This is a genomic window from Streptomyces sp. NPDC058052 (assembly GCF_042885515.1).
Lineage (GTDB): Bacteria > Actinomycetota > Actinomycetes > Streptomycetales > Streptomycetaceae > Streptomyces.
On record NZ_JBHVRX010000014.1, the window covers coordinates 53634 to 108772 of the forward strand.

Genomic DNA, 55139 nt, shown 5'->3' on the forward strand with positions numbered 1-55139 from the left:
GGGCCAGCTGGTGTCGCCGTCGGCCCGACTCCGGGCGTCGCCCCGCCCCAGGGTGCCGTCCGGGTCCCGCAGTCCCTCGCCCCGAACGCCCTCGCCCCGCACCCCTCGCCGTACAGGGTCCCGGGGCCCTCGCTTCCGGGACCTTTCGCGGGGCCGCGCGGGACTTCCGGCCCGCGTGGCGTCCGGTCCGGCGGGCAGTCCACGGGTGTACTCGATCACGAGGGCACCCGCGATCGGCGGAGCACCACCGGAAGGACGGAAGAGCGATGGGGCGCAGCGAGGAACCGGCCGCGGCGGCGGAGACCACGACCGGAGGGGCGGGCGGCGGTCCGTTCGTCCTCGTCGGGACGGACGGCTCGCCGTCGGCGCTGCGGGTGGTGGAGGTGGCGGCGCGGGAGGCCGGGCAGCGCGGCGTGCGGCTGGTCGTCGCGCACGCGTTCATCTGGCCGCTCTTCCGCGTGAGCCTGGAACCGTCCCTGTACGGGCCCACCGAGGGCGGGCTGCGGCGGCAGGCGCAGATCGTCCTCGACACGGCGGTGGCCCGGGCCAGGGCGGTGGCCCCGGACACGGAGGTCTCCGGCGAACTGATCTCGGGCGAGCCGCTGGTGGTCCTCGCCACCCGCTCCCGGGGCGCGGAGCTGGTGGTCGTCGCCAGCCGGGGCACCGGCGCCTTCGGCGGGCTGGTGCTCGGTTCGGTCGCCGTCCACCTCGCCGCCCACGCCGAGTGTCCGGTCCTGGTGGTGCGCGGCCGGGACGAGCCGGAGGGGCCGGTGCTGCTGGCGGTCGACGGCTCGCCGGACTCCGACGCGGCCGTCGACTTCGCGTTCGCGGAGGCGCGGGCGCGCGGGGCGGAGCTCGTCGCCGTCCACGCGTGGGCACCGCGTTCCGGGCCGGGGGACCTCACGCCGCTCTTCCACGGGGCCGAGGAGGTGCACGCGGAGGCGGGCCGCGTCCTGGACGCGGCGCTGGCCCGGGCCGCCGAGCGGCACCCCGGGACGAAGGCGGAGCCCCGGCTGCTGCGCGGCAAGCCCCGTGAGGTGCTGCTGGAGGAGAGCGGGAGCGCCCAGCTCGTCGTCATGGGCGCCCGGGGCCGCGGCGGCTTCGCCGGACTGCTGCTGGGCTCCGTGAGCCAGGCCCTGCTGCACCACGCCCACTGCCCCGTCGCCGTCGTCCGGAACAGCGCGGGCTGAGGCGGACGGCGGACCCACCTGCCGGGCCCCGGGCCGAGGCGGCGGTCCGCGGGCGGGTGGGACCCTGGAGGTACGGGCCGGGCCGGACGGCCCTCCGGCGGGGGGAAGCGCCCACCGGGAAGGCGGCACGTCATGTACTTCGCCGACCGCGTCGACGCGGGGCGGCAGCTCGCCGCCCGCCTCGGCCACCTCAAGGGCCGCGACGTCGTCGTCCTCGGCCTGCCGCGCGGCGGGGTCCCGGTGGCGGCCGAGGTCGCGGACGCCCTCGACGCGCCCCTGGACATCTGTCTCGTCCGGAAGCTGGGCGTGCCGAGCCGGCCCGAGCTGGCCATGGGGGCGATCGGGGAGGGCGGGGTGCGGGTGGTCAACGAGCAGATCGTGCGGGACGCGGGCGTGACCGCGCGGGACCTGGAGGCGGTCGAGGAGCGGGAGCGGGCGGTCCTGTCCGACCGGGCGCGGACGTACCGGGGCAGCCGCCGGCCGGTGCCCCTGGAGGGGCGGACGGTGGTGGTCGTCGACGACGGGCTGGCGACCGGGGCGACCGCGCTCGCCGCCTGCCGGGCGGTACGGGCCGGGGGCGCCGCCCGGATCGTGCTGGCCGTGCCGGTGGCGCCGTACGGCTGGACGGCCCGGCTCGGGGGCGAGGCGGACGAGACGGTGGCCGTGCACGCGCCGCAGGGGTTCGCCGCCGTCGGGCAGTTCTACCGGGAGTTCGACCAGACGCCGGACGCCGAGGTGGTGGCCCGGCTCGACCGGAGCAGGGCGGCGCGCGGCCCGGTGGTCCGGCACACCGCCGTACGGATTCCGGGCGGGGGACCGGAGCTGCCGGGAGATCTCGCGGTGCCCGACGGGGCCGCGGGGCTCGTCCTCTTCGCGCACGGCAGCGGGAGCGGGCGGCACAGTCCCCGGAACCGGGCGGTGGCCGCCGCCCTGAACCGCGCGGGGCTCGGGACGCTCCTCTTCGACCTGCTGACGGAGGCCGAGGCGACCGACCGGTCGCGGGTCTTCGACACTCCGCTCCTCGCCGAGCGGCTGGCCCGGGCCTCCGCCTGGACGGCCGCGTGGCCCGGGACGGAGGCCCTGCCCCGCGGCTACTTCGGCGCGAGCACGGGCGCGGCGGCCGCGCTGTGGGCGGCGGCCGCGCCGGGGGACGACGTGGCCGCGGTGGTGTCGCGGGGCGGCCGGCCCGACCTTGCGGGGGAGCGGCTCGCCGGGGTCCGGGCCCCGACCCTGCTGATCGTCGGAGGGAGCGACGAGCTCGTCCTGGACCTCAACCGGCGGGCCGAGGCGCTGCTGCGGTGCGAGAGCCGGCTGGAGGTCGTGCCCGGCGCCGGCCACCTCTTCGAGGAGCCGGGGGCCCTGGAGGAGGTGGCGGCGCTGGCGACCGCCTGGTTCACCGGCCGCTTCGGGACGGTGACCGGCGGGGAGGATCAGTAGGCGCCGTTGACGTTGTCGATGGAGCCGTACCGGTCGGCCGCGTAGTTGCAGGCGGCGGTGATGTTGGCGACGGGGTCGTACGGGTCGAGCGAGGTGCCCGGCACGTGGTACGCCGCGAAGGTCGGGTCGATGACCTGGAGCAGGCCCTTGGAGGGCGTGCCCTTGACGGCGTTGGAGTCCCAGAGGTTGATGGCGCGGGGGTTGCCGGAGGACTCGCGCAGGATGTTGCGGTGGATGCCGTCGTACGAGCCGGGGATGCCGTAGCGCGCCATGACGTCCAGCGATTCGCGGATCCAGCCGTCGAGGTTGTCGGCGTACCGGGTGGCGGCGGCGGGCGCGGCCTGGGCTGCGGTCCGGGCCTGGGGCTGGGCGGCGAGGGTCTGCACGGCGGGGGCCGCGGTGCGCCGCGCGGAGCGGCTCGCCCGTTCGGCGGAACCACCGGAGGCGGGCTTCGCCGCCGTCTTGCGGGCCGTCTTCGCCGGCGCGGGAGCGGCCTTCGCGGAATCCCGACGAATCGTCAGTTCGAGACCCGGGTGAATGAGTGACGGATTGTCACCGACAGTCGTGCGGTTTGCCTGGTAAAGCGACTTCCAGCCGCCCTGAATTCCCTTTCGGTGAGCGATCAGGGAAAGCGAGTCGCCCTTCACCACGGTGTACGCGCGGGCGGCGGCCGGAGCGGCGGGCGCGGCCTCGACGGCCTTCGTCACGGCGGCGGTCCGCGCGGTGGGCGCCGCGACGGCGGCGGCCGGTGCGGCGGAAGAGGTCGGCGCGGCGCCGGCGGTCGCGGGGACGACCAGGGGCAGGGCCAGGGCGACTCCGCCGGTGCCCGCGAAGGCGAGACCTCGGGAGACGGGGCGGCGTCGGGGGCGGCGGTGCTTGCCGTGAGCGGGCATGACGGTTTCCTCTCCGGCGCCTGCGAGGTGAGCTGTCGGGTTCGGACGGGAGGTGTCCGGCCGCGCGCACGCGGCTTCACCCCGAGCCGTTCCGGATGGCCGGACCGGCGGTGTGGTGGGTCCCCCGCTCCTGCCGTCGGGTGAAATGGGAGGTCTTTCGGGCGGTGGCAGGATTCGGCGATCCGCCCGAATGGAGGTGACCGTAGGCGAGAAATGCGGCGCGGAACAAGGCGCGAATACGAGGGAAAAGGAGAGGCAAAGATCCATATGCGGGAATTCAAGATCGGTGGCGCCGGGGTACCGTCCGGAATCCCTTGCCCCGCACGGCCCCCGAGGGGAGTGGCCGTGCCGGCGGCGGGCGGAGAGTGAGTCGCGTCACGGAGTGCGCAATGTCCGAATAGGGCGTCTCATTCCATTCATGGAATAGTGCGCCGTAATGCCCTTGGTCGGGAGGGTGAAGGTGAGGCGGAGGCGGCGAGCGACACGCGAGGCGCATAAGTCGCAAAGCGGACATTCATCCTTAATGATGTGGGAATGTCGCTTCCTGCTCCGCCGGCCGGCGTCCTCCCGCTCTCCGCCGCGCTTCTCGATCCCGACGCCCTCGACCACGAGGCGGCCCGGCTCTATGAGAGCGCCGTCCGGGAGCGCCTGCTCGCGGACGCCCCGGTCCGTTTTGAGCCGGGCCCCGACGGGCCGGGGCCGGCCCCCGAGGCTCCGGAGTCCGCCGCCGAGGCGTGGCGGGGTCTCCTCTCGGTCCCCGTCGACCGGCTCGTCGCCGACGCGCTGGGAGCCCTGCCGCCGGCCCCGCCCGCCGAGCGCCCGCTGCCCGGCCGGATGGGGGCGGCGCTGCCGGACCGGCTGCACGCCTGGCGGCGGATCGGCCGCTCCGACGTGCGCCCCTCCGTCCACCTGGCGTACGCGCGGCGGGTCCTGACCGAATGGGGCTGGCAGAACACCCCGTACCGGCTGCGTGACGCGCGCGGCGCCCGGTGCGTCTGCGGCGCGCTGCTCGCCGCCCACCGGCTCGGCCACGGCAGCGCCTCGACGATGAACGAGGCCGGTGCCTGGATCATGGCCGAACTGCGGTCCCGGGGCTGGCACGGGCTCATCGGCCCGTGGAACCGCGCGCCGGGCCGAACCGCCGAGGACGCCCTCGCGCTCGTCGACGCCACGATCCGGCGCGCGGCCCTGGCCGGCCGCTGACCTCCGGGCCCGCCGCGCGCGGGCCCGGAGGGGCGGTCAGCCGGTGACGCTGGGCGCGCCGGTCTCGATGTGGCCGGTGTACCGGCGCGACCAGGTGCCGTCGATGTCGGCCAGGATCGTGAAGTCGTACCAGCCGTCCGTGTAGGCCACCGCGTTGAAGAAGTCCTCCCGGGACGAGCCGGCGGCGACGGTGTACGTCCACGGGCCGTCCGTACGGTAGGCGTTGGAGCGGACGGTGAACGTGACCGGGCCGCCGGAGGAGTTGGTCAGCCGGAACCAGATCGCGGTCTTCCCGGTGCCCGGCTCGACGGCGAAGCGGGACGCCACCTCGATGTTCTTGCCGGCCTTGGAGGCGTCGCCGATGAAGCGGCGCAGGAAGCGGTTCGGGCCCATCATCGAGAGGTCGTACTTGCCCGAGCCGTGGCCGAGTCCGACGTTGAAGTAGTCGGTCGCGGTGGCGCCCGGGTCCACCGTGTACTGCCACGCGGCGGTGTCCCGGTGCTGGTGCGGGTGGATCGAGAAATGGGCCGCGCGGCGTGCCTGCGGGCCCGCGTTGGTCATGGAGAACCAGGCGAGGATCTTGCCGGCGGCGCCGAACTCGAAGCGGTCCAGGTTGCCGTCGGGCTGGTAGGGGAGCGCCCGCGCGGGGCGGGTGCCGGTCTCCTGGGCGGGCAGCGCGTTGTTCTGCGGCGCGGGGTTCGGCAGCGGGCCGCAGGTGGCCATGCCGATGACCTTCGCCGTCGACGGCAGGCCGGCCGGGACCCCGTACACCGGGCGGGCGAAGTCGAAGACGCCGGTCAGGTCGCCGGTCACCTTCCGCCGCCAGGCGCTGATGTTCGGGCAGGCCGCGGGGGTGCCGAGGGCGGTGGTCCAGCTCTCCAGGAAGCGCAGCACCGAGGTGTGGTCGAAGACCTCCGAGCTGACCCAGCCACCGCGCGTCCACGGCGACATCACCAGCATCGGGACCCGGAAGCCGAGGCCGATCGGCACGCCGTCCAGGTACTCGCCGGGCGTCCCGGGCGGGGCGACCGGAGGCGGCACGTGGTCGAAGAAGCCGTCGTTCTCGTCATAGTTGAGGAACAGCACGGTGGAGTCGAAGACCTCGGGGTTCGCCGCCAGGGCGCGGTAGACCAGGTCGACGAAGTGGGCGCCGTCGCCGGGAGGCGCGTACGGGTGCTCGGAGAACGCCTCGTTCGCCACCACCCAGGAGACCTGCGGCAGCGTGCCGGCCACGACGTCGGCACGGATCGCCGCGGCGATGTCGTCCGGGGTCGAGCCGGTGACTTTCGGGACCGACGCCATGCCCCGGTCGTGCAGCGGGTCGCCGGGGCGGGCGTCGGTGAACTTCTTGAAGTACGCGAGGCCGTTGTCGCCGTAGTTGTCCTGGGCGTTCTGGTAGACCCGCCAGCTCACGCCGGCCCGCTGGAGGGCCTCCGCGTACGTCTCCCAGGTCAGCCCCGACTCGTCCCCGCCGTCCTTGCTGGAGGCGTCGATCCGGCCGCTCCACAGGAAGGTGCGGTTGGGGCCGGTGGCGCTCAGCGCGGAGCAGAAGTAGGCGTCGCAGATCGTGTAGTGGTCGGCGAGCGCGTGGTGGAACGGGATGTCCTCGCGGTCGAGGTGGCCGAGCGTCCGGGTGTTGCCCACCCCGGTCACCCAGTTGTCGAGCCTGCCCTTGTTCCAGGCGGCGTGCTGCGAGGTCCAGCTGTGCGGCAGGTCGCCGTTGCACTGGGCGAGGGTCTCGCCGTCGACCCCGCCGGCCGGAGGGGTGTCGCTCAGCTTCCACGGGAACTGCCGGCCGCCCCAGTTGGGCTGCTGGAAGGTGCCCCAGCCGCCGGGGATGTTCCCCGCCGCCCGGTCGCCGAAGCCGCGCACGCCCCGCAGTGTCCCGAAGTAGTGGTCGAAACTTCGGTTCTCCTGCATGAGGATCACGACGTGCCGGACGTCGGTCAGCGTGCCGGTCGCGGCCCGCGCGGCGGCCGAGGCCGTCGCCGGAGGCAGCGCGGCCCCCGTGACGAGTCCGGCCCCGAGCCCCGCGCCGATGCCGACGAACCCCCTGCGGCTGATGGGAAGCATGCCCCGCCCCTCCTGTCACGGTGTGCCCCTGCGGCACGTCGGCAGTCATCATGGGGGAGCGGCGTCCAAAGGTATACGCCCGTGCGGTAAGGGGTTGGTGAACAGCCGGGTCGTGGACGTCCTTCCCTGTTCCGACCTATATGGGGTTTGGTATCCGGTGCGACCAATAAGGGGATCGACGTTCGGTCGAGGGGTGCCCGGCCCCGGGTGCCCCGCCCCGGCCTCGGCGCCCCCGGCTCCGGCGCGTCGGCTGAGAGATGTCGGCCGAGAGATGTCGGCCGTGACGTGTCGGCCGTGACGCCTGGTCGCGACGCGTCGGTCGCCGGCGCGAGGAGGCTCGCGCGCCTCGTGGCGAGTCGACCGCTGCCCGCCGCCCCGCTGGGTCTCCGCCCGCCCGGTCCCGGCTCGCTCCTCCCCGCCCGGTGCGCCATCGCCCCGACGGGGTAGTGACCCGTTCCTGCCGTCATCTGCCTCGGGTGCCCCCTCTGCGCTCTGGCCGATACGTGTGTGCATCTGCTTGAATGCTGCTCGTTCCGAGCAGCTTCACGCATCGTCGCTGTCCTTTCGTGCAAGGAGTGCGCATGGCCCCCTCACGTACCACCGTCGAGATCTCCACCCAGCCCGCCGTCTGGCGCGAAGCGCTCCGCACCCTGCCCGACCACGCACCCGCGCTGCCCCGGCGCGGCGAGCGCGTCGCCGTGATCGGCTGCGGCACCTCCTGGTTCATCGCGCAGGCGTACGCGGACCTGCGCGAGGCCGGCGGGCACGGCGAGACCGACGCGTTCGCCGCTTCCCGCTTCCCCTTCTCCCGCCGCTACGACCGGGTCGTCGCCCTGACCCGCTCCGGCACCACCAGCGAGGTCCTCGCGGTCCTCGACCGGCTGAACGGCACGGTCGCCACCAGCGCGATCACCGCCGACCCGGCCACCCCCGTCATGCGGCTCGCCGACGCCGTCGCCGTCCTCGACTTCGCCGACGAGGAGTCGGTCGTCCAGACGCGTTTCGCCACCACCGCCCTCGCCCTGCTCCGCGCCCACCTGGAGTCCGAGGGCGCCCTCCCCGAGGGCGTCGGCACCGTCGCCCGGGCCGCGGACGACGCCGAACTCGCCCTCGCCCGCCCGCTGGAGGCCGCCGTCCGCGAGGCCGAGCAGTTCACCTTCCTCGGCAGCGGCTGGACCTACGGGCTCGCCCAGGAGGCCGGGCTCAAGATGCGCGAGGCGGCCGGCGCGTGGACGGAGGCGTACCCGTCGATGGAGTACCGCCACGGGCCCATCAGCATCACCGGCCCCGGCCGGGTGGCGTGGAGCTTCGGGCCCCTGCCCGACGGCCTCGCCGGGGAGATCCACGCGGTCGGCGGCACCCTCGTCGCCGAGGGCCTCGACCCGCTCGCCGAACTCGTCCTGGCCCAGCGGCTCGCCGTCGCGGTCGCCGAGGCCCGCGGCCTCGACCCCGACCGGCCCCGCAACCTCACCCGCTCGGTCGTCCTCGCGGACGCCGGCGCCTGAGACCGGCCGCCCGGACGCCGGATCCCGAGCCCGGACGCCGGCGCCTGAGCCCGGCCGCCCCGCAGCGCATCCGTCGCGGGCGGAACCCGCCCCCGCCTGCCCGGCGGATCGGCCTCCCGGCGGGCCCGCCCGGCGGGTCGGCCCCCGGCGGGTCGGCCCGCCCGCCCGTACCCTCCCCTTCGCACCCGGAGCAGGACCATGCCACTGACCCAGACGCACGAGATCGTCCGGCGGGCCCGCGCCGCCGGTGCCGGTGTGGGCGCCTTCAACGTCCTCCAGTTGGAGCACGCCCAGGCCATCGTGGCCGGAGCCGAGCGGGCCGACCGGCCCGTCATCCTCCAGATCAGCGAGAACACCGTCCGCTACCACGGCGCCCTCGCCCCCGTCGCGCTCGCCTCGCTGGCCCTCGCCCGCGCCTCCAAGACGCAGGTCGCCGTCCACCTCGACCACGCCGAGAACCCGGAGCTCGTCCACGAGGCCGTGGAGCTCGGCCTCGGCTCCGTGATGTTCGACGCCGCGAAGCTCCCGTACGAGGAGAACGTGGCCGCGACCCGCGAGGTCGTCGAGCACTGCCACCGGCACGGCGTGCGGGTCGAGGCGGAACTCGGAGAGATCGGCGGCAAGGGCGGCGCCCACGACCCCGGCGTCCGCACCGACCCGGAGGAGGCGCGGGCCTTCGTCGCCGCCACCGGAGTCGACGCCCTCGCCGTCGCCGTCGGCAGCGTCCACCAGATGGTCACCCGGGACGCGGTCCTCGACCTCGACCTGATCGCCCGGCTCCGGGCCGCCGTCGCCGTGCCGCTCGTGCTGCACGGCTCCTCGGGCGTCCCCGACGCCCTGCTCACCCGGGCCGTCGCCGCCGGCATGACCAAGGTGAACGTCTCCACCCACCTCAACAAGGTGTTCACCCGCGCCGTCCGCGACCACCTCACCGCCCACCCGGCCGAGGTGGACCCCCGCCGCTACCTGACCCCGGCCCGCACCGCCGTGGCCGAGGCGGTCACCCACGTGCTCGGCCTCCTCGACCCCCGCTGACCCCGGGCCCGGCATCCGTCACCGGTCTCCCCGCACCCGGCAGGGCGCGCCCGGCGCAGGGCCATGCCCCCGAGCCTGGTGTCGTGGACACCAGGTCCGGCACACTCTCCCCGGACCGGTGTCCGCCCGGTCATGATCGTCCGCATGACCGACCTCCTTCCCCACCACCACACGACCCTCGTCACCGGGGCCACCCAGGGCCTCGGCCGGGGCATCGCCCTCGACCTCGCCGCGCGCGGCGGGACCGTGCTGCTGCACGGCCGTGACGCCGGCCGGCTCGCCGCCGTCGCCGGCGAGGTCCGCGCCCTCGGCGCCGGCGGAGCCGTGCGCACCTACGCCGCCGACCTCGCCGACCTCGACGAGGTCGCGGACCTCGCCCGGCGGGTCCGGGACGCCGAACCGCGCCTCGACGCGCTCGTCCACAACGCCGTCGCGGGCGGCGGCGCCGACCCCCTCGTCCGCGAGGTCTCGGCCCAGGGCCACGAACTGCGCCTCGCCGTCAACCACCTGGCCCCGTACGCCCTCACCCGCGGCCTGCTGCCGCTGCTCACCGTCTCGGCGCCGGCCCGGGTCGTCAACGTCGCCTCCATGGGGCAGGAGGCCGTCGACCTCGACGACCTCCTGTACGAGAGGGAGTACGAGGGGCTGCGGGCCTACTGCCGCAGCAAACTGGCCCTGATCATGGCGACCTTCGCCCTCGGCGAGGAACTCGACGGCAGCGGGGTCACCGTCAACGCCCTCCATCCGGCCCACCTCATGGACACCGCGGGCGTCCGGGCCTACGGCCTCACCCCGCTCGTGGGCGTCGAGGAGGGCGTCCGGCCGACCGTGCGGCTCGTCACCGACCCGGAACTGGCCGGCGTCACCGGACGGTACTTCGACCGGTTCACCGAGAAGCGGGCGCACGAGCAGGCGTACGACGTCGCGGTCCGCCGGCGCCTGATGGCGCTGACGGACCGCTGGGTGGGGGCGCCGGTGCCGGGTGTCTGACGCCCGGCACCCGGCCCGCGGGTCAGGGGCGCCGGTCGGGGCCGCCGCGGATGACGGGGACGAGGCTGCGCAGCGCCAGGCCGGCGGCGATCAGGGACTTCACGAACACCAGCTGCCGGAACGCGTCGTACAGCGGCTCGGGGACGAGCGGCGGCGCGAGGAGCACGGCACGCCGGCCCGCCCGGCGGACCGTCAGGGTCCGTTCCAGGACGAAGAGGAGGGTGATCCCCGTCCGGAACGGCGAGAAGCCCTGCGGTCCGGCGGTCGCCCGCACCAGCACCACGCCCTCCCCGCCGCCGATCACCCCGTCCCGGCGGGCGGCCCGGACCTCGCGCGGCACCCGGGCGCGGAAGACGGTGCCCGTGCCGGTCAGCACAGGGGAGCGCCCCCGGGACCGGGAGAGGGGTCACGGGGGCGCGGGGCGCCGTCGCGCGGAAGTCGGCGGCGCGGGGTGCCGGGTCCGGCCGGTGCTCGGCGGCCGGACCCGGGCGGGTGCGGGACGGCTCAGCGGAGGTCGAAGCGGTCCAGGTCCATGACCTTGGTCCAGGCCGCGACGAAGTCCGTGACGAACTTGTCCTGGGCGTCGTCGCTCGCGTAGACCTCGGCGAGGGCGCGGAGCTCCGAGTTCGAGCCGAAGACCAGGTCGGCGCGGCTGCCGGTCCACTTGACCTCGCCGGTCGCGTCGTCGCGGCCCTCGAAGGTGTTCGCGTCGCCGGAGATGGCCGACCAGGTGGTGCCCAGGTCGAGCAGGTTGACGAAGAAGTCGTTCGTCAGCGTGCCCGGGGTGGCGGTGAGGACACCGAGGGAGGTCTGCGGCGCCGTGATGCCGAGGACGCGCAGGCCGCCGACGAGGACCGTCAGCTCGGGGGCGCTCACCGTGAGCAGGTTGGCGCGGTCGACCAGCAGGTACTCGGCGGGGAGGCGGACGCCCTTGCCGAGGAAGTTGCGGAAGCCGTCCGCCTGCGGCTCCAGGGCGGCGAAGGACTCGACGTCCGTCTGCTCCTGGGAGGCGTCCACACGGCCCGGCGTGAACGGCACCTCGACGGTCTTGCCGGCGTCGGCGGCGGCCTTCTCGACGGCCGCGGAGCCCGCGAGGACCACGAGGTCGGCGAGGGAGACCTGCTTGCCGTCGGTGCGGCCGGCGTTGAAGGACTCCTGGACGCCCTCCAGGACGCGCAGGACCTGGGAGAGGTCGTCCGGGTTGTTGGCCTGCCAGCCGCGCTGGGGCTCCAGGCGGATGCGGCCGCCGTTGGCGCCGCCGCGCTTGTCGCTGCCGCGGAAGGAGGCGGCCGAGGCCCAGGCGGCGCCGACCAGCTGGGCGACCGTCAGGTCCGAGGCGAGGATCTGCTCCTTGAGGGAGGCGACGTCCGCCGCGTCGACCAGCTCGTGGGTACGGGCCGGCAGCGGGTCCTGCCAGAGCAGCTCCTCCGAGGGGACCTCGGCGCCGAGGTAGCGCACGACCGGGCCCAGGTCACGGTGGGTGAGCTTGTACCAGGCGCGGGCGAAGGCGTCCGCGAACTGGTCGGGGTTCTCGTAGAAGCGGCGGGAGATCTGCTCGTAGACCGGGTCGAAGCGGAGCGACAGGTCGGTGGTGAGCATGGTCGGGAGGTGCTTCTTCTCCGGGTCGTACGCGTCCGGGATGATCGCCTCGGCGTCCTTGGCGACCCACTGGTGGGCGCCCGCCGGGCTCTTGGACAGCTCGTAGTCGTACTCGAAGAGGTGCTTGAAGAAGTCGTGGCCCCACTGCGCGGGCGTGGTGGTCCAGGTGACCTCCAGACCGCTGGTGATGGCGTCGGCGCCCTTGCCGGAGCGGTAGCTGCTCGCCCAGCCGAAGCCCTGCGCCTCGATCGGGGCCGCCTCCGGGTCCGCGCCGACGTTGTCGGCCGGGCCGGCGCCGTGCGCCTTGCCGAAGGTGTGGCCGCCGGCGATGAGGGCGACGGTCTCCTCGTCGTTCATGGCCATCCGGCCGAAGGTCTCGCGGATGTCGCGGGCCGCGGCGACCGGGTCCGGGTTGCCGTTGGGGCCCTCGGGGTTGACGTAGATGAGGCCCATCTGGACGGCGCCGAGGGGCTCCTCCAGCTCGCGGTCGCCCGAGTAGCGCTCGTCGCCGAGCCAGGTGGTCTCGGGGCCCCAGTAGACGTCCTCGTCCGCCTCCCAGACGTCCGCGCGGCCGCCGGCGAAGCCGAAGGTCTCGAAGCCCATCGACTCCAGGGCCACGTTGCCGGTGAGGATCATGAGGTCGGCCCAGGAGAGGCTCTGGCCGTACTTCTTCTTCACGGGCCACAGCAGACGGCGGGCCTTGTCCAGGTTGCCGTTGTCCGGCCAGCTGTTGAGCGGGGCGAAGCGCTGCTGGCCGGCGCCGGCGCCGCCGCGGCCGTCGCTGATGCGGTAGGTGCCCGCGCTGTGCCAGGCCATGCGGATCATGAAGGGGCCGTAGTGGCCGAAGTCGGCCGGCCACCAGTCCTGCGAGGTCGTGAGGACCTCGGCGATGTCCTGCTTCACGGCGGCGAGGTCGAGCGCCTTGAACGCCTCGGCGTAGTCGAAGTCCTCGCCCAGGGGGTTCCCCACGGCCGGGTTCTTGGCCAGGATCCGCAGGTTCAGCCGGTTCGGCCACCACTGGCGGTTGCCGCCGCCCTGGGTGGGGTGCGCGGCACGCCCGTGGGCGACCGGGCAGCCTCCCGCGCCCTCCGCCTTCACGTCGCCGCCGGGTGCATCGAGGTTCTCAGACATGGGTATTCCTTCCGGACACGCGCGGGAAGGTCGCGGACACGGAGACCCGACGAAGCGGTACCGCCCGGGGTTCTCCCGGAGCCGGTACGTCACGTCCTCGTCTCCCGCCGTGCCGGACTCTTCCTGTCCCTTGGCCATTAACAAAACTGATCCTACAATGGACTAAGTCCAAGTCAAGAACAATGCCAAAGAGGTGAACGACACGGGCCCGGGGTACGACACTCCGCGCCCCGCCGCTCGCCGAGATGGAACAGGTAGGGCCCCTATGAGTGACCTGCTGGAGCGGCTGCGCGCCCGAGGCTGGCGGATGACGTCGCAGCGGCGTGTCGTCGCGGAGGTCCTCGCCGGTGAGCATGTGCACCTCACCGCCGACGAGGTGCACGCGCGCGCCGTGGAGCGACTTCCCGAGATCGCCCGGGCGACCGTCTACAACACCCTCGGTGAGCTGGTCTCCCTCGGTGAGGTGGTCGAACTCTCCACCGACGGCCGCGCGAAGCGGTACGACCCCAACGCCCGCCACCCGCACCAGCACCTGGTCTGCACCGAGTGCGGCACCATCCGCGACGTCCGCCCCACCGGTGACCCGCTCGCCGTCCTTCCCGACTCCGAGCGCTACGGCTTCACCGTCTCCAAGGTCGACGTCACCTATCGGGGGCGCTGCCCGTCCTGCGCGGTGTGAGGCGCGGGGGCGGCGGCCGGTGCCGGGGCGGCCGGTGCTGGCGGCCGGCGGGTGCCGCCGCCCCCCGCCGCCCCGCCCCGCACGCGCTCCCTTCTCTCCCTGCCCAGCTCTCTCCCTGCCCAGCGCGCTCGCTTCTCTTCCCGGACCGCCGGTGATCCCGGCGCGTCCGGCTTCCGGCATGCCCTCCTGGGGGCGGTGTGGAGCGGCTTGACGGTCGCCCGCCCGCGAGGTTGGATGAGCCGCAGGTTATTGGTCGTTTGGCCAATAACGGTCTCGCCCCGATCTCCGCCCAGGGAGCCCGCTCATGTCCCTCTCCGCCTTCCCCCGCCCCGAGCGCCGGCTCCACATCGCCGTCGACGCCGTCGATCCGCGCGAGCGCGGGCGGCTGCGGGGGGCTGGGCTCGCCGGGGGGCTCCAGGCCGCCCTCGACGTCTACGACCGGCTGTTCGCCCTGGCGGAGATCCCCGAGGAGACCGTGAAGGACGACGCCCGCCGGGCCCTCGACGCGATCGACGCCTTCCGGCCCGCCCTGCGCGAGCAGATCGAGGGCATCGCGGAAGGGGCGGGCGCCGAACCGTGGCGGGTCGCCGCGCTCAACGCCCGCACCGAGATCCTGGCCCGGAGCCGCGCCGTCCCGCCCGGTGAGTGCTCCACCGTCGTGCGCAGGGTCCCCGCCCCCGGCGGCGGCACCACCCACCTCGGCATCCAGACCTGGGACTGGCACGTCGAGCTCGGCGGCTCCTGGCACACCGTCGACTCCGCCGGTGGTGCCCACCGCTACGTCGGCCTCACCGAGCACGGCATCCTCGCCAAGATCGGCGTCAACAGCGCCGGTCTCGCCCTCCACTTCAACATCCTCGGCCACCGGGACGACCGCGTCGGCGGCCTGCCCGTGCACGTCCTGGCCGCCCTCGTCCTCGAAGAGGCCGGCGACGCCGCGCACGCCGCCGAGCTGATCCGCTCCGCGCCGCTCGCCTCGTCCGGCTCCTTCCTCCTCTTCGACCGGGAGCGGGCCGTGCTGCTCGACCTCAGCCCCGAGGGTGTCTTCGAGGTCCCGCCGGTGGACGGCGCCACCCACCTGCGCACCAACCACTTCCTCAGCCCCGAGCCCGCGCGGCGCGAGAAGACCTGGCTCTACCAGCCCGACTCGGGGGAGCGGTACGCCTTCCTCCGTGACCGCCTCGGCCGCGAGCCCGGCGCCGGCCACGACGACCTGCTCCGCCTCCTCGTCACCGGCCCCGGTGAGCCCCCCGTCACCTGTGTGCCGGACCCGGAGGCGCCGCTCGGCCGGCGCTGGGCGAGCCTCGCGACCGTGCTCCTCGACCCGGCGGCCCGCACCGCGCGGGTTCTCGACGGCACCCCGGCGGAGCACGCCGACCGGCCCTGGTACACGCTGCGCGCCTGACGGCGCCCGGGGTCCGGCGCCCGCGCGGGGGGAGGCCCGGCCGTGCGCCGGGACCGGCGTCCGCCCGACAATTGGGTGTAGATTGCATCTATATCCGCCGGGCGGGAACCACCGCGCGCGTGCGGTGGTCCGGCCGCACCCTGGAGAAGGCGTGCCCGCCCGCCACGCGGCCGAGGCGCCCCAGCGACGCCGGAAAGGAAAGCGCCATGAAGGCACTGCAGTACCGCACCGTGGGTGCCGCCCCCGAAGTCGTCACCGTCCCCGATCCGGAACCCGGCCCCGGGCAGGTCCTCCTCAAGGTCACCGCCGCCGGTGTCTGCCACTCCGACATCGCCGTGATGAGCTGGCCCGCCGCACAGCTGCCGTTCCCGCTGCCCCTCACCCTCGGCCACGAGGGCGTCGGCACCGTCGCGGCCCTCGGCGACGGGGTCACCGGCTTCGCCGAGGGCGACGCCGTCGCCGTCTACGGCCCCTGGGGCTGCGGGAACTGCTTCATGTGCGCCCAGGGCAAGGAGAACTACTGCCTGCGCGCCGCCGAGGTCGGCATCCGCCCGCCCGGCCTCGGCGCCCCCGGCGCCATCGCCGAGTACATGGTCGTGGACAGCCCCCGCCACCTCGTCCCGCTGGCCGGCCTCGACCCGGTGAAGACGGTCCCGCTGACCGACGCCGGTCTCACCCCGTACCACGCCATCAAGCGTTCCCTGCCGAAGCTCGTCCCCGGCTCCACCGCCGTCGTCATCGGCACCGGCGGCCTCGGCCACGTCGCCATCCAGCTGCTGCGCGCCCTGACCCCCGCCCGGGTCGTCGCCCTCGACGTCTCCCGGGAGAAGCTCGCGCTCGCCCGGACCGTCGGCGCCCACGAGACCGTCCTCTCCGACGCCTCCGCCTCCGCCACCGTCAGGGAGCTGACCGACGGCCGCGGCGCCGAGGTCGTCCTCGACTTCGTGGGCGCCCCGCCCACCACCGCCTCCGCCGGAGCCATGGCCGCCGTCGAGGGGGACATCACCATCGTCGGACTCGGCGGCGGCACCCTCCCCGTCGGCTTCGGCGCCCTCCCGTACGAGGTGAGCGTCACCTCCCCGTACTGGGGCACCCGCGCCGAACTCATCGAGGTCCTCGACCTGGCCCGCGCCGGCGCCATCGACGTCCACACCGAGACCTACGGCCTGGACGAGGCCCCCGAGGCGTACGAGCGCCTGCACGCCGGCCGGGTCGACGGCCGCGCGGTCATCCTCCCGAACGGCTGACCCCGCCCCACGCGCGCGTGGCCGGGCCGCGCGAGAAGGCCGAGGCCCTCGCCGCCGGCGCCACGTAGGCTCGTGACGTGCCACCCACCCGTCTGTACCGCGTCGCCGTCCTCGTCCTCGAAGGCGCCAAACCCCTCGACGTCGGCATCCCCGCCCAGGTGTTCACCACCCGCGCGAGCATGCCCTACGAAGTCCGCGTCTGCGGCGCCACCCCCGGCCTGGTGACCGGCGGCGACGGCCTCTCGTACAACGTCGCCCACGGCCTCGACGCCCTCGCCTGGGCGGACATCGTCTTCGTCCCCGGCTACCGTTTCCCCGACCGCGAGGACCCGCCGCAGGCCGTCGTCGACGCCCTGATCGCCGCCCACGCGCGCGGAGCGCGGCTCGCCGCCATCTCCACCGGCGCCTTCGCGCTCGCCGCCACCGGCCTCCTCGACGGCAGGCGCGCCACCACCCACTGGCACTACGCCCGCGCCCTCGCCGAGAAACGCCCCCTGATCCACGTCGACGAGAACGTCCTCTTCGTCGACGAGGGCAGCGTCCTCACCTCTGCCGGCGCCGCCTCCGGCCTCGACCTGTGCCTCCACATCCTCCGCGGCGACCTCGGCGTCGGCGCGGCCAACCACGCCGCCCGCCGGCTCGTCGCCGCCCCCTACCGCAGCGGCGGCCAGGCCCAGTACGTGCCCCGCAGCGTCCCCGAACCCCACGGCGAGCGCTTCGCCGCCACCCGTGAATGGGTCCTGCACCACCTCGACGAACCCCTCACCCTCGACGTCCTCGCCCGCCACGCCGCCGTCTCCGCGCGCACCTTCTCCCGCCGCTTCGTCGAGGAGACCGGCTACACCCCCATGCAGTGGCTGCTGCGCGCCCGGGTCGACCGCGCCCGTGAGCTGCTCGAACGCTCCGAACTCGGCGTCGAGCAGATCGCCGCCGAGACCGGCCTCGGCACCGGCGCCAACCTGCGGATGCACTTCCAGCGGATCCTCGGCACCACCCCGAGCGACTACCGGCGCACCTTCACCCAGGGCGACTGACCACCGCCGATCGCCACCTGGCCAGATCTTGGCACGATCCTTGCGGACCATGGCGATCTCGCCCCTGCCGCGCGGCGCCGCGGCGAGCGAGGCTGGGTGACGAAGAAACGGAAGGGACACCGCATCATGACTCGCATCGCCATCAACGGTTTCGGTCGCATCGGCCGCAACGTGCTCCGCGCCCTGCTGGAGCGCGACACCACGCTGGAGGTCGTCGCCGTCAACGACCTCACCGAGCCGAAGGCGCTCGCCCGTCTCCTCGCCTTCGACTCCACCTCGGGCCGCCTCGGCCGCCCGGTCTCCGTCGAGGGCGACACCCTCGTCGTGGACGGCCGCCGCATCAAGGTCCTCGCCGAGCGCGAGCCGGCCAACCTCCCCTGGGCCGAGCTGGGCGTCGACATCGTCCTGGAGGCCACCGGCCGCTTCACCAGCGCCAAGGACGCCCGCCTCCACCTGGACGCCGGCGCCAAGAAGGTCCTGGTCAGCGCCCCCTCCGACGGTGCCGACGTCACCCTCGCCTACGGCGTGAACAGCGACAAGTACGACGCCGAGCTGCACACGATCGTCTCCAACGCCTCCTGCACCACCAACGCGCTCGCCCCGCTGGCCGCCGTCCTCGACGAGCTGGCCGGCATCGAGCACGGCTTCATGACGACCGTGCACGCCTACACCCAGGAGCAGAACCTCCAGGACGGCCCGCACCGCGACGCCCGCCGCGCCCGCAACGCCGCCGTCAACATCGTTCCGACGAGCACCGGCGCCGCCAAGGCCATCGGCCTGGTCCTGCCGCAGCTGGACGGCAAGCTCTCCGGCGACTCGATCCGCGTGCCCGTGCCGGTCGGCTCCATCGTCGAGCTCAACACGACCGTCTCCCGCGAGGTCACCCGCGACGAGATCCTCGACGCCTACCGCACGGCCGCCGAGGGCAAGCTCGCCGGCGTCCTGGAGTACTCGGAGGACGAGCTGGTCTCCTCCGACATCACCGGCAACCCGCACTCCTCCATCTTCGACGCCGCCCTCACCCGGGTCGAGGGCCGCCACGTCAAGGTCGTCGCCTGGTACGACAACGAGTGGGGCTTCTCCAACCGCGTCATCGACACCCTGCTGCTGCTCGCCGGCTGACCTCCCGTCACCCGTCGCGACGCCCCCCTCGGCACCGGCCGAGGGGGGCGTTGTCAGTGGCGCGTGACAGCATGTCGATCATGAGCCGAATCATCTCGTACACCAGCGGCGACCGCTCCGAGGCCGTCGCCTACCTCGGAGCGGCGGAGCGGCTCACCGACGAACAGCGGCGCGTGCTCCCCATGATCCGCGAGCGGTGCGAGGCCAGTCAGCGCGACCTGGACCACCAGGGCCTCGACTGGGACCTGACCATTCCCGAGGCCCTGGAGCACCTGATCGAGGGCCGCGCCGACGCGCCGGGGACCTGCGCGGGCAAGGCATACGCCCGGGCGCTCCAGCACATCATCGACTACTGCGGCTCCGACCCCGACGACCTGGGCGTCTACTCCAAGCCCAGCACCTTCTTCAGCCTGCTCGACGAGCAGTTGAAGCAGCACGGCGTCCCCGCCGACCTGCTGCCGCACGGCTTCCTCTTCTCCGGCCCGCCGGACGAGATCCCCTTCCACGTGCCGTACGCGATCGACGGCCCCGACATCGGGATGCTGCCGCTCGCCAAGGCCAAGCCGGCCGCCGACGCCTACCGCGCGGCCCGGGACAAGATAGACCCCGACTTCGTCTACGACCTCGATCTCCTCATCGAGAAGCTGGAGTTCGAGCACGACGAGTGGGAGTCCACCAAGGCGCGCGGCCTGGAGTGGTACCGCCACGACACCCTCTTCTTCTCCATCAACGGCTGACGGAGCCGGGGACGGAGTCGCGGACGGGGACAGGGCCGGGGGCGGTGACCGGGTCCGGCAGGCCGAGCGCGGTGGCCAGCCGGGAGCGGTGCCAGTGGGGCGGGCCGAAGAGCCGCGCGGAGCCGTGCGCCCGCTTGAAGTAGCGGTGCGCGTCGTGCTCCCAGGTGATGCCGATCCCGCCGTGCAGCTGGATCGTCTCGCCCGCCACCTCGGCGAACGCCTCCGAGCAGACCGACTTGGCGGTGGCCGCGAGCCGGGTCAGCTCCGCGCCGCGGGTGCCGTCCGCGGCGGCGAAGGCGGCACCCAGCGCGGCGGAGCGGGCCGACTCGACCCGGACGTACGCGTCCGCGAGCCGGTGCTTCACCGCCTGGAAGGAGCCGATCGGGCGCCCGAACTGCACGCGCTCCCCGGCGTAGGCCACCGTGAGTTCGAGGCACCGCGCGGCCGCGCCGACCTGCTCGGCGGCGAGCGCCGTGCAGGCCAGGTCGAGGACGTGCCGCAGCACCCGTCCTCCGTCGCCGTCGGTGCCGACCAGCCGGCCCTCCGCTCCGGTGAGCACCACCCGCGCCTGCGCCCGGGTGGCGTCCATCGGCACCGTCTCCTCGCGGACGACGCCCGGCCCGTCGCCGGGCACCGCGAAGAGCGACACCCCGGCCCCCGTCCGGGCGGCCACGAGCAGGGTCCCGGCGCGGGCCCCGTCGAGCACGTGCTCCTTCACCCCGGTGAGCCGCCAGCCGCCCCGGGGACCGGCGACGGCCTCGGCCCGGACCGCCTCCGGATCCCAGGACCCGCCCTCGGCCCAGGCGAGCGCCGCCGTCGTCCCGCCCGAGACGAGCCCCGGCAGCAGCGCGCCGCACTCCTCCGCGGAGCCGGAGGCCAGCAGCGCCTGCACCACGAGGACGGCGGAGCCGAGGTACGGGACGGGGCTCAGCTCCCGTCCCAGCTCCTCCATCACCACGTGGACCTCCACGGCCCCGCAGCCGGCGCCGCCGTACTCCTCCGGGACGGCGAGCCCCGCGACGCCGATCTGCCCGGCCAGCGGCCGCCAGGCCGCCTGCCCGGGATGCCTCTGCAACAACTGCCGTACGGCCGCGCGCAGTTCCTCGTGCTCCTCGGTGAGCCTCATGCCTCTGCTCCCTTCCCGACGGCGGGTACGGTGGTGGTTCCGGGGGGCGGCGGGTCCTCCTCGGACAGGTCCCGGCCCCGGGTCTCGGCCGTGCGCCAGATCGCCAGCGCGGTCACGAGCCCGCAGACGACGGCGAGCACCGCGAGGGGGGCGCTGCCGGCCCGGTCCGCGAGCAGCCCGCCGGCGAGGAGCGGGGTGAACCCGCCGCCGACCAGGGCGGCCAGCTGATAGCCGAGCGAGGCCCCGGTGTAGCGGACCCGGGTGCCGAACAGCTCGGAGAGCAGCGGCCCGAGCGGCGCGTACATCGCGGACTGCGCGATCTGCCCGAGGACCATGCCCGCGACGAGCAGCGCGGGCACCTTCGTGTCGACGAGGGCGTAGACCGGGAAGGCCAGCACGACGGCGCCCGCCGCCCCGCCGAGCACGACGGCCCGGCGCCCGGCGCGGTCGGAGAGCGCGGAGAACAGCGGGATGGCGACCAGACCGGCGAGCGAGGTGAACACCATGCCGGTCATCACCTGCGAGGTCGTGTAGCCGATGCCGGTGGCGTAGGTGAGCATGAAGGTGCTGATCAGCGCGGTCAGGGCGAAGGGCCCGATGCCCACGCCGCAGGCGAGGACGAGGGTCCGGGGCCGGCGCAGCACCCGCGCCAGCGGGACGTCGCCCGTCCTGGCGCCGTCCCGCGCGGCGGACTGCCGGAAGAGCGGACTCTCGGTCACGGAGAGGCGCACGTACAGGCCGACCGCGAGGAGCACCGCGCTGAACAGGAACGGCAGCCGCCAGCCCCACTCCAGGAACGCGGCGCGGGGGAGCAGCGAGACCAGGGCGACGGCGACGGTGGAGAGCAGGAAGCCGAGCGGGGACCCCATCTGCATGAGCCCGCTCCACAGGCCGCGGCGGCGCGGGTCGGCGTGCTCCACGACCATGAGGGTCGCGCCCGCCCACTCACCGCCGATGGCGAGGCCCTGCACGACGCGGAACAGCACGAGGAGGACGGGGGCGGCGACGCCGATCGTCCCGTACGTCGGCAGCACGCCGATGAGGAAGCTGGCCACGCCCATCAGCACCATGGTCAGGACGAGCATGGACCGGCGGCCGAGCCGGTCGCCGAAGTGGCCGAAGACGGCGCCGCCGAGCGGCCGGGCCACATAGCCGGCGGCCAGCGTCCCGAAGGCGGCGATGGTGCCGGTGAGCGGATCGTCGCCGGGGAAGAACAGCGGGCCGAAGGCGAGCGCCGCCATCGTGCCGTAGAGCAGGAAGTCGTAGTACTCGATGACGGTGCCGAGCAGGCTCGACAGCGCCACCCGGCGCAGCAGCGCCGGGTCCGGCGCTCTGTCGGGGGTGGGCGGGGAGGGTGCGGCGGACATGGTGCTCCCGGGTGCGGTGGGGAGGGGTCAGGGGGCGAGGACGCGGGCGCGACAGGAGGCGGGGGTGCCCCAGGCGTCGCGGAGCGGCCGTGCCTTGCGGATCCACAGGGAGAGGTCCAGTTCCTCGGTGTAGCCGACGGCGCCGTGGAGCTGGAGGGCGGTGCGGGCGGCGGAGTGTGCGGCCTCGCCCGCGGTGACCTTGGCGGCGGCGATCTCCCGGGGCGCCGTCCCGTGCGCGGCCAGGGCCAGCGCGGCGGCGTGGAGGAGGGGCTGGGCGAACTCCAGGGCGAGGAGGGTGTCGGCCAGCCGGTGCTTCACGGCCTGGAACGAGCCGATGGGGACGCCGAACTGGGTGCGCTGCCCGACGTAGGCGACCGTCCGGTCGAGCAGGGCCCGGCCGAGACCGAGGGACTGGGCGGCGGTGGCGAGGGCCGCGACCTCGGCGGCGTGCGCGGTGGCGGCGGCCACCTCGGGGCCGCGGGCCAGGACGGTGCCACCGGCGGCGGGCCGGGCGAGGCGTCGTACCGGATCGGCCGAGGGCTGGACGGGGCCGGCGCCGGCGGCGAGGCGCAGGGTGTCGTCCTCGGCGACGAGCACCGCGTCGGCCATGTCCGCGTCCAGCGCGTAGGGGCCGGTGAGCGCCGGGACGCCGAGGGAGACGACCGTCCGGCCCGCGGCGACGCGGGGCAGCCACGCGGCGGCCGCGGCCTTGTCGCCGAGCCGGTCGAGGAGGGCCGCCGCGGCGACCGTCTCGACCAGCGGGCCGGGGACGGCGTGCCGGCCCAGCTCGGTGAAGGCGACGGCCAGTTCCACCGGCAGCGGTCCCAGGCCGTCGTACTCCTCCGGTACGGCCAGCGCGAACACGCCCGCGTCCGCGAGCCGGGACCAGAGCGCGCGCCCGGGGGCGTGGTCACCGGCCGACCAGGCGCGCGCGGCCCGGGGCGTGGCGGCCGCCGACAGCATCGTGTCCAGGGTGCGGGCGAACTCCCGCTGTTCGGCGTCGAGCAGGAACCGCATCACCGGCGTCCCTTCGGCAGGCCGAGCAGCCGCTCGGCGATGATGTCGCGCTGGATCTCGTTGGTACCGGCGTAGATCGGCCCGGCCAGGGAGAAGGTGTGGCCCTCGGCCCAGGCGCCGTGCGCGGGTGCCTCCGCGGCCTCGTCGGAGAGTTCGCCGGAGGGGCCGAGGAGGTCGAGGGCGGTCTCGTGGAGGGCGATGTCGAGCTCGGACCAGAAGACCTTGTTGAGGCTCGACTCGGCGCCGATCGAGCCGCCGGCGGCGAGGCGTGAGGCGTTGGCGTAGGTGAACAGGCGGTACGCCTCGGCGCCGATGACGGCGTCGGCGACGCGGTCGCGCACGGCCGTGTCGGCGGGGTCGGCGCGCTCGCGCCACAGGGCGGCGAGCCGGTCGGCGGCGGCGGAGAACCGGCCGGGGCTGCGCAGGGTCAGTCCGCGTTCGTTGCCCGCCGTGCTCATGGCGACCCGCCAGCCGTCGCCGGGGGAGCCGATCACGTCCTCGTCGGGGACGAACACCTCGTCGAGGAAGAGCTCGGCGAAGGCGGGCTTGCCGTCGAGCCGTCCGACGGGCCGCACGGTGACGCCCTCGGCGTCGAGCGGGAACATCAGGTACGTCAGCCCCCGGTGCGGCCGGTCCGCCCCCGGGTCGCTGCGGAAGAGCCCGAAGGCGCGGTCGGCGAAGGCGGCCCGGGACGACCAGGTCTTCTGGCCGCTGAGCAGCCAGCCGCCGTCGGTGCGCACGGCGGTGGAGCGCAGGCTCGCGAGGTCGGAGCCGGACTCGGGCTCGGACCACGCCTGGGCCCAGACGACCTCGCCGGAGGCCATGGGCGGCAGGACGCGGGCGCGCTGTTCGGCGGTGCCGTGCTCGAAGAGGGTGGGGGCGAGCAGGTTGATGCCGTTCTGGGCGACCCGGCCGGGGGCGCCGGCGGCGTAGTACTCCTCCTCGAAGACCAGCCAGCGCAGGACGGAGGAGCCCCGGCCGCCGTACTCCTCGGGCCAGGAGACCACCGACCAGCGGTCGGCGGCCAGTTCGGCCTCCCAGGCGCGGTGGGCGGCGAAGCCCTCGGCGGTCTCCAGGGAGGGCAGGGGGGTGGTGGGCACGTGGGCGGCGAGCCAGGCGCGGGCCTCGGCCCGGAAGGCGTCGTCCGCCGCGGAGAAGTCGAGGTCCATCAGGCTCCGGCCGCCTTCATGGTGTGGATGTCCATGCCGCCCAGCGCGTCGCGGGCGGTCTCGGCGTTGTGCGCGTGCGCGAGGTGGTGCAGTCCGAAGACGGCGTCCATGCCGGTGTGCAGGCCCTGGAGGTCCTCGGCCTGGTTGACGGCGCGCTTGGTGAGCGCGAGCCCCATGCGGGGCATCTCGGCGATGCGGAGCGCGAGTTCCATCGTCCGGGCCTCCAGTTCGGCGCGGGGGACGACGCGGTTGACCATGCCGACCTCGTACGCGCGCCGGGCGCCCATCCGGTCGCCGGTGTAGAGAAACTCCTTGGCGATGCGGGGCGGCATCACCCAGGGGTGGGCGAAGTACTCGACGCCGGGGATGCCCATGCGGACCACGGGGTCGGCGAAGAAGGCGTCCTCGGAGGCGACGATCAGGTCGCAGATCCAGGCGAGCATCAGGCCGCCGGCGACGCAGGCGCCCTGGACGGACGCGACGACGGGCTTGGGCAGTTCGCGCCAGCGGCGGCACATGCCCAGGTAGACCTCGGACTCGCGGGCGAAGCGGCTCTCGGCGCCCTCCTTGTCCGAGTGGTCCCACCAGAGTCCGGCCCGCCGTTCGAAGGGCAGGTGCGCGTCGCGCTCGGGGGTGCCGATGTCGTGGCCCGCGGAGAAGTGCTCTCCGGCGCCGGCGAGGACGACCGCCTTGACCTCGCCGTCGTCGGCCGCGCGGTAGAAGGCGCGGTCGAGGGCGTAGGTCATCGCGGAGTTCTGGGCGTTGCGGTACGCGGGCCGGTCCATGGTGACGACGGCGACGGGGCCCCGCCGTTCGTAGCGGACGGGCTCGGTGGACGTGGTGCGGGCAGCGGACATCCGCCCTCCTTCCCTAACAAGTGTTTGGTAGGTTAACGTACGGCCATGAGCAACGTCGAGGAGTTCCGCAGGGAGGTCCGCGGCTGGCTGCGGGCCCACCTCACCGGGGAGTTCGCGTCCCTGCGCGGCCGCGGCGGCCCCGGACGCGAGCACGAGGCGCACACCGAACGCCTCGCCTGGGAACGGCACATGGCCGCCCACGGATGGACCTGCGTCGGCTGGCCGAAGGAGTACGGCGGCCGGGGCGCGAGCCTGGAGGAACAGGTCGCCTTCCACGAGGAGTACGCCCTCGCCGACGCCCCCGCGCGCGTCGGCCACATCGGCGAACAGCTCCTCGGGCCGACCCTCATCGCCTTCGGCACCCCGGCCCAGCGCGCCCGCTTCCTGCCCCGGATCGTCGCCGTCGACGAACTGTGGTGCCAGGGCTACTCCGAGCCCGACGCCGGCTCGGACCTCGCCAACGTCCGGACCCGGGCCGAACGCGACGGCGACGCGTGGGCCGTCACCGGACAGAAGGTGTGGACGTCAGGCGCCCACGAGGCCGACTGGTGCTTCGTCGTCGCCCGCACCGAACCCGGATCCGCCCGCCACCACGGCCTCTCCTACCTCCTCGTCCCGCTGGACGCCCCCGGCGTGGAGATCCGGCCGATCGTCCAGCTCACCGGCACCTCCGAGTTCAACGAGGTGTTCTTCGACGGCGCCAGGACCGAGGCCGGCAACATCGTCGGCGCGCCGGGGGAGGGCTGGAAGGTCGCCATGGCCACGCTCGGCTTCGAGCGGGGCGTCTCCACCCTCGGCCAGCAGGTCGGCTTCCGCCGCGAACTGGAGGCCGTGATCGACCTGGCCCGGCGCAACGGCGCCGCCGCCGACCCACTCGTCCGCGACCGGATCGCCCGCGCCTGGACCGGCCTGGAGACCATCCGCTTCAACGCCCTCCGGATGCTGAGCGGCGTCGCCGCCGGAGCACCCGGCCCCGAGGCGTCCATCAACAAGATCTTCTGGGCCACCTGGCACCGCGAACTCGGCGAACTCGCCATGGACGTCTGCGGCGCCGGCGGCATGCTCGCCGCCGGGGAGCCGTACGACCTCACCGACTGGCAGCGCCTCTTCCTCTTCTCCCGCGCCGACACCCTCTACGCCGGTTCGAACGAGATCCAGCGCAACATCATCGCCGAGCGCGTCCTCGGCCTGCCCAAGGAGGCCCGCCCGTGACCGGCACACCACCCCCCTACCTCCCCGGCCACGGACTCCTCGCCGGCCGCTCCGCCGTCGTCACCGCCGCCGCCGGCGCCGGCATCGGCGGCGCCACCGCCCGCCGCCTCCTGGAGGAGGGCGCCCGGGTCGTGATCTCCGACGCCCACGCCCGCCGCCTCAAGGAGTCGGAGGACGGTCTCGCCGCCGAGTTCGGCGCCGACCGGGTGGCCTCGCTGCCCTGCGACGTCACCGACGAGACCCAGGTGGCGGCGCTCTTCGACCTCGCCGAGGAACGCCACGGACGGCTCGACATCGTCGTGAACAACGCCGGGCTCGGCGGCACCGCCGACCTCGTCGACATGACCGACGCCCAGTGGGACAAGGTCCTCGACGTCACCCTCAACGGCACCTTCCGCTGCACCCGGGCCGCCCTGCGCCGGATGAAGGCCGCCGGCGAGGGCGGAGTCCTCGTCAACAACGCGTCCGTGGTCGGCTGGCGCGCCCAGAAGGGCCAGGCCCACTACGCCGCCGCCAAGGCCGGCGTCATGGCCCTCACCCGGTGCGCCGCGCTGGAGGCCGCCGCGTACGGCGTGCGCGTCAACGCCGTCTCCCCCTCGCTCGCCATGCACCCGCACCTCGTGAAGGTCACCACCCCCGAACTCCTCGCGGAGCTCACCTCCCGCGAGGCGTTCGGCCGGTACGCCGAGCCGTGGGAGGTGGCGAACGTGATCGTCTTCCTCGCCAGCGGGTACTCCTCGTACCTCACCGGCGAGGTGCTCTCGGTCAGCAGCCAGCACCCGTGAGACCGGCGCCCGAGCGGCGCCGGGAACTCCTGGACACGGCGGCCGAGGTCTTCGCCGCCCAGGGGTACGACGCCACCACCGTCCGCCGGATCGCCGACGCGGCCGGTCTGCTCGCGGGCAGCCTCTACTACCACTTCGACTCCAAGGAGTCGATGCTCGACGAGATCCTCTCCGGCTTCCTGGACGACCTGTGGACCCGGTACGACGCGGTGCTCGCCGCGGGCCTCGGCCCCCGGGAGACGCTGGAGGCCCTCGTCACCGAATCGTTCCGGGAGATCGACCGGCACCGCGCCGCCGTCGCCATCTACCAGAAGGAGTCGGGTCAGCTGCGGGACCAGCCCCGCTTCGGCTATCTCGCCGACGCGCAGCGGCGGTTCGAGCGCGCCTGGCTCAGGACCCTGGAGGCCGGCGTGGCCTCCGGGGACTTCCGTACCGACCTCGATGTCCGGCTCACCTACCGCTTCGTGCGCGACACCGTATGGGTCGCCGCGTCCTGGTACCGGCCGGGCGGACGGCACAGCCCGGAGGAGATCGCCCGCCAGTACCTGTCGATGGTGCTGGAGGGCATCGCGCTCCGCGACCGACACCGACGTACGAACAAGGAGTGACCATGGCCGAGGCATACATCGTCGAAGCGATCCGCACCCCGGTCGGCAGGCGCAACGGCGGACTCTCCGCCGTCCACCCCGCCGACCTCGGCGCACACGCCCTGAAGGCCCTGATGGAACGCTCGGGCGTCGACCCGGCGGCCGTCGAGGACGTCGTCCTCGGCTGCCTGGACACCGTCGGACCGCAGGCCGGCGACATCGCCCGCACCTGCTGGCTGGCCGCAGGACTGCCCGAGGAGGTGCCCGGCGTGACCGTGGACCGGCAGTGCGGCTCCTCCCAGCAGGCCCTGCACTTCGCCGCCCAGGGCGTCCTGTCCGGCACCCAGGACCTGGTCGTCGCCGGCGGCACCCAGAACATGTCGATGATCCCCATCGCCTTCGCCAGCCGCCAGGCCGCCGCCCCGCTCGGCCTCACCGAGGGCCCGTACGCCGGCTCCGCGGGCTGGCGGGCGCGCTACGGCGACCAGCCGGTCAACCAGTTCCACGGCGCCGAGCTGATCGCGGAGAAGTGGGGCATCACCCGCCGGGACATGGAGGAGTTCGCGCTCCGCTCGCACCAGCGGGCGATCCGCGCGATCGACGAGGGCCGCTTCGCGCGCGAGATCGTCCCCTTCGGGGACGTCACCACCGACGAGGGCCCGCGCCGGGACACCTCCCTGGAGAAGATGGCCGGCCTGAACCCGGTGGTGGAGGGCGGCCGGATCACCGCCGCCGTCTCCTCCCAGGTCTCCGACGGCGCCTCGGCCATGCTGCTCGCCAGCGAGCGCGCCGTGCGCGAGCACGGCCTCACCCCGCGCGCCCGGATCCACCACCTCTCGGTGCGCGGCGAGGACCCCATCCGGATGCTGTCCGCCCCCATCCCGGCGACGGCGTACGCGCTGAAGAAGGCCGGGATGACGCTCGACGACATCGACCTGGTGGAGATCAACGAGGCGTTCGCGCCGGTCGTCCTCGCCTGGCTGAAGGAGACCGGCGCCGACCCGGAGAAGGTCAACGTCAACGGCGGCGCCATCGCCCTCGGCCACCCCCTCGGCGCCACCGGCACCAAGCTGGCCGTCACCCTCCTCCACGAACTGGAGCGCACGGGAGGCCGTTACGGCCTCCAGACGATGTGCGAGGGCGGCGGCCAGGCGAACGTGACGATCATCGAGCGGCTGTGACGCCCTCCGGGCCTCAGGAACTCTCCGGGCCTCAGGAACTCTTCGGGCCTCAGGAACCCTCCGGGCCCGTCGGGCCCGTGGAGCCCTCCGGGCCCGGCGTGCCGAAGATCCGCTGCCAGACCGCGTGATCGGTGCGGGGGCCTCCCGGGGTCTCCGCACCGTAGACGGCGATCTCGGCGTCGAGGTCCAGGGGGCGGGAGGGCGCGGTCATGGCCGCGAGCTCTCCGGCCACGGCGTGGTCGGGGACCAGCCAGCACACCTCGAACTCGATGCCGTCGGGGTCGCGGGCGTACAGGGCCTTGGTGGAGGCGTGGTCGCTCGCCCCGGTCAGCGCGCCCGCCCCGGCCAGCCGCGCCCGCGTCGACCGCAGCTCCGCCAGGGTGTCCACCTCCCAGGCCAGGTGGTAGAGGCCGACCCGGCCGCGGCCGGGTCCCGGCGCGGGCTCGGGGGACTGGAAGAGGCCGAGGTCGTGGTCGTTGGCGGAGCCGGCCGCCTGGAGGAAGACCGCGCCGGGGAAGGTGCCCGGCAGCGGCCGGAAGCCGAGGACGTCACGGTAGAAGGCGAGGCTGCGCTCCAGGTCGGAGACGAAGAGGACGGCGTGGTTCAGCCGCTGGACGGGCATGGCGGGGGGTCCGTTCGGGATCGGTGCGGTGGGGCCGCCGGGGGCGGCAGGGGCAAGATACGCGTCCGCCGGGGTGGAGCCACCCCGGCGGACGTCGTGCGCGCGGCGGTCAGTCCGGCCGGGGCAGCGCGCGCAGCGCCGCCGCCGCCTCGGCCATCACCCGGTCGACGAGTCCGGCGCACGAGGGGAGGTCGTCGATCACGCCCGCGACCTGGCCCGAGGCCATCACCCCGAGGTCGGTGCGGCCGTCCACCATCGACGCCTTGAGCATCATGGGCGTGTTGGCGGCGAGCAGGATCTGGCTCCAGGTCAGCTCCTTGCCGTGCTTCATCGCGAGGCCGTCCCGGACCATCTGGGGCCAGCTCATGCCGGACTCGCGCCGGAAGGCCGCCGCGTGCCGGACGGCCCGCAGCAGCGCCGCCGTCCGGCCGGACCGCTCCAGGGCGTCGACCAGCTCGGTCCTGAGCATCCGGTGGGGCAGCCCGTCGACCTTCGTGGTGACGGTGACGTCGCCCACCGCCGCGGCCAGGTAGCGGGCCTTGACCGCGTCGGGGACGGTCGAGTCGGAGGTGAGCAGGAAGCGGGTGCCCATGGCGATCCCGGCCGCGCCGTAGGAGAGGGCGGCGGCCAGGCCGCGTCCGTCGTGGAAGCCGCCGGCGGCGACGACCGGGATGTCCACCGCGTCGACGACCTGGGGGAGGAGGACGGTGGTGGCGACGCCGCCGGTGTGGCCGCCGCCCTCGCCGCCCTGCACCACGACCGCGTCGGCGCCCCAGGCGGCGACCTTCTCGGCGTGCCGGCGGGCGCCGATCGACGGGATGACGACGACCCCGGCGTCCTTGAGGCGGGCGATCAGCTCGCGCGAGGGGGCGAGCGCGAAGGAGGCGACCTTCACCCCCTCGTCGATGATGATCCGGACGCGGTCGGCGGCGTCGCCGGCGTCCGCCCGCAGGTTCACGCCGAAGGGCGCGTCCGTGCGGGACCGGACCTCGCGCACGGCGGACCTGAGCTGCTCGACACCCATGGTCGCCGAGGCCAGGATGCCCAGCGCGCCCGCGTTCGCGGCGGCGGAGACCAGCCGCGGCCCGGCGACCCACCCCATGCCGGTCTGCACGATCGGGTGCCGGACCCCGACGAGGGCGGTGAGGGGGGTGGCGATCGTGGTGTCGCTCATCCGCGGACCTCGCGGTCCCGCAGGCCCCGGGGGTCGATCTCCTCGCGGATCAGCCGGAGTTCCTCGGCGGTGGGGTCCCGGGTGTACGGCACCTCCTCGGGTACGACGAGCGCGAAGCCGGTCGCCTCCCGCACCTGCTCGACGGTGACGCCCGGGTGGAGCGAACGGAGCCGCATGACGCGGTCCGGGGTCTCGAAGTCGAAGACGCCCAGGTCCGTGATGACGCCCGGGAGGCGGTGGTAGCGGGTGGCCGAGGGGCCGGCCGCCGCGGCCCGGTCGTAGCCGACGCCGCAGACCATGTCGACCCGCTCGACGAAGACCCGGGGCGAGTGCTTGGGGACCCAGTAACTCGTCGGGTTGTTCAGCGTGTTGACCGGCGCCCCGCGCACGCCGAGGAGCTGTCGCGTCGGCCGCTCCCAGTCGCCGATGCAGCTGATGTTCTGGTTGCCGTGCCGGTCGAGCTGGCTGGCGCCCATCATCACGTGCCGCCGGCCCGTGGTCACCAGGGCCAGGTGCTGACGGTACGGCAGCCATCCCTCCACGATCCCGGGCGCGGCGCCGACGGCCGGCACGTCGCCGATGAGCAGCGCCTCGCCGTCGGTGAGCAGCAGGTCGGGGGAGAAGGTGCGCCGGGCCAGCCGGGCGCCGATCATCGGCACCGTGCCCATGGGACTGGCCAGGACCTCGCCCGCGTCCCGCCACGCCTCGGCGCAGGCCACCACGCAGTACTCGGCGCGGGTGGCCGTCGTGGTCGTGTCGGTGCCGGTCATGCTTCCTCCCCGTGGAACGCCGCCACCGCGGCCTGGTACGCGTCCTCGTCGCCGGAGAGGAACCGCGCGGTGAACGCCCGCCATCCCTCCGGGTCGCGGGCCGCCTCGACGTAGTGGCGCTGGAACGCCTCGTCCCGGTCGTACTCCGGGGCGCACGAGGTGAAGTGCGCCCCGTTCGGCGTCTCGACGACGCCGTCGACGAACGCCCGCTTGAGCAGCAGCGTCTGCGGCCCCGCGTCCTTGAGGAGTTCGGAGGTCTCCACGATCCGCTCGCAGGAGACGTACGCCGTGTCGGCGGCCTCGCAGAAGAGGTCGTCGAAGTACGGGTCGGGGCCCAGGTACTGGCCGTTGCCGTGCGCGTCCGCGCGGTTGAGGTGGACCAGCGCGGCGTCCAGGCGCAGCGCCGGAACGGCGACGAGCTCCTCGCGGTCGCCGTACGGGGAGGTGACGGTCCGCAGCGTCGGGTTGACGGTCATCACGTCCGAGGCGATCCCGGCCCGGACGGGCATGAAGGGCAGCCGGTGCACGGCGGCCGTCAGCCCCCACATCATCATGGCCTCGTCCAGCTCGACCAGTTCGAGGGCGCCCCGCTGCCGGGCCGCGCCGAAGTGCGGCTCCAGCGGGACGGAGTCGAGGGTGGCGAAGGCGGCGACCAGCTTGCGGATCTTCCCCGCGGCGGCGAGCAGCCCGACGTCCGGTCCGCCGTACGAGACCACGGTCAGGTCCGTGACGTCCGAGCGCAGCAGCGCCCGGACCAGCGCCATCGGCTTGCGCCGGGAGCCCCAGCCGCCGATCCCGATCGTCATCCCGCTCCGCAGCCGGCCGACGACCTCCTCGGCGGTCATCGTCTTGTCCTTGCTCACGCCTGTTCCTCCCTCTTGTCCGTGCCGAAGGTGTCGCGGACGCGGTCGGCGACGCCGCTGAGATTGGCCTCGAAGGTGAAGCCCTGCTCGAAGCGGTAGCTGCGCCGTACGTCCACCGGGTCGATGCCGTTGATCGCGGCCTTGGCGAGGCGGACGAGGCGTCCGTCCTTCGCGGCGATCTCCCGGGCCAGTCCGAGCGCCGCCTCGCGCAGCTCCCCGCGCGGCACGACCCGCCACACCGAGCCGTGCCGGCGCAGTTCCTCGGCGGTGACCGTGCGGGAGGTGTAGTAGAGGGCGCGCATCAGGTGCTGGGGGACCAGCCGGGCGAGGTGGGTGGCGGCGCCGAGCGCGCCCCGGTCCAGCTCGGGCAGGCCGAAGGTGGCGTCGTCGGAGGCGACGATCGCGTCGGCGTTGCCGACGAGGCCGATGCCGCCGCCGAGGCAGAAGCCGTGGACGGCGGCGACCACCGGCACCTCGCACTCGTAGACGGCGGCGAACGCCTCGGCGCAGCCGTGGTTGGCGCCCAGGATCGCCTCCGGGCCCGTCGCGCGCTGGATCTCCTTGATGTCGACGCCGGCGTTGAAGCCGCGGCCCTCGGCGGTGAGCACGACGCAGCGCACCTTCGGGTCGGCGCCGGCGGCGCGGACGGCGGCGGCGAGGTCGTACCAGGCCCGGACGGGGAGGGCGTTGACCGGGGGGAAGTCGACGGTGACGACGGCGATGCCGTCGTCCGGGGCGGAGGTGGAGACACCCATGAGCAGATCAGCTACCTTTCCACCAAACGTTTGTTAGGTATGAAGGTAGCAGCGGTTCGGCCGCTGCGGGAGGTGTCCCTTGGCAGTGACCATCGATCTGTCCGGCTCCGTCGCCGTCGTCACCGGAGGCACCCGGGGCGTCGGCGCCGGCATCACCCGGGCCCTGCTCGAAGCCGGGGCGGAGGTCGTGACCTGCGCCCGGCGGGCCCCCGACGCCCCCGTCACCGCGGCCGGTCGCACCGCCCGCTTCCACCCCGTGGACCTCCGCGACCCGGAGGCCGTCACGGCCCTCTTCGACCGGGTACGGGACGAACACGGGAGGCTCGACACCCTCGTCAACAACGCCGGCGGCACCCCGTACCGGACCCTCGCCGACGGCGACCCCGCCCAGCACGCCCGGGTCGTCGAACTGAACCTCGTCGCCCCCCTGACCACCTCGCTCGCCGCGCACCGGGTGATGAGCCGTCAGGACCGCGGCGGGTCGATCGTCATGGTCGGCAGCGTCAGCGGCACCCGCCCGTCCCCGGGCTCCGCCGCGTACGGCGCCGCCAAGGCCGGACTCGAGAACCTCGCCCGCTCCATGGCCGTCGAATGGGCGCCGCTCGTCCGCGTCAACACCCTCGTCCTCGGCATGGTCCGCACCGAACTCTCCCACCTGCACTACGGCGACGAGGACGGCATCGCCGCCGTCGGCCGCACCGTCCCGCTCGGCCGGCTCGCCACGCCCGCCGACATCGGCGACGCCTGCGTCTTCCTCGCCTCCGACCGCGCCGCCTACATCAGCGGCGCCGCCCTCCACGTCCACGGCGGAGGCGAACGCCCCGCGTTCCTCGACGCCGCCACCACCAACCACCCCTGAGAGGCAGGACCTCACATGACCGGACTCTGCACGGGACGCGTCGTCGTCGTCACCGGAGCGGGCCGCGGCCTCGGGCGCGCGCACGCGCTCGCCTTCGCCGCCGAGGGGGCCCGGGTCGTCGTCAACGACCTGGGCGTCGGCCTCGACGGCACCGGCGCCGGCCCCGATGCCGGCCCCGCCCAGGACGTCGTCGACGAGATCACCGCCGCCGGCGGCCAAGCCGTCGCCCACGGCGGCGACATCGCGACCACCGAAGGCGCCGCCTCGCTGATCGCCACCGCCCTCGACGCCTTCGGCCGCCTCGACACCCTCGTCAACAACGCCGGCTTCCTGCGCGACCGGATGCTCGTCAACCTCGGCGAGGACGACTGGGACGCCGTCATGCGCGTCCACCTCAAGGGCCACTTCCTGCCGCTCCGGCACGCCGCCGCCCACTGGCGCGCCGAGGCCAAGGCCGGGCGCGTCCCCCGGGCCCGGGTCGTCAACACCAGCTCCGGAGCCGGGCTGCTCGGCAGCGTCGGCCAGGGCAACTACGCCGCCGCCAAGGCCGGCGTCGTCGGCCTCACCCTCGTCGCCGCGGCCGAGATGGGCCGGTACGGCGTCCAGGTCAACGCCCTCGCCCCCGCCGCCCGGACCCGCATGACCGAGAGCGCCTTCGCCGAGACGATGGCCGCCCCCTCGGGCCCCGGCTTCGACGCCATGGCCCCCGAGAACGTCTCGCCCCTCGTCGTCTGGCTCGGCTCCGACGCGTCCGTGGGCGTCACGGGCCGGGTCTTCGAGGCGGAAGGCGGGCGCATCACCGTCATGGAGGGCTGGCGCCCCGGCCCCACCGCCGACAGCGGGGCCCGCCGGACCCCCGCGGACGCCGGCGAGACCACCCTGAAGCTCCTCGCCGCGTCCCAGCCTCCCGAGCCGGTCTACGGCAGCCGCTGACCCCGCGCCGGCGGGACGCGGGCGCGCTCGGAGACGTGGCGGCGGGTGCCGCGGGGGTGGGGCGGGCGGTTTCCCGCTCACCGGGAACGGGCGCTCCCGCTGCCGCGCGGGGGCCGCCTAGCCTCGCCGGACACAGCCCCAACCGCCCCCCAGGAGGGACCCGTCATGCTCACGGACCGCCGGCGCCACGAGGCGGCCGAGCTGTTGCGCTCCGCCGAACGCGGCGTCTCGCCGATCGCCCCGCTGAGCGAGGCGTACCCCGGCATCGACACCGAGGACGCGTACGAGATCCAGCTCGTCAACATCCGGCACCGCCTCGCGGCGGGCGCCGAGGTGCGCGGCCACAAGGTCGGCCTCTCGTCGCCCGTCATGCAGCGCATGATGGGCGTCGACGAACCGGACTACGGGCACCTGCTCCACGACATGGAGCTCACCCCGGACGTCCCGGTCCCGGTCGCCCGCTACTGCCACCCCCGCGTCGAGGTCGAGGTCGGCTTCGTGCTCGGGGACGACCTGCCCGGAGAGGGCTGCACCCCGCAGGACGTGCTCGCGGCGACCGAGCGGGTCGTACCGGCCCTGGAACTCATCGACAGCCGCATCCGCGACTGGCGGATCACCATCGCCGACACCATCGCGGACAACGCCTCGTCCGCCGGGTTCGTCGTCGGTGAGGGCCGGGACCCGCGCGGGATCGACCTCAGGGCCGTCGAGGCCCGGCTGACCAGCGGCGGCGAACTCCTCGCCGAGGGCCGCGGCGACGCCGTCCTCGGCGACCCGGCCCGCTCCGTCGCCTGGCTGGCCCGTACCGTCGCCCGCTTCGGCGTGCCCCTGAAGAAGGGGCACCTGGTGCTGCCCGGTTCGTGCACCCGGGCCGTGGACGTCACGCCGGGCGCGACCTTCACCGCCGAGTTCACCGGGCTGGGCCCGGTGTCCCTCTCCTTCACCTGAGGTGATGATGACCCGCAAGACCAAGGCGACCGCCGCCATCGTCGGCTCCGGCAACATCGGCACCGACCTGCTGTACAAGCTGCTCCGCTCCGACCTCGTGGAACCCCGGTGGATGGTCGGCGTCGACCCCGGCAGCGACGGCCTCGCCCGCGCCCGCCGGCTCGGCCTGGAGACCACCCACGAGGGCGTCGACGCGCTCCTGGCCGGGGACGAACTGCCCGATCTCGTCTTCGAGGCCACCAGCTCCTCCGTCCACCGCGCCCACGCCCCCCGCTACGCGGACCTCGGCATCCGGGCGATCGACCTCACCCCGGCCGCCGTCGGCCCGGCCGTCGTCCCGCCCGCCAACCTGCGGGCCCATCTCGACCGGCCCAACGTCAACATGATCACCTGCGGCGGGCAGGCCACCATCCCCATGGTGTACGCCGTCTCCCGCGTCGTCCCGGTGGCCTACGCGGAGATCGTGGCCTCGGTCGCCTCCGTCTCCGCCGGCCCCGGAACCCGCGCCAACATCGACGAGTTCACCCGCACCACCTCCCGCGGCATCGAGACCATCGGCGGCGCCGCGCGCGGCAAGGCCATCATCATCCTCAACCCGGCCGACCCGCCCGTCATCATGCGCGACACCGTCTTCTGCGCCCTCCCCGAGGACGCCGACCACGCCGCCGTGGCCGCCTCCGTCAAGGAGATCGCCGAGCAGGTCGCCGCGTACGTCCCCGGCTACCGGCTGCGCGGCGAGCCGCAGTTCGACGGCCCCAGCCCCGAGAACGGCGGCATGGCCCGCGTCGCGATCTTCCTGGAGGTCGAGGGCGCGGGCGACTACCTCCCGCCGTACGCCGGGAACCTCGACATCATGACCGCCGCCGCCACCAAGGTCGGCGAGGAGTTCGCCCGGGCGCTCCTCGCCCCGGGCGCGTAAGGAGCACACCGCATGCCCTCCCCCGCATACTCGGACACCCTCGACATCCGGATCACCGACTCCTCGCTGCGCGACGGCTCCCACGCCATGCGCCACCGGTTCACCGCCGACGACGTCCGCTCCGTCGTCGCGGCCCTCGACGACGCCGGCGTGCCGGTGATCGAGGTGTCCCACGGCGACGGCCTCGGCGGCTCCTCGTTCACCTACGGCTTCTCGAAGACCCCCGAGCAGGAGCTGATCAAGGCCGCCGTGGAGACCGCCCGGCGGGCCAGGATCGCCTTCCTCATGCTCCCCGGGCTCGGCGTCAAGGACGACATCCGGGCCGCCCACGACAACGGCGCCGCCGTCTGCCGCGTCGCCACCCACTGCACCGAGGCCGACATCGCGGTCCAGCACTTCGGACTCGCCCGCGAACGGGGCCTGGAGACCGTCGGCTTCCTGATGATGGCCCACTCCACGAGCCCCGGGAACCTGGCGCGCCAGGCCCGGATCATGGCCGACGCCGGCTGCCAGTGCGTGTACGTCGTCGACTCCGCCGGCGCCATGGTCATGGACGACGTCACCGACCGGGTCCAGGCGCTGGTCGCCGAACTCGGCGACGACGCCCAGGTCGGTTTCCACGGCCACGAGAACCTCGCCCTCGGCACCGGCAACTCCGTCGCCGCCGTCCGGGCCGGCGCCCTCCAGATCGACGGCTCCACCCGCCGCCTCGGCGCGGGCGCCGGCAACACCGCCGTCGAGGCGTTCGTCGCCGTCTGCGCCAAGATGGGCATCCGCACCGGCATCGACGTCCTGAAGATCATCGACGCGGCCGAGGACGTCGTCCGTCCCGTCATGGACGAGGAGTGCAGGCTCGACCGCCTCGCCCTGCTCATGGGCCACGCCGGCGTCTACTCCAGCTTCCTCAGGCACGCCTACCGGCAGGCCGAGCGGTACGGCGTCTCCGGCGCCGAGATCCTGCTGCGCGCCGGCGAACGGCGCCTGGTCGGCGGCCAGGAGGACCAGCTCATCGACATCGCCCTCGAACTCGCCGCCGCCCGGAACTGAACCCACCACACCCGAGGAGAACCAGATGACTGCTCTCGACGACGAGGCCCGGGTCATCGAAGCCGACCGCCCGCCCGCCCGCTTCGCCCGCGGCTGGCACTGCCTCGGCCTCGCCGACGCCTTCAAGGACGGCGAGCCGCACGAGATCGAGGCGTTCGGCACCAAGCTCGTGGTCTTCCAGGGCCAGGACGACGGCGCACTGCACGTCCTCAACGCCTACTGCCCCCACATGGGCGGCAACCTCGCCCACGGCAGCGTCAAGGGCGACGCCGTCGCCTGCCCCTTCCACGACTGGCGATGGTCGGGTGACGGCCGCTGCGCCGGCATCCCGTACGCCCGCCGCGTCCCGCCTCGCGCCCGGACCCGCGCCTGGACCACCCTGGAGCGCAACCGGCAGCTCTTCGTCTGGCACGATCCCGAGGGCAACCCGCCGCCCCCCGAGGTCACCGTTCCCGCGATCGAGGGCGTCCACGGCCAGGACGCGGGCGAGTGGAGCGACTGGACCTGGAAGACCGCGCGGGTCGACGGCTCGAACTGCCGCGAGATCGTGGACAACGTCGTGGACATGGCCCACTTCTTCTACGTCCACTACGCGTTCCCGACGTACTTCAAGAACGTCTTCGAGGGACACGTCGCCACCCAGTACATGGAAAGCGCCCCGCGCGGCGACATGGATCTGGGCAACCTCAGCTCTCCGCTGCGCTCCGACGCCTCGTACTACGGCCCGTCCTACATGGTCGACTACGTGTGGACCGAGGTGGCCCCCGGCGTCGAGATGGAGATGGTGCTGATCAACAGTCACTACCCGATCAGCGCCGACAGCTTCATGCTCCAGTACGGGGCGATCGTCAGGAAGCTGCCCGGCATGACCGACGAGCAGGCCGCCGAGGCCGCCCGGAGCCTGGTCGGAGGACTGGAGACCGGCTTCGAGCAGGACATCGAGATCTGGCGGAACAAGACCCGGATCGACAACCCGCTCCTCACCGAGGAGGACGGCCCCGTCTACCAGCTGCGCCGCTGGTACGAGCAGTTCTACGTCGACGCCGCCGACGTCGAGGACGAGATGGTCCGGCGCTTCGAGTTCGAGATCGACACCCGGCGGGCCAACGCGGCCTGGCGCGCCGAGGTCGACGAGAACCTGGCCCGCCGCGCGGCGGAGACCGAAGCCGGAGCCCCCTGACATGCGACCCGTCCAGTGCGACGCCTGCGGCAACCAGGTCCTGTGCGAGAAGTTCAGCCCCGCCCACACCTCGGTGCAGTGGACCGCCGACGCGGCCGTCGTCTGCCCCGAGTTCCGCGACCGGGCGGGGCGGGGCGAGCCCGGCGCCCGGACGCGGACCTGCCGGGCGCTGCGGTCCAGCATCGACCGCGCGGTCGCGGAGGGCACCCTGGAGGCCGACGGTGTCCGTGTCGACGTCTGAGTCCGCGGCCGCGGCCGGCGGGACGCGCACCCACCGGCTGCGGATCGTCGAGGTCGTCGCCGAGACGCCGGACGCGCACTCCCTGGTCCTCCAGCCGTCCCCGGAGAGCGTGTCCCGCTTCGCCCACCGCCCCGGCCAGTTCCTCACCCTGAAGCTGCCCGGCGCGGACGGCCCCGTCGCCCGCTGCTACTCCCTGGCCAGCTCGCCCCACACCGGGGAACCGCTGAAGGTCACCGTCAAGCGGGTGGCCGGCGGATACGGCTCCAACTGGGTGTGCGACCACCTGGCCGCGGGCGACGAGGTGGAGGCGCTCCCGCCGGCCGGGACCTTCACCCCGGACTCGCTCGACCACGACCTGCTGCTCGTCGCCGGCGGGAGCGGCATCACCCCCGTCCTCTCCATCGCCAAGTCGGTCCTCGCGGCCGGCACCGGCCGGATCGCCCTGCTCTACGCCAACCGCGACGAGGGCTCGGTCATCTTCCGCGACGAACTGCGCGCCCTCACCGCCACCCACCCCGGACGGCTCCTCGTCGTCCACTGGCTGGAATCGCTCCAGGGCCTGCCGGTCCCGGACCGGCTCGCCGCCGCGCTCGCGCCCTACGCCGGCCGGGAGGCGTTCGTCTGCGGTCCCGGCCCGCTCATGGACGCCGTCGAACAGGCGCTGCGCACGCTCGGGGCGCCCGGCGGCCGCATCCACCGGGAACGGTTCTTCTCCCTCTCCGGAGACGTCTTCGACGCCCCCGACCCGGCGGCCGCCACCGGCGCCGAAGGGGACGGTGCGGTGACGGTGGAGCTCGACGGCGAGACCCGGACGGTGGCCTGGCCGCAGGGCGCGCCGCTGCTCGACGCGCTCCTCGCGGCCGGCGTGGAGGCCCCGTACTCCTGCCGCGAGGGCGCGTGCAGCGCCTGCACCTGCCGGGTCGTCGCGGGCGAGGTGCGGATGGTCCGCAACGAGGTCCTGGACGACCGGGACCTCGCCGACGGCTACGTCCTCGCCTGCCAGGCCCTGCCGCTCACCGACCGGGTCGAGATCACCTACTCCTGACACCCCGAACCCTCCCGACGAGGAGCCCTCCCATGCCCCGTACGTACCTGGTCACCGGAGCCGCCTCCGGCATCGGCGCGGCCACCACCGCCCTCCTGCGGGAGCGGGGCCACACGGTCCTCACCGCGGACCTGGAGGACGGCGACATCCGCGCCGACCTGTCCACCGCCGAGGGCCGGGCCGCCCTCGCCGACCGGGCCCGCGCGCTCACCGGCGGACGGCTCGACGCGGCCGTCGCCTGCGCGGGCGTCGCCCACTTCGCCCCGGTCACCGTCCGCGTCAACCACTTCGGCGCCGTGGCCACCCTGGAGGGACTGCGCCCGCTGCTCGCCGCGGGCTCCGCCCCGCGGGCCCTCGTCGTCGGCTCCATCGACTCCGTGCACCCCACCGACCCGGAGATCCTGGCGGCGGCGGACGCGGACGACGAGGCCGCGGCGGTCACCGCCGCGCAGGCGGCCGTCGACCGCGGGGAGGGACACCTCGTCTACTCCTCCTCCAAGGCGGCCGTCTCCCGCTGGGTCCGCCGCACCGCCCCCGGCGCGGACTGGGCCGGCGCGGGCATCCCGCTCAACGCCGTCGCCCCCGGCGTGGTCCTCACCCCGCTGACCCGGCCCCTCCTGGACGACCCCGCGACCCGGGACCTCGTCGAGCGGGCCGTCCCCATGCCCCTGCGCGGCCACTCCCGGCCCGAGGAGCTCGCCCCGCTCCTCGCCTGGCTCACCTCGCCCGAGAACACCCTCGTCACCGGCCAGGTCGTCTTCGCGGACGGCGGCGCCGACGCCGTCCTGCGCGGCGACCGCGTCTGGTGAACACCCCGCCCCAGCACGCCCCCGGAGGCACCGTGCAGACCCGTACCCTCGAACGTTCCCTCGTGATCCCCGCCGCCCCCGACACCGTCTGGGCGCTCGTCGGCGGCTTCGCCACCCTGGCGGACTGGCACCCGCACGTCCCGCCGGCCACGCTGGAGGACGGCGCCGATCCCGAAGTCCCCGGCGCGGTCCGCGTCTTCACGCGGGACGGCGCGGTCGTCGCCCGCGAGCTCCTGCTCGACCGGGACCCCGCCGCCCGCCGCTACCGCTACACGCTCCTCGACCCGCTGGCGCTGCCCGTCGAGGAGTACGTGGCCACGCTCGCCGTCGCTCCGCACCCCGAGGGCGCCGAACTCCGCTGGTCCGCCGTCTACCGCGCCCCGGACGCGCTCGTCCCCCGGGTCGAGGCCGGGTTCGGCGACGGCGTCTACGCCACCGGCCTCGACGCCGTCCGGGAACGCCTCACATCCACTCGCTGAACCGCAGCCACGCCATCATGTTGTCCATCGAGGGCTGCGGCACCCCCGGAGCGGCCGGCGCACCCGCCGGCCGCTCCCGCCGCTCCGTCCGCCGGCCCGGGCCGAACATCGACTGCCAGACCGAGCGCGCGCAGCCGCGCACCGCGGGCGCGATCCGCTCCATCTCCCGGTGCACGCCGTGGCCGCAGACCGAGATCGCGGCGACGGCCCGGCCCGCGCCGCGCAGCGGCGCCGCGACGCAGAAGACGCCCCGGAACCCCTCCTCCTGGTCGAAGGCCACCCCGCGCTCCCGGACCAGGGCCAGCTCGGCCCGGAAGGGGTCGGGGCGGGTGATCGTCCGGGGCGTGCGGGCCCGCAGCCCGTTCCGTATCACCTGCTCCACCACCGGGGCGTCGCTGAACGCCAGGATGGCCTTGCCCGACGCGGTGCAGTACGCCGGCTGCCGGCCGCCCGTCCGCGACGGCACGCCGGAGTCGTCCGACCCGCCGATCCGCTCCAGATAGACCACCTCGGAGCCGTCGAGGACGGTCAGGTGCACCAGATGGCCGGTCGCCTCGTGCAGGGCGTGCAGATGGGGGAGGGCCGCGCGCCGCAGCCGGTTGTGGTGCGACGCCATCGCCCCGAGCTCCAGCATGCCCATGCCCAGGCGGTAGTCCCGGCCCTCCCGCTCCAGCCAGCGCAGCTGCACCAGCTGGTCCAGGATGCGGTGGGCGGAGGACCGCCGGATCCCCGACCGCTGCACGACCTCGGTGAGCGTCAGGCGCGGCCCGCCGCTCTCGAAGGCGCTCAGCACCTTCGCCGCCTTCTCCAGCAGCGACAGCGGCGGGACCGCGGCCTCGGTCCGCCCGGCGGCCAGGACGTCCTGGACGGGCTCCGCGGCATGCGTCGTCATCGACACCTCCCACACGGACGGCGCGACGGGGCGAAAGCCCGGCCGCGTCCGTAATCTCCGGTATTGCGTGGAGAGTGCCATGGGGGCGCGGGTACGGGAAGAGGGTGTTCCGTCTCGGAACGGTAACGCGTAGGTTCCCTCTCGTCACCCAAGAGGAGCCCAAGATCCGGGCCCCGGATCCGAGAGGCACCCCATGCGCGACCACGACGTCCTCACCGCGGTCCGGGCCCTCGCCCCCGTCCTGCGCGAGCGCGCCGCCGAGACCGAGGAACTGCGCCGCGTGCCCGGCGCCACCCTCGCCGACCTCGACCGCACCGGCTTCTTCCGGCTGCTCCGGCCCCGGGCCCACGGCGGACTCGCCGCCGCCCTCGGCGTCTTCCACGCCGCCGTCCACGAGATCGCCCGGGCATGCGGCTCCACCGGCTGGACCACCGCCCTCCTCGGCGTCCACCCCTGGTACGTGGCCCTGCTCGACCCCCGCGCCCAGCACGACGTGTGGGGCGACGGCGACGCGGCCCCGATCTGCTCCTCCCACGCCCCCACCGGCACCGTCACCCCCGTCGACGGCGGCTACCGCCTCACCGGCCGCTGGCACTTCGCGGCCGGCGCCGACCACGCCCGCTGGGCTCTCCTCGGCGGGCTCGTCAGCGACCCCGACGGCCGCCCGCTGGACATGCGGACCTTCCTCGTCCCCCGCACCGACTACCGGGTGGACGACGTCTGGGACACCGTGGGCCTGCGCGGCAGCGGCAGCAACGACATCGTCGTCGACGACGCCCTCGTCCCCGCCCACCGCACCCTCGGCTACACCCCCGTCACCACCCTCCGCTGCCCCGGCCACAGGACCAACCCCGAGCCCGTCTACCGGCTGCCCTACGCGGCCCTCTTCACCACCACCGTCTCCACCGTCATGGTCGGCATCGCCGAGGGCGCCTACGACCACCACGTCGAGACCGCCCGCGCCCACCCCTCCCTCCCGCACGGACGGCGCGTCGCCGAGGACCCCTTCGCCCAGGTCCGCATCGCCCGCGCCGCGGGCGAGATCGACGCCGCCCGCCTCCAGCTCGCCCGCACCACCAGCGAGCTGTACGACGTGGCCCTCGCCGGCGGCGAACCCACGGTCGCGCTGCGCGCCCGCGCCCGGCGCGACCAGGCCCTCGCCACCGAACGCGCCCTCACCGCCGTCGACCTGCTGCGCGAGAACGCCGGCGGCACCCCCCTGCGCAGCGACGGAGACGTCCTCTCCCGCGCCTGGCGCGACCTCCACACCGGCCGCGGCCAGGCCGCCAACGACGTGACGCGCGCCCTCACCCTCTTCGGCCGCGACGCCGTCGGCCTCGACGTCCACGACCCCATGCTCTGAACCCCCGCGCGCCGCCTTCCCGCTCAGTGGGAGCGGCGCGTTCTCCCCGGCGACGGCTCGCCGTACGGTCCTGGCATTCCCCCACCACGACCCGAAAGGGGATGCCCCCATGGCCGACGACGTCCTGGCAGCCGTTCGCGACCTCGCCCCCGTCCTGCGCGAACGCGCCGCCGAGGCCGAGGAACTGCGCCGCGTGCCCGACGCCTCCGTCAAGGAACTGGAGGACACCGGCTTCTTCCAGCTGCTCCAGCCGAAGACCTTCGGAGGCCGCGCCGCCGACCCGGTGGTCTTCTACACGGCCGTCAAGGAGATCGCCAAGGCGTGCGGATCGACCGGCTGGGTCGCCTCCGTGGTCGGCGTCCACCCCTGGCACGTCGCCCTCTTCGACCCGCGCGCCCAGCAGGAGGTGTGGGGCGAGGACCACAAGACCCGCATCGCCTCCTCGTACGCCCCCACCGGCAAGGCCGCCGCGACCGACGGCGGGTTCCGCCTCTCCGGCCGCTGGCACTTCTCCTCCGGCTGCGACCACGCCCGCTGGGCGCTCCTCGGCTGCCTCGTCACGGACGCCGAGGGCAACCCGGTCGACATGCGCACCTTCCTCGTCCCGCGCTCCGACTACCGCGTGGACGACGTCTGGGACACCGTCGGACTGCGCGGCACCGGCAGCAACGACATCGTCGTGGACGACGTCTTCGTCCCGGAGCACCGCGCCCTCAGCTTCGGCCCCGTCACCGCCCTCGACGTGCCGGGCCACGCCGTCAACCCGGAACCGGTCTACCGCCTCCCGTACGCCGGCGTCTTCACCACCACCATCGCCACCCCGATCGTCGGCATCGCAGAGGGCGCCTACGACTCCTACGCCGAGGCCACCCGCAAGCGGTTCCGCGTCTCCTACGGACAGCAGGTCGCCGAGGACCCCTTCGCCCAGGTCCGCATCGCCCGCGCCGCCAGCGACATCGACGCCGCGTGGCTCCAGCTCACCCGCAACATCGGCGCCCTGTACGCCCTCGCCGAACGCGGCGAGGAACTCCCCATGGAGCTGCGCACCCGCACCCGCAGGGACCAGGTCCTCGCCACCGAGCGCGCGGTCGCCGCGATCGACCTGCTGATGGAGAACGCCGGCGGCAACGCCATGCGCACCGGCTCAGGACCGGTCCAGCGCGCCTGGCGCGACGCCCACACCGGCCGCGGCCACGCCGCCAACGACCCCGAGCGCGCCCTCGTCATGTACGGGCAGTGCGCCCTCGGCATCGACATCCAAGACACCATGGCCTGAGAGGCAGCCGCAGATGACCGCGCTCACGTACGCGTCGACCTCCCGCACCGTCAAGGCCGCCGGACTCACCCTCCACTACCACGAGGCCGGCCCCGAGGACCGGCCCGACGCCCCCGTCGTGATCCTGCTGCACGGCGGCGGACCCGGAGCCTCCGGCTGGAGCAACTTCGGCGGCAACCTCCCCGTCCTCGCCCGGGAGTTCCGCACCCTCCTCGTCGACCAGCCCTGCTACGGCCGCTCCGACAAGCCCGAACCCGACCGCGACTACTTCAGCTACAGCGCCCGCGCCGTCGCCGCCCTCATGGACGAACTCGGCATCCCACGCGCCCACTTCGTCGGGAACTCGCTCGGCGGCGGGACCGCCGTGCGGATCGCCCTCGACCACCCGGACAAGGCCGACAAGCTCCTCCTCATGGGCCCCGGCGGCATCTCCGTCAACCTCTTCGCCCCGGACCCGACCGAAGGCATCACACGCCTCTTCGAGTTCAACGCCGCGCCCGAGCCCACCAGGGAACAGCTGCGCGCCTTCCTCTCCGTCATGGCCTACGACCAGTCCGTCGTCACCGACGAACTGGTCGAGGAACGGTGGGCCTCCGCCACCGACCCCGAGACCCGGCTCGGCTCCGCCCGCATGGCGGCCTCCTTCGCGAACCCCGCCTGGACCGAGGCCACCATGCTCTGGCGCGAGGCCCACCGGATCACCCGGCCCGTGCTGCTCACCTGGGGCCGCGAGGACCGCGTCAACCCCCTCGACGGCGCCCTCGTCGCCCTGAAGGCGATCCCCGACGCGCGCCTGCACGTCTTCCCGCACTGCGGCCACTGGGCCCAGACCGAACGGGCCGACGAGTTCAACCGCCTCGCCGTCGACTTCTTCACCCACTGACCTCCCGCCCCACCCCCCTGACCCTGCCGACCCCCCTCAGCGACCCCAGAGGTGCCCCATGGACATTCGCGCACTCGGCTACCTGCGCCTGGAGACCACCCGCCTCGACGAGTGGCGGCGCTACACCCTCGACATCCTCGGCATGGCCGAGGCCCCCGGCTCCACCGACACCACCCTCCTGCTGCGCGTCGACGACCGCGCGTACCGCATCGCGATCCAGGCGGGCGAGAGCGACCGGCTCCTGGCCGCCGGCTGGGAGGTCGCGAACGCCTCCGCCCTCGCCGACGCGGCCACCGCCCTGGAGGCGGCCGGCGTGGCCGTCAAGACCGCCGACGCCGCCGAGCTCGCCGAGCGCCGCGTCCAGGGCCTGATCCACCTGACCGACCCGTGCGGCAACCCGCTGGAGCTCTACTGGGGCCAGGCCCAGGACCACACCCCGCTCGCCACCCCCTACGGCAACCGCTTCGTCACCGGCGACCTCGGCCTCGGCCACGTCGTCCTGCCGGTCCCCGACATCGAGGCCGCCCTCGACTTCTACGAGAACCTCCTCGGCTTCCAGCTCCGCGACTCCATGAAGCTCCCGCCGCAGGCCGTCCCCACCGCCACCGAGCGGCGCGACTTCCACTGGATGCACTTCCTGAGCCCCAACCGCCGCCACCACAGCCTCGGCCTCTACCCCGGCGCCCTGCCCCCCGGCATCGTGCACTTCATGGTGGAGCTGGAGACCCTCGACGACGTCGGCCTCGGCCTCGACCGCATGCACGCCGCCGGCATCCCCATCGCCTCCAGCCTCGGCCGCCACACCAACGACCGCATGGTCTCCTTCTACGCGCAGGCCCCCGGTGGCTTCCAGGTCGAGTACGGCTGGGACGGCCTCGTCGTCGACCCCGCCACCTGGGTCGCCAAGGAGATCACCGCCGACAGCGTCTGGGGCCACCAGTGGAACGGCTGATCGACCCCGCGGTCTTCCGCGACGTCCTCGGACGCTTCGCCAGCGGCATCACCGTCGTCGCGGCCCTCGACGACGGCGAACCGGCCGGCTTCGCCTGCCAGTCCTTCGCCTCCCTCTCCCTCGACCCCCCGCTCGTCATGCTCGCCGTCGGCCGGTCCTCCACCAGCTGGCCGAGGATCCAGCGGGCCGGCCGCTTCTGCGTCAACATCCTCGCCGAGGACCAGCGGACCACCTGCGCCGCCCTCGGCCGCAGCGGCCCCGACAAGTTCGACGGCGTCCCCTGGCGCGTCGGCGACCACGGCACCGTACGGATCGACGGGGCGCTCGCCTTCGTCGAGTGCGAGCTGCACGAGGTGTACGAGGCCGGCGACCACCACCTCGTCACCGCCCATGTCGTCGCCCTCGACGCCGGCGAGGACCGCAGGCCGCTGCTCTTCTACCGCAGCCGTTACGCCGTCGGAGCCTTCTGATGCCCATCGACCCCGAGAAGGCCAAGGCCGCGCCCCCGGTGCGGACCGAGGTCGTCTGGGACGACCGCGCCGTACGCCTGTACCACCTGGCGCTCGGCGCGGGCGTCCCCGAGACCGACCCGCGCGAACTGCGCTACGTGTACGAGGGCCACGCGGACGGCCTCCAGACCCTGCCCACCTTCGGTGTCGTCGCCGGCGGCACCGGAGGCGTCGGCTTCCAGGTCTTCGACCTGCCCGGCGTCGACATCGACCTGGCGCACGTCCTCCACGGCGGCCAGGAGATCACCGTGCACCGCCCGCTGCCCGCCGCCGCCCGCGCCACCGCCGTCACCCGTCTGGCGGACGTGTACGACAAGGGCGGCGCCGCCGTCCTCGTCCAGGAGTCCACCCTCCTCGGCGAGGACGGCGCGCCCCTCCTCACCCAGCGCAACCACGTCTTCGTCCGCGGCGAGGGCGGCTTCGGCGGCGACCGCGGCCCCTCCGACCGCCTCCCCGTCCCGGACCGGGCCCCCGACCTGCTCCTCGAGCTCCCCACGCTCCGCCGGCAGGCCCTGCTCTACCGGCTCACCGGCGACTGGAACCCCCTCCACGCCGACCCGGCCACCGCCCGCGCGGCCGGCTACGACCGGCCGGTCCTGCACGGCCTGTGCACCTTCGGCATGGCCGTCAAGGCCGTCACCGACCGCCTGCTCGACGGCGACGCCACCGCCGTCACCGGCTGCCGGACCCGATTCGCCGGAGTGTTCTTCCCCGGCGAGACCCTCCGGCTGCGGGTCTGGCACACCTCCGGAGGACACCTGCTGACCGCCACCGCGGCGGACCGCGACGACGCCCCCGTCCTCACCGACGCCCGCGTCACCACCCGCTGAACCGGCCCCGACCCCCGGACCCCGACTCCCGAGGGAGAACGCGATGAACAGCACCTGGGACCACACCTACGACGTGGTCGTGGTCGGCTCCGGCGCCGCCGGCCTGGCCGCGGCCCTCACCGCCCGGCTGCGCGGACTGACCGCCCTGGTGGTGGAGAAGACCGACGCCTACGGCGGCTCCACCGCCCTCTCCGGCGGCGCCATCTGGGTCCCCGGCAACTTCCACCTGGACGCCGCCGGACTCGGCGACACACCGGAGAAGGCCCGCGCCTACCTGGACGCCACCGTCGGCGACCGAGTCGCCGGCAGCCGCAAGGACGCCTACGTCCGGTACGGACCGCGCATGGTGCGCGAGTTCCACGACCGCACCGACGTCCGCTTCGTCTACACCCCCGGCTACTCCGACTACTACCCGGAGCGCCTCGGCGGCTACCCGCAGGGCCGCTCCATCGAGCCCGAGGTCTTCGACTTCACGAAGCTCGGCCCCGAACGGCGCGCCACCATGCGCCGGGCCGGGCTCCCCACGTACGGACTGACCATCACCTCCAGGGACTTCCACGACCTCAACATGGTCGGCCGCACCTGGGCCGGCCGGCGCACCGCCGTCAAGGTCGGCGCCCGGGCCGCCAAGGCCCTGCTCACCGGCCGCAAGCCGCTCTCCCTCGGCGAGGCGCTGATCGCCCGCATGCGCCACTCGCTCGACCGCCTCGGCGGCGAGCTCTGGCTCTCCGCGCCCCTCACCGCCCTCGTCGAGGAGGACGGCCGGGTCACCGGCGTCCGGGTGCGACGCGACGGCCGCGACCTCGCCGTCCGGGCCACCGGGGGAGTGGTCCTCGCCTCCGGCGGCTTCTCCCACGACCAGGCGCTCCGCGAGAAGCACCTGCCGGGCCCCACCTCCACCGCGTGGAGCGCCGCCGCCGACGGCCAGACCGGCGACGCCCTGGAACCGGCCCTCGCCCTCGGCGCCGCCGTCGACCTGATGGACAAGGTATGGGGCGCTCCGACCGTCGTGCCCCCGGACGCCAAGCCCTTCTTCCTCGTCGCCGACCGCGGGATCCCCGGCATGGTGATCGTCGACTCGGAGGGGGAGCGGTACGCCAACGAGGCAGCCCCGTACCACGAGTTCGTCGACGCCATGTACGCCCACCAGGCCCGCGGCGGCGCCACCGCCGTACCCTCCTGGCTGATCCTCGACGCCACGGCACGGTCCCGGTACCTCTTCATGGGCCTCTTCCCCGGCCAGTCCTTCCCCCGCGCCTGGCGGGAGAGCGGCTTCGTCAAGCAGGCCGCGACCGTGGAGGAGCTCGCGCCGCTCATCGGCGCCGCCCCGGAACGGCTCCGCGCCACCGTGGACCGCTTCAACGGCTTCGCCCGCGCCGGCCGGGACGAGGACTTCCACCGCGGCGACAGCGTCTACGACCGCTACTACGGCGACCCGACGCTGCCCAACCCCAATCTGGCACCGCTGGAGAAGGGACCCTTCCACGCGATCCCCGTCCACCCCGGCGACATCGGCACCAAGGGAGGTCTCGTCACCGACGCCACCGCCCGCGTCCTGCGCGAGGACGGCACCGCCATCCCCGGCCTGTACGCCTCCGGCAACGTCTCCTCCGCCGTCATGGGCGAGACCTACCCGGGACCCGGCGCGACCATCGGCCCCGCCATGACCTTCAGCTGGCTCGCCGTCAACGACATCGCGGGCGGCCCCGCATGACCGGCCCTTCCGCGGACGGCCTGCGCGACCGGACCGTCATCGTCACCGGCGGCGCCCGGGGACTCGGAGCGGCGGCCGCGCGCGCGGCCGCCGCGGCGGGGGCCCGCGTGCTGCTCACCGACCTCCGGGAGAAGGAGGGCCGCGCCGTCGCCCGTGAGCTCGGCGGCCGGGCCCGGTTCGTCCGGCACGACGTCACCTCGGAGGACGACTGGCGCGCGGTCGCGGACCTCGCGTCGCGCACGTACGGCGGGGTCGACGGACTCGTCAACAACGCCGGGATCTCCGGCGGCTCCCACGCCCTGGAGGAGCAGACCGCGGAGGCGTTCCGCCGGGTCGTCGACATCGACCTCACCGGGGTCTTCCTCGGGCTGCGGACCGTGATCCCGGTGATGCGGGCGCACGGCGGCGGCTCCGTCGTCAACGTCTCCTCCGCCGCCGGCCTCATGGGCCTGGCCCGCACCGCCGGGTACGGGGCGGCCAAGTGGGGCGTCCGCGGTCTCACCAAGATCGCCGCCGTGGAGCTCGCCGCCGACCGGATCCGGGTCAACTCCGTCCACCCCGGCATGATCCACACCCCCATGACCGCCCACCTCGGCATCCCCGACGGCGAGGGCGGCTACCCCGCCGCGCCCCTGGGACGCGTCGGCACCCCGGAGGAGATCGCCCGCGCGGTCGTCTTCCTGCTCTCCGACGCCTCCTCGTACGTCACCGGCGCCGAACTCGCCGTGGACGGCGGCTGGACCACCGGTCCCGTCCTCACGACCCCCTTCAAGGAGGACCGCCGATGCCCGTCGACCTGACCGGGAAGGTCGCGCTGATCACCGGCGCGGCCCGCGGCATGGGCGAGGCCGAGGCCCGTCTCTTCACCGCCCTCGGCGCCCGCGTCGTCCTCACCGACGTGCGCGAGGCCGAGGGCGAGGGGACCGCCGCCTCCCTCGGCCCGGCCGCCCGCTTCGTCCGCCACGACGTCACCGACCCGGCGTCCTGGGACGCCGCCGTGGCCGCCGCCGTCGACGCCTTCGGCCGGCTCGACGTCCTCGTCAACAACGCCGCCGTCCACTCCACGGCCCCCATCGTGGACGAGGACCCGGCCCGCCTGGACACCCTCCTCCGGGTCAACCTCGCCGGCCCCTTCCTCGGCATCCGCGCCGCGGCCCCCGCGATGCGGGAGAGCGGCGGCGGCTCCATCGTGAACATCTCCTCGCAGGCCGGCCTCCAGGGCATCTGGGGACACGGCGCCTACGGCGCCGCCAAGTGGGGACTGCGCGGGCTGACGAAGACCGCCGCCCTCGAACTGGGCCCGGACGGCATCCGGGTCAACTCCGTCCACCCGGGCGCCATCGCCACCGCCATGACCGCCCACCTCGGCACCGCCCGTCACCCCGGCGCGCCGCTCGGGAGGGTGGGCGAGCCCGAGGAGGTCGCCCGGCTCGTCGCCTTCCTCGCCTCCGACGAGTCCTCGTACCTCTCCGGCGCCGAACTCGCCGTGGACGGCGGGGCGTCCGCCGGCCGCATGCCCCTGCTCACCGGGAAGGAGACGGACGCGTGACCGCGCCCTCGCCCGAGGTCCGGGCCCTCATCGACCTGGCCGCCGCGCAGTTCCCCCCGATCGGCACCACGATGACCGACATCGCCGAGGTCCGCGCCTTCTTCGCCGCGCGCCCCCGGCCCGCCGTCCCTCCGCTCCCCGTCGCCCGCGTCATGGACCGGGACGCCGACGGCGTGCCCGTCCGCGTCTACGACGGCGGCACCCGTGCCGACGCCCCCGTGGTCGTCTTCTGCCACGGCGGCGGCTTCGTCCTCTGCGACCTCGACAGCCACGACGCCTTCTGCCGCTCCGTCGCCGCCGCCACCGGCGCCACCGTCGTCGCGGCCGACTACCGGCGCGCCCCCGAGCACCCGTTCCCCGCCGCCCCCGAGGACGCCTACACCGCCCTGCTGTGGGCCGCCCGGACCCACCCGGGCCGCCGGCTCGCCGTCGCCGGGGACAGCGCGGGCGCCCACCTCGCCACCGTCCTCACCCTGCTCGCCCGCGACCGCGGCGGCCCCCGGATCGCCTTCCAGGCGCTCTACTACCCGATGCTGGACCCCACCCGCTCCCGCCCCTCGCACCGCGAGAACGCCCAGGGCTACTTCCTCACCGCCGACCACCTGCGCTGGTACTGGGACGCCTACCTGCCCGACCCGGCCGACCGCACCCACCCCCACGCGGCGCCGCTCGCCCACGCCGACCTCACCGGCCTCCCGCCGGCCCACGTCGTGACGGCCGGCCTCGACCCCCTGCGGGACGACGGCGTCGCGTACGCCGAGGCGCTCGCCGCCGCCGGGGTCGCCGTCGCCCACCACCACCATCCGGGCATGTTCCACGGCTTTCTCTCCATGGCCGGCGCGCTGCCCGAGGGCGCCGAGGCCCGCGCGTCCGCGTTCGCGGTGCTGCGCGCCGCGCTCGACGCCCCCTGACGCCCGGGGCATCCGCACCGCGCCCGCGCCCCCCGCGCCCACCGACCGGTGGGCGCGGGGGGCGCGGTCCTGTCCGGGGCGGGTCACCCCTCGATGAGGTCGAACCCCTCGTATCCCGACTCCGCCACCCCGGCGATGATCTCGCCGTACACCCCGAAGCCGCCGATGAACGGCATGAACACCCTCGGCTTCCCCGGGATGTTGGCCCCCTGGTACCAGGAGTCCGCCACCGGGAAGAGGGTGGCGGCGGCGCGGTCGCGGCACTCCGCGACCCACCGCTCGACGGCCTCCTCCCGGGCCTCGATCGCCCGGTAGCCGTGCGCGTCGAGGTGGTCCAGGCAGGCGGCGAGCCAGTCGACGTGCTGCTCGGCGCAGAGGACCACGTTGGCCATGACGGACGGGCTGCCGGCCCCCGTCAGGCTGAACAGGTTCGGGAAGCCGTCCACCCCGAGTCCCAGGTACGTCCGGGGGCCGGCCGCCCAGTCGTCCTTCAGCAGCCGCCCGCCGCGCCCCCGCACCTCGATCCGGTCGAGCGCGCCCGTCATCGCGTCGAAGCCGGTCGCGAACACCAGCGCGTCCAGCTCCACCAGGGTGCCGTCGGCCAGGACGATCCCCCGGCTCTCGATCCGCTCGACCGGATTCCCGCGCAGGCCGACCAGGTCGACGTCGGGGCGGTTGAAGGTGGCGTAGTAGTCCGAGTCCGTGACGATCCGCTTGGTGCCGATCGGATGGTCGGCGGGGACGAGCAGATCGGCCACGGCGGGGTCCTCGACGACCCCCCGGACCTTCTCCTCCCAGAACGCGCGCGCCGCGTCGTTGGCCGCCGGGTCGGTGAGCTGGTCCGGGAAGGTCTTGGAGTACAGCACCCCGCCCAGCCGCCAGCGCTCCTCGAACGCCGCCCGCCGCTCCTCCTCCGACACCTCGAAGGTCCCCGACGGGTGGGCCTGGTGCGGCGAGCCCCCGCCGCTCAGCCGCGAGAGCCGCCGCCGCTCGGCGTACCCCGCCTTCTGCCGGGCGCGGGTCTCCGCGTCGAGCGGGCGGTTGCCGGCCGGGACGCTGTAGTTGGCGCTGCGCTGGAGGACCGTCAGGTGCGCGGCCTGCCCGGCGATGAGCGGCACCGCCTGGATGCCGGAGGAGCCGGTGCCGAGGACGCCGACGCGCAGCCCGGTGAAGTCGACGCCCTCGTGCGGCCACGCCCCGGTGTGGTGGACGCTCCCGGCGAACTCCGCCGCCCCCGGTATGTCGGGCCGGTGGGCGGCGGAGAGGCAGCCGACGGCGAAGACGCAGTACCGGGCGGTCAGCGTCTCGCCGCGGTCCGTGGTGACCGTCCAGGCCAGCTCGTCCTCGTCCAGCCGGGCCGAGACGACCGAGGTCCCGAAGGAGTAGCTGCGCCGCAGGTCGAAGCGGTCGGCGACGTGCGCGAGGTAGCGCAGGATCTCGGGCTGGGTGGCGTACCGCTCGCTCCAGTCCCACTCCTGCTGGAGCTCCTCGTCGAAGGAGTAGGAGTAGTCCACGGACTCCACGTCGCAGCGGGCGCCCGGATAGCGGTTCCAGTACCAGACCCCGCCCACGTCGTCCCCGCGCTCGAAGCCGCGCACGCGGTGGCCGAGCGCGCGCAGCCGGTGCACGGCGTACAGGCCGGTGACACCGGCCCCGACCACGATCACGTCGACGTCGGTGGAGGGGGGAGTGCGGTCGTTCACGGTCGTGCTCCTCGTCCGGTGGTGGTGTGTCCCGCCAGCCGTCGCAGCGCCCCCTTGTCGACCTTGCCCGCCGCGTTGTGGGGGAGGGCCGGGAGGGGGTGGAAGGCCCGCGGGGTCTTGAAGTTGGCCAGCCGCCGGCGGGTGTAGGCGGTCAGCTCCGCGGTGTCGATCAGGGCTCCGGCCGCGGGGACGCAGTAGGCGACGCCGACCTCGCCGAGCCGTGCGTCGGGCGCGCCGACGACCGCCGCGTCCAGGACGGCCGGATGGGTCCGCAGGACCTGCTCGATCTCGGCCGGGTACACGTTGAACCCGCCGACCACGAACATGTCCTTGAGGCGGTCGGTGATCCGCAGGAACCCGCGCGCGTCGAGGACGCCGACGTCGCCGGTGCGCAGCCAGCCGTCGGCGTCCACCGCCTCGGCGGTGGCCCCGGGGTCGTCCAGGTAGCCGCGCATCACGTGGAAGCCGCGCGTCAGGATCTCGCCGGGCTCCCCGGGCGGCGCGTCGATCCGCAGCTCCGTGCCCTCCAGGGCGGTGCCGGAGGTCTGGGCCAGCGTCTCGGGGGACTCGTGCGGCGGGCAGATCGCCACCACGCCGGTCGACTCGGTCAGCCCGTACGCGGTGGAGACGTTCCGGGCGCCCAGCCCGGTCCTGATCTCCTCGATGAGCGCGGTCGGGATGTTCGCCGCGCCCGTGACCGCCATCCGCATCGCGCTCAGGTCGTACGCGGCGCGGCCGGGGTGGTGCAGGAGCGAGGTGAAGACGGTGGGCGCTCCGGTCAGCACGGAGATCCGCTCGTCCCGCATCCGGCCGAGGACCGTCTCCGCGTCGAAGACCGCCTCCGGGACGATCGTCGCCCCGTGCAGCAGACAGGCGAGGACGCCCGCCTTGTAGCCGAAGGTGTGGAAGAACGGGTTGACCAGCAGGTAGCGGTCGCCGCGCCGCAGGGTCACCGTGCGGGCCCAGGCGTCGTAGACGCGCAGGTTCTGTCCGTGCGTGGTGGGGACGCCCTTGGGCCGGCCGGTGGTCCCGGAGGTGAAGAGGACGTCGGCGGGGTCGTCGGGGCGGACGGCGGCCGACACGGCGAGCCGCCGCTCCGTCGTGACCCGGTCCGCGCCCGCCAGGAAGTCCGGCCAGTCGCCGGAGTGCAGGGCCACGGTCCTTTCCAGGAGCGGGAGTTCCTCGCCGGACTCCGCGAGCAGCGCGCGGTAGTCGGTGCCCAGGAAGTCGTGCTCGGTGAAGAGCAGCCTGGTGCGGGAACGCCGCAGGATGTCGGCGGCCTCGGCCGCCCGGTAGCGGGTGTTCACCGGGACGAGGACGGCCCCGGCGGCC

53 protein-coding genes and 1 riboswitch (1 of these 54 only partly in view) are annotated in these 55139 nt (G+C 74.4%); of the genes, 36 read left to right on the forward strand and 17 right to left on the reverse strand.

All coding sequences use genetic code 11. From position 1 onward, the window contains the following. Positions 1–266 precede the first annotated feature (266 nt). A complete protein-coding gene (locus ACFVU3_RS20375) occupies positions 267–1190 on the forward strand; it encodes a universal stress protein (protein ID WP_390067958.1) in 924 nt (307 codons plus the stop codon). Positions 1191–1322: 132 nt separating this feature from the next. Continuing rightward, the gene (locus ACFVU3_RS20380; protein WP_390067960.1) at positions 1323–2627 is read left to right on the forward strand and encodes a phosphoribosyltransferase family protein; all 1305 of its coding nucleotides are present in this window, start codon (positions 1323–1325) and stop codon (positions 2625–2627) included. On the opposite strand, the gene ACFVU3_RS20385 is transcribed toward ACFVU3_RS20380, so the two are convergent. Beyond that, positions 2621–3520 carry a transglycosylase SLT domain-containing protein gene (locus ACFVU3_RS20385; protein ID WP_390067962.1) on the reverse strand — a complete coding sequence of 300 codons (900 nt, stop codon included), beginning with the start codon at positions 3518–3520 and terminating at the stop codon, positions 2621–2623. The two genes, ACFVU3_RS20380 and ACFVU3_RS20385, sit on opposite strands and share 7 nt — an antisense overlap. A 4-nt stretch (positions 3521–3524) precedes the next feature. Further along, positions 3525–3710: riboswitch (cyclic di-AMP (ydaO/yuaA leader) on the reverse strand. A gap of 344 nt (positions 3711–4054) precedes the next feature. Between ACFVU3_RS20385 and ACFVU3_RS20390 the strand changes: the two genes are divergently transcribed. Continuing rightward, a complete protein-coding gene (locus ACFVU3_RS20390) occupies positions 4055–4723 on the forward strand; it encodes a hypothetical protein (RefSeq protein ID WP_390067964.1) in 669 nt (222 codons plus the stop codon). Between the two features lie 36 nt (positions 4724–4759). On the opposite strand, the gene ACFVU3_RS20395 is transcribed toward ACFVU3_RS20390, so the two are convergent. Beyond that, entirely contained in the window at positions 4760–6796 is a 2037-nt protein-coding gene (locus tag ACFVU3_RS20395; RefSeq protein WP_390067965.1) for a phosphocholine-specific phospholipase C, read from the reverse strand. A 581-nt stretch (positions 6797–7377) separates the two neighbouring features. Between ACFVU3_RS20395 and ACFVU3_RS20400 the strand changes: the two genes are divergently transcribed. The 3 genes from ACFVU3_RS20400 (at position 7378) to ACFVU3_RS20410 (ending at position 10326) form a co-directional block, all read left to right on the forward strand. Beyond that, positions 7378–8301: an SIS domain-containing protein gene (locus ACFVU3_RS20400; RefSeq protein WP_390067967.1), complete on the forward strand. Its 924-nt coding sequence runs from the start codon at positions 7378–7380 to the stop codon at positions 8299–8301. Between the two features lie 198 nt (positions 8302–8499). Beyond that, on the forward strand, positions 8500–9336 hold the full coding sequence (locus ACFVU3_RS20405; protein WP_390067969.1) for a ketose-bisphosphate aldolase: 837 nt from the start codon (positions 8500–8502) through the stop codon (positions 9334–9336). A gap of 144 nt (positions 9337–9480) precedes the next feature. After that, positions 9481–10326 carry an SDR family NAD(P)-dependent oxidoreductase gene (locus ACFVU3_RS20410; protein ID WP_390067971.1) on the forward strand — a complete coding sequence of 282 codons (846 nt, stop codon included), beginning with the start codon at positions 9481–9483 and terminating at the stop codon, positions 10324–10326. A gap of 22 nt (positions 10327–10348) precedes the next feature. Here the strand turns inward: ACFVU3_RS20410 and ACFVU3_RS20415 are convergent, their stop codons facing one another. Together ACFVU3_RS20415 and katG are read right to left on the reverse strand one after the other, a co-directional pair. Further along, positions 10349–10702, reverse strand: a complete 354-nt coding sequence (locus ACFVU3_RS20415) for a hypothetical protein (protein ID WP_390067973.1) — start codon at positions 10700–10702, stop codon at positions 10349–10351. Positions 10703–10830: 128 nt separating this feature from the next. Continuing rightward, a complete protein-coding gene (katG, locus tag ACFVU3_RS20420; RefSeq protein ID WP_390067974.1) occupies positions 10831–13056 on the reverse strand; it encodes a catalase/peroxidase HPI in 2226 nt (741 codons plus the stop codon). A 265-nt stretch (positions 13057–13321) separates the two neighbouring features. On the opposite strand from katG, the gene ACFVU3_RS20425 reads away from it, so the two are divergent. The 6 genes from ACFVU3_RS20425 to ACFVU3_RS20450 all read left to right on the forward strand — a co-directional run bounded on the left by ACFVU3_RS20425 (position 13322) and on the right by ACFVU3_RS20450 (position 19280). After that, entirely contained in the window at positions 13322–13735 is a 414-nt protein-coding gene (locus ACFVU3_RS20425) for a Fur family transcriptional regulator (protein ID WP_390067976.1), read from the forward strand. A 304-nt stretch (positions 13736–14039) separates the two neighbouring features. Continuing rightward, on the forward strand, positions 14040–15140 hold the full coding sequence (locus tag ACFVU3_RS20430) for a C45 family autoproteolytic acyltransferase/hydolase (protein ID WP_390067977.1): 1101 nt from the start codon (positions 14040–14042) through the stop codon (positions 15138–15140). Positions 15141–15346: 206 nt separating this feature from the next. Beyond that, entirely contained in the window at positions 15347–16387 is a 1041-nt protein-coding gene (locus tag ACFVU3_RS20435; RefSeq protein WP_390067979.1) for an NAD(P)-dependent alcohol dehydrogenase, read from the forward strand. A gap of 77 nt (positions 16388–16464) precedes the next feature. Further along, positions 16465–17421, forward strand: a complete 957-nt coding sequence (locus ACFVU3_RS20440; RefSeq protein ID WP_390067980.1) for a GlxA family transcriptional regulator — start codon at positions 16465–16467, stop codon at positions 17419–17421. 126 nt (positions 17422–17547) lie between these two features. Next, positions 17548–18543: a type I glyceraldehyde-3-phosphate dehydrogenase gene (gap, locus tag ACFVU3_RS20445; protein WP_390067981.1), complete on the forward strand. Its 996-nt coding sequence runs from the start codon at positions 17548–17550 to the stop codon at positions 18541–18543. A gap of 80 nt (positions 18544–18623) precedes the next feature. After that, entirely contained in the window at positions 18624–19280 is a 657-nt protein-coding gene (locus ACFVU3_RS20450) for a hypothetical protein (protein WP_390067982.1), read from the forward strand. Here ACFVU3_RS20450 and ACFVU3_RS20455 read toward each other — a convergent pair. The 5 genes from ACFVU3_RS20455 to ACFVU3_RS20475 are packed head-to-tail and all read right to left on the reverse strand — an operon-like array spanning position 19270 to position 24816. After that, positions 19270–20406, reverse strand: coding sequence for an acyl-CoA dehydrogenase family protein (locus ACFVU3_RS20455; protein ID WP_390067984.1), 1137 nt, complete (start codon positions 20404–20406; stop codon positions 19270–19272). The genes ACFVU3_RS20450 and ACFVU3_RS20455 overlap by 11 nt on opposite strands. Further along, positions 20403–21773, reverse strand: a complete 1371-nt coding sequence (locus ACFVU3_RS20460; protein WP_390067986.1) for an MFS transporter — start codon at positions 21771–21773, stop codon at positions 20403–20405. Before ACFVU3_RS20460 ends, ACFVU3_RS20455 begins: the two co-directional genes overlap by 4 nt. Positions 21774–21800: 27 nt before the next feature. Continuing rightward, positions 21801–22790 carry an acyl-CoA dehydrogenase family protein gene (locus ACFVU3_RS20465; RefSeq protein WP_390067988.1) on the reverse strand — a complete coding sequence of 330 codons (990 nt, stop codon included), beginning with the start codon at positions 22788–22790 and terminating at the stop codon, positions 21801–21803. Then, positions 22790–23959, reverse strand: a complete 1170-nt coding sequence (locus ACFVU3_RS20470; RefSeq protein WP_390067990.1) for an acyl-CoA dehydrogenase family protein — start codon at positions 23957–23959, stop codon at positions 22790–22792. Before ACFVU3_RS20470 ends, ACFVU3_RS20465 begins: the two co-directional genes overlap by 1 nt. Next, positions 23959–24816 (reverse strand): enoyl-CoA hydratase, encoded by an 858-nt coding sequence (locus tag ACFVU3_RS20475; RefSeq protein ID WP_390067992.1) that lies wholly within the window; start codon positions 24814–24816, stop codon positions 23959–23961. Before ACFVU3_RS20475 ends, ACFVU3_RS20470 begins: the two co-directional genes overlap by 1 nt. Before the next feature lie 45 nt (positions 24817–24861). Here ACFVU3_RS20475 and ACFVU3_RS20480 point away from each other — a divergent pair, with 45 nt between their 5' ends. From ACFVU3_RS20480 to ACFVU3_RS20495, 4 genes are read left to right on the forward strand one after another with little or no spacing between them, the layout of a single operon-like run. Then, complete coding sequence (locus tag ACFVU3_RS20480; protein ID WP_390067993.1) at positions 24862–26028, forward strand: acyl-CoA dehydrogenase family protein; 1167 nt, start codon at positions 24862–24864, stop codon at positions 26026–26028. Continuing rightward, positions 26025–26813 (forward strand): SDR family oxidoreductase, encoded by a 789-nt coding sequence (locus tag ACFVU3_RS20485; protein ID WP_390067995.1) that lies wholly within the window; start codon positions 26025–26027, stop codon positions 26811–26813. The genes ACFVU3_RS20480 and ACFVU3_RS20485 overlap by 4 nt, the downstream gene beginning before the upstream one ends. After that, on the forward strand, positions 26810–27421 hold the full coding sequence (locus ACFVU3_RS20490) for a TetR/AcrR family transcriptional regulator (protein WP_390067997.1): 612 nt from the start codon (positions 26810–26812) through the stop codon (positions 27419–27421). Before ACFVU3_RS20485 ends, ACFVU3_RS20490 begins: the two co-directional genes overlap by 4 nt. Positions 27422–27423: 2 nt before the next feature. Next, on the forward strand, positions 27424–28581 hold the full coding sequence (locus ACFVU3_RS20495) for an acetyl-CoA C-acetyltransferase (RefSeq protein WP_390067999.1): 1158 nt from the start codon (positions 27424–27426) through the stop codon (positions 28579–28581). Between the two features lie 49 nt (positions 28582–28630). Here the strand turns inward: ACFVU3_RS20495 and ACFVU3_RS20500 are convergent, their stop codons facing one another. The 5 genes from ACFVU3_RS20500 to ACFVU3_RS20520 form a co-directional block, all read right to left on the reverse strand. Continuing rightward, positions 28631–29203, reverse strand: coding sequence for a VOC family protein (locus ACFVU3_RS20500; RefSeq protein WP_390068001.1), 573 nt, complete (start codon positions 29201–29203; stop codon positions 28631–28633). 109 nt (positions 29204–29312) lie between these two features. Further along, positions 29313–30377: an NAD(P)H-dependent flavin oxidoreductase gene (locus ACFVU3_RS20505; protein WP_390068002.1), complete on the reverse strand. Its 1065-nt coding sequence runs from the start codon at positions 30375–30377 to the stop codon at positions 29313–29315. Then, positions 30374–31147 carry a CoA-transferase subunit beta gene (locus ACFVU3_RS20510; protein ID WP_390068003.1) on the reverse strand — a complete coding sequence of 258 codons (774 nt, stop codon included), beginning with the start codon at positions 31145–31147 and terminating at the stop codon, positions 30374–30376. The genes ACFVU3_RS20505 and ACFVU3_RS20510 overlap by 4 nt, the downstream gene beginning before the upstream one ends. Then, the gene (locus ACFVU3_RS20515) at positions 31144–31992 is read right to left on the reverse strand and encodes a CoA transferase subunit A (protein WP_390068187.1); all 849 of its coding nucleotides are present in this window, start codon (positions 31990–31992) and stop codon (positions 31144–31146) included. Before ACFVU3_RS20515 ends, ACFVU3_RS20510 begins: the two co-directional genes overlap by 4 nt. A gap of 14 nt (positions 31993–32006) precedes the next feature. Then, the gene (locus tag ACFVU3_RS20520) at positions 32007–32765 is read right to left on the reverse strand and encodes an enoyl-CoA hydratase family protein (protein WP_390068004.1); all 759 of its coding nucleotides are present in this window, start codon (positions 32763–32765) and stop codon (positions 32007–32009) included. A gap of 79 nt (positions 32766–32844) precedes the next feature. On the opposite strand from ACFVU3_RS20520, the gene ACFVU3_RS20525 reads away from it, so the two are divergent. From ACFVU3_RS20525 to ACFVU3_RS20570, 10 genes are all read left to right on the forward strand, one after another. Further along, positions 32845–33624, forward strand: a complete 780-nt coding sequence (locus ACFVU3_RS20525; RefSeq protein ID WP_390068005.1) for an SDR family oxidoreductase — start codon at positions 32845–32847, stop codon at positions 33622–33624. A 15-nt stretch (positions 33625–33639) separates the two neighbouring features. After that, positions 33640–34557, forward strand: coding sequence for an SDR family oxidoreductase (locus tag ACFVU3_RS20530; protein WP_390068007.1), 918 nt, complete (start codon positions 33640–33642; stop codon positions 34555–34557). Between the two features lie 165 nt (positions 34558–34722). Then, entirely contained in the window at positions 34723–35505 is a 783-nt protein-coding gene (locus tag ACFVU3_RS20535) for a 2-keto-4-pentenoate hydratase (protein WP_390068009.1), read from the forward strand. Positions 35506–35512: 7 nt separating this feature from the next. Then, complete coding sequence (locus ACFVU3_RS20540; RefSeq protein WP_390068189.1) at positions 35513–36424, forward strand: acetaldehyde dehydrogenase (acetylating); 912 nt, start codon at positions 35513–35515, stop codon at positions 36422–36424. A 12-nt stretch (positions 36425–36436) separates the two neighbouring features. Beyond that, positions 36437–37471, forward strand: a complete 1035-nt coding sequence (dmpG, locus tag ACFVU3_RS20545) for a 4-hydroxy-2-oxovalerate aldolase (RefSeq protein WP_390068011.1) — start codon at positions 36437–36439, stop codon at positions 37469–37471. 25 nt (positions 37472–37496) lie between these two features. Next, on the forward strand, positions 37497–38651 hold the full coding sequence (locus ACFVU3_RS20550) for a Rieske 2Fe-2S domain-containing protein (RefSeq protein ID WP_390068013.1): 1155 nt from the start codon (positions 37497–37499) through the stop codon (positions 38649–38651). 1 nt (position 38652) lies between these two features. Continuing rightward, a complete protein-coding gene (locus ACFVU3_RS20555; protein ID WP_390068015.1) occupies positions 38653–38892 on the forward strand; it encodes a hypothetical protein in 240 nt (79 codons plus the stop codon). Beyond that, a complete protein-coding gene (locus tag ACFVU3_RS20560; protein WP_390068017.1) occupies positions 38879–39937 on the forward strand; it encodes a 2Fe-2S iron-sulfur cluster-binding protein in 1059 nt (352 codons plus the stop codon). The genes ACFVU3_RS20555 and ACFVU3_RS20560 overlap by 14 nt, the downstream gene beginning before the upstream one ends. Positions 39938–39969: 32 nt before the next feature. Further along, positions 39970–40746: an SDR family oxidoreductase gene (locus ACFVU3_RS20565; RefSeq protein WP_390068019.1), complete on the forward strand. Its 777-nt coding sequence runs from the start codon at positions 39970–39972 to the stop codon at positions 40744–40746. A 32-nt stretch (positions 40747–40778) separates the two neighbouring features. Next, positions 40779–41225, forward strand: coding sequence for an SRPBCC family protein (locus ACFVU3_RS20570; protein ID WP_390068021.1), 447 nt, complete (start codon positions 40779–40781; stop codon positions 41223–41225). Here ACFVU3_RS20570 and ACFVU3_RS20575 read toward each other — a convergent pair. Beyond that, the gene (locus tag ACFVU3_RS20575; RefSeq protein ID WP_390068023.1) at positions 41209–42117 is read right to left on the reverse strand and encodes an IclR family transcriptional regulator; all 909 of its coding nucleotides are present in this window, start codon (positions 42115–42117) and stop codon (positions 41209–41211) included. The two genes, ACFVU3_RS20570 and ACFVU3_RS20575, sit on opposite strands and share 17 nt — an antisense overlap. 193 nt (positions 42118–42310) lie before the next feature. On the opposite strand from ACFVU3_RS20575, the gene hsaA (ACFVU3_RS20580) reads away from it, so the two are divergent. The 10 genes from hsaA (ACFVU3_RS20580) to ACFVU3_RS20625 all read left to right on the forward strand — a co-directional run bounded on the left by hsaA (ACFVU3_RS20580) (position 42311) and on the right by ACFVU3_RS20625 (position 52104). Next, a complete protein-coding gene (gene hsaA / locus ACFVU3_RS20580) occupies positions 42311–43480 on the forward strand; it encodes a 3-hydroxy-9,10-secoandrosta-1,3,5(10)-triene-9,17-dione monooxygenase oxygenase subunit (RefSeq protein WP_390068025.1) in 1170 nt (389 codons plus the stop codon). 109 nt (positions 43481–43589) lie between these two features. Continuing rightward, complete coding sequence (gene hsaA / locus ACFVU3_RS20585; RefSeq protein ID WP_390068027.1) at positions 43590–44756, forward strand: 3-hydroxy-9,10-secoandrosta-1,3,5(10)-triene-9,17-dione monooxygenase oxygenase subunit; 1167 nt, start codon at positions 43590–43592, stop codon at positions 44754–44756. A gap of 13 nt (positions 44757–44769) precedes the next feature. Beyond that, the gene (hsaD, locus tag ACFVU3_RS20590) at positions 44770–45639 is read left to right on the forward strand and encodes a 4,5:9,10-diseco-3-hydroxy-5,9,17-trioxoandrosta-1(10),2-diene-4-oate hydrolase (RefSeq protein WP_390068029.1); all 870 of its coding nucleotides are present in this window, start codon (positions 44770–44772) and stop codon (positions 45637–45639) included. A gap of 58 nt (positions 45640–45697) precedes the next feature. Further along, a complete protein-coding gene (locus tag ACFVU3_RS20595; protein WP_390068031.1) occupies positions 45698–46591 on the forward strand; it encodes a VOC family protein in 894 nt (297 codons plus the stop codon). Beyond that, a complete protein-coding gene (locus tag ACFVU3_RS20600; RefSeq protein ID WP_390068033.1) occupies positions 46579–47061 on the forward strand; it encodes a flavin reductase family protein in 483 nt (160 codons plus the stop codon). The genes ACFVU3_RS20595 and ACFVU3_RS20600 overlap by 13 nt, the downstream gene beginning before the upstream one ends. Then, complete coding sequence (locus ACFVU3_RS20605; protein WP_390068035.1) at positions 47061–47930, forward strand: MaoC/PaaZ C-terminal domain-containing protein; 870 nt, start codon at positions 47061–47063, stop codon at positions 47928–47930. Before ACFVU3_RS20600 ends, ACFVU3_RS20605 begins: the two co-directional genes overlap by 1 nt. Positions 47931–47973: 43 nt before the next feature. Then, positions 47974–49644: an FAD-dependent oxidoreductase gene (locus tag ACFVU3_RS20610; RefSeq protein ID WP_390068036.1), complete on the forward strand. Its 1671-nt coding sequence runs from the start codon at positions 47974–47976 to the stop codon at positions 49642–49644. Next, complete coding sequence (locus tag ACFVU3_RS20615) at positions 49641–50444, forward strand: glucose 1-dehydrogenase (RefSeq protein WP_390068038.1); 804 nt, start codon at positions 49641–49643, stop codon at positions 50442–50444. The genes ACFVU3_RS20610 and ACFVU3_RS20615 overlap by 4 nt, the downstream gene beginning before the upstream one ends. Then, the gene (locus ACFVU3_RS20620; RefSeq protein ID WP_390068039.1) at positions 50429–51193 is read left to right on the forward strand and encodes a glucose 1-dehydrogenase; all 765 of its coding nucleotides are present in this window, start codon (positions 50429–50431) and stop codon (positions 51191–51193) included. Before ACFVU3_RS20615 ends, ACFVU3_RS20620 begins: the two co-directional genes overlap by 16 nt. Then, positions 51190–52104: an alpha/beta hydrolase gene (locus ACFVU3_RS20625; RefSeq protein ID WP_390068041.1), complete on the forward strand. Its 915-nt coding sequence runs from the start codon at positions 51190–51192 to the stop codon at positions 52102–52104. The genes ACFVU3_RS20620 and ACFVU3_RS20625 overlap by 4 nt, the downstream gene beginning before the upstream one ends. Before the next feature lie 83 nt (positions 52105–52187). Here ACFVU3_RS20625 and ACFVU3_RS20630 read toward each other — a convergent pair whose 3' ends face one another. Both ACFVU3_RS20630 and ACFVU3_RS20635 read right to left on the reverse strand, forming a co-directional pair. Continuing rightward, positions 52188–53807, reverse strand: a complete 1620-nt coding sequence (locus ACFVU3_RS20630; RefSeq protein ID WP_390068043.1) for a flavin-containing monooxygenase — start codon at positions 53805–53807, stop codon at positions 52188–52190. Next, positions 53804–55139, reverse strand: partial view of a FadD3 family acyl-CoA ligase gene (locus ACFVU3_RS20635; RefSeq protein ID WP_390068044.1) — the 3' portion only. The gene runs 227 nt beyond the window's last position; 1336 of the gene's 1563 nt are visible here — the last part of the coding sequence; its start codon lies off the right edge, out of view; its stop codon occupies positions 53804–53806. Before ACFVU3_RS20635 ends, ACFVU3_RS20630 begins: the two co-directional genes overlap by 4 nt.

Coding starts and splice junctions, on each gene's coding strand:
- ACFVU3_RS20375 (WP_390067958.1), top strand. CDS start 267: ATGGGGCGCAGCGAGGAACCGGCCGCGGCGGCGGAGACCACGACCGGA.
- ACFVU3_RS20380 (WP_390067960.1), top strand. CDS start 1,323: ATGTACTTCGCCGACCGCGTCGACGCGGGGCGGCAGCTCGCCGCCCGC.
- ACFVU3_RS20385 (WP_390067962.1), bottom strand. CDS start 3,520: ATGCCCGCTCACGGCAAGCACCGCCGCCCCCGACGCCGCCCCGTCTCC.
- ACFVU3_RS20390 (WP_390067964.1), top strand. CDS start 4,055: ATGTCGCTTCCTGCTCCGCCGGCCGGCGTCCTCCCGCTCTCCGCCGCG.
- ACFVU3_RS20395 (WP_390067965.1), bottom strand. CDS start 6,796: ATGCTTCCCATCAGCCGCAGGGGGTTCGTCGGCATCGGCGCGGGGCTC.
- ACFVU3_RS20400 (WP_390067967.1), top strand. CDS start 7,378: ATGGCCCCCTCACGTACCACCGTCGAGATCTCCACCCAGCCCGCCGTC.
- ACFVU3_RS20405 (WP_390067969.1), top strand. CDS start 8,500: ATGCCACTGACCCAGACGCACGAGATCGTCCGGCGGGCCCGCGCCGCC.
- ACFVU3_RS20410 (WP_390067971.1), top strand. CDS start 9,481: ATGACCGACCTCCTTCCCCACCACCACACGACCCTCGTCACCGGGGCC.
- katG (WP_390067974.1), bottom strand. CDS start 13,056: ATGTCTGAGAACCTCGATGCACCCGGCGGCGACGTGAAGGCGGAGGGC.
- ACFVU3_RS20425 (WP_390067976.1), top strand. CDS start 13,322: ATGAGTGACCTGCTGGAGCGGCTGCGCGCCCGAGGCTGGCGGATGACG.
- ACFVU3_RS20430 (WP_390067977.1), top strand. CDS start 14,040: ATGTCCCTCTCCGCCTTCCCCCGCCCCGAGCGCCGGCTCCACATCGCC.
- ACFVU3_RS20435 (WP_390067979.1), top strand. CDS start 15,347: ATGAAGGCACTGCAGTACCGCACCGTGGGTGCCGCCCCCGAAGTCGTC.
- gap (WP_390067981.1), top strand. CDS start 17,548: ATGACTCGCATCGCCATCAACGGTTTCGGTCGCATCGGCCGCAACGTG.
- ACFVU3_RS20450 (WP_390067982.1), top strand. CDS start 18,624: ATGAGCCGAATCATCTCGTACACCAGCGGCGACCGCTCCGAGGCCGTC.
- ACFVU3_RS20455 (WP_390067984.1), bottom strand. CDS start 20,406: ATGAGGCTCACCGAGGAGCACGAGGAACTGCGCGCGGCCGTACGGCAG.
- ACFVU3_RS20460 (WP_390067986.1), bottom strand. CDS start 21,773: ATGTCCGCCGCACCCTCCCCGCCCACCCCCGACAGAGCGCCGGACCCG.
- ACFVU3_RS20465 (WP_390067988.1), bottom strand. CDS start 22,790: ATGCGGTTCCTGCTCGACGCCGAACAGCGGGAGTTCGCCCGCACCCTG.
- ACFVU3_RS20470 (WP_390067990.1), bottom strand. CDS start 23,959: ATGGACCTCGACTTCTCCGCGGCGGACGACGCCTTCCGGGCCGAGGCC.
- ACFVU3_RS20475 (WP_390067992.1), bottom strand. CDS start 24,816: ATGTCCGCTGCCCGCACCACGTCCACCGAGCCCGTCCGCTACGAACGG.
- ACFVU3_RS20480 (WP_390067993.1), top strand. CDS start 24,862: ATGAGCAACGTCGAGGAGTTCCGCAGGGAGGTCCGCGGCTGGCTGCGG.
- ACFVU3_RS20495 (WP_390067999.1), top strand. CDS start 27,424: ATGGCCGAGGCATACATCGTCGAAGCGATCCGCACCCCGGTCGGCAGG.
- ACFVU3_RS20500 (WP_390068001.1), bottom strand. CDS start 29,203: ATGCCCGTCCAGCGGCTGAACCACGCCGTCCTCTTCGTCTCCGACCTG.
- ACFVU3_RS20505 (WP_390068002.1), bottom strand. CDS start 30,377: ATGAGCGACACCACGATCGCCACCCCCCTCACCGCCCTCGTCGGGGTC.
- ACFVU3_RS20510 (WP_390068003.1), bottom strand. CDS start 31,147: ATGACCGGCACCGACACGACCACGACGGCCACCCGCGCCGAGTACTGC.
- ACFVU3_RS20515 (WP_390068187.1), bottom strand. CDS start 31,992: ATGACCGCCGAGGAGGTCGTCGGCCGGCTGCGGAGCGGGATGACGATC.
- ACFVU3_RS20520 (WP_390068004.1), bottom strand. CDS start 32,765: ATGGGTGTCTCCACCTCCGCCCCGGACGACGGCATCGCCGTCGTCACC.
- ACFVU3_RS20530 (WP_390068007.1), top strand. CDS start 33,640: ATGACCGGACTCTGCACGGGACGCGTCGTCGTCGTCACCGGAGCGGGC.
- ACFVU3_RS20535 (WP_390068009.1), top strand. CDS start 34,723: ATGCTCACGGACCGCCGGCGCCACGAGGCGGCCGAGCTGTTGCGCTCC.
- ACFVU3_RS20540 (WP_390068189.1), top strand. CDS start 35,513: ATGACCCGCAAGACCAAGGCGACCGCCGCCATCGTCGGCTCCGGCAAC.
- dmpG (WP_390068011.1), top strand. CDS start 36,437: ATGCCCTCCCCCGCATACTCGGACACCCTCGACATCCGGATCACCGAC.
- ACFVU3_RS20550 (WP_390068013.1), top strand. CDS start 37,497: ATGACTGCTCTCGACGACGAGGCCCGGGTCATCGAAGCCGACCGCCCG.
- ACFVU3_RS20555 (WP_390068015.1), top strand. CDS start 38,653: ATGCGACCCGTCCAGTGCGACGCCTGCGGCAACCAGGTCCTGTGCGAG.
- ACFVU3_RS20565 (WP_390068019.1), top strand. CDS start 39,970: ATGCCCCGTACGTACCTGGTCACCGGAGCCGCCTCCGGCATCGGCGCG.
- ACFVU3_RS20575 (WP_390068023.1), bottom strand. CDS start 42,117: ATGACGACGCATGCCGCGGAGCCCGTCCAGGACGTCCTGGCCGCCGGG.
- hsaA (WP_390068025.1), top strand. CDS start 42,311: ATGCGCGACCACGACGTCCTCACCGCGGTCCGGGCCCTCGCCCCCGTC.
- hsaA (WP_390068027.1), top strand. CDS start 43,590: ATGGCCGACGACGTCCTGGCAGCCGTTCGCGACCTCGCCCCCGTCCTG.
- hsaD (WP_390068029.1), top strand. CDS start 44,770: ATGACCGCGCTCACGTACGCGTCGACCTCCCGCACCGTCAAGGCCGCC.
- ACFVU3_RS20595 (WP_390068031.1), top strand. CDS start 45,698: ATGGACATTCGCGCACTCGGCTACCTGCGCCTGGAGACCACCCGCCTC.
- ACFVU3_RS20605 (WP_390068035.1), top strand. CDS start 47,061: ATGCCCATCGACCCCGAGAAGGCCAAGGCCGCGCCCCCGGTGCGGACC.
- ACFVU3_RS20610 (WP_390068036.1), top strand. CDS start 47,974: ATGAACAGCACCTGGGACCACACCTACGACGTGGTCGTGGTCGGCTCC.
- ACFVU3_RS20615 (WP_390068038.1), top strand. CDS start 49,641: ATGACCGGCCCTTCCGCGGACGGCCTGCGCGACCGGACCGTCATCGTC.
- ACFVU3_RS20620 (WP_390068039.1), top strand. CDS start 50,429: ATGCCCGTCGACCTGACCGGGAAGGTCGCGCTGATCACCGGCGCGGCC.